Origin of the sequence: Paenibacillus barcinonensis (genome assembly GCF_003217495.1) — a bacterium.
Lineage (GTDB): Bacteria > Bacillota > Bacilli > Paenibacillales > Paenibacillaceae > Paenibacillus > Paenibacillus barcinonensis.
In genome coordinates this window covers 1-57,671 of the sequence record NZ_QJSW01000021.1, presented here as the reverse complement: position 1 = coordinate 57,671, position 57,671 = coordinate 1, and the positions used below count along the sequence as shown (strand labels likewise).

50 protein-coding genes, 9 tRNA genes, 1 rRNA gene, 1 other RNA gene and 1 pseudogene (1 of these 62 running past the window's edge) are annotated in these 57,671 nt (G+C 46.5%); 7 read left to right on the top strand and 55 right to left on the bottom strand.

The window, feature by feature from the left end; genetic code table 11:
• A protein-coding gene (locus DFQ00_RS23215) for an SAM domain-containing protein (protein ID WP_110898851.1) crosses the window boundary here: on the bottom strand, positions 1–94 show its 5' end (the start). Its footprint begins 269 nt before the window's first position; 94 of the gene's 363 nt are visible here — the first part of the coding sequence; its start codon is at positions 92–94; its stop codon lies off the left edge, out of view.
• Between the two features lie 316 nt (positions 95–410).
• On the opposite strand from DFQ00_RS23215, the gene DFQ00_RS23210 reads away from it, so the two are divergent.
• The 3 genes from DFQ00_RS23210 to DFQ00_RS23200 all read left to right on the top strand — a co-directional run bounded on the left by DFQ00_RS23210 (position 411) and on the right by DFQ00_RS23200 (position 3,823).
• Positions 411–809 (top strand): lactococcin 972 family bacteriocin, encoded by a 399-nt coding sequence (locus DFQ00_RS23210; RefSeq protein WP_244213976.1) that lies wholly within the window; start codon positions 411–413, stop codon positions 807–809.
• 145 nt (positions 810–954) lie between these two features.
• Positions 955–3,177, top strand: coding sequence for a DUF1430 domain-containing protein (locus DFQ00_RS23205; protein ID WP_110898849.1), 2,223 nt, complete (start codon positions 955–957; stop codon positions 3,175–3,177).
• A gap of 16 nt (positions 3,178–3,193) precedes the next feature.
• Positions 3,194–3,823, top strand: a complete 630-nt coding sequence (locus tag DFQ00_RS23200) for a putative bacteriocin export ABC transporter (protein ID WP_110898877.1) — start codon at positions 3,194–3,196, stop codon at positions 3,821–3,823.
• A gap of 298 nt (positions 3,824–4,121) precedes the next feature.
• Here DFQ00_RS23200 and DFQ00_RS30375 read toward each other — a convergent pair.
• Positions 4,122–4,254 (bottom strand): annotated as a pseudogene (locus tag DFQ00_RS30375) (helix-turn-helix domain-containing protein); the annotation flags it as partial.
• Positions 4,255–4,312: 58 nt separating this feature from the next.
• On the opposite strand from DFQ00_RS30375, the gene DFQ00_RS30370 reads away from it, so the two are divergent.
• A complete protein-coding gene (locus DFQ00_RS30370) occupies positions 4,313–4,615 on the top strand; it encodes a GNAT family N-acetyltransferase (protein ID WP_110898848.1) in 303 nt (100 codons plus the stop codon).
• Between the two features lie 188 nt (positions 4,616–4,803).
• Here the strand turns inward: DFQ00_RS30370 and DFQ00_RS23185 are convergent, their stop codons facing one another.
• The 3 genes from DFQ00_RS23185 to ssrA all read right to left on the bottom strand — a co-directional run bounded on the left by DFQ00_RS23185 (position 4,804) and on the right by ssrA (position 6,022).
• Positions 4,804–5,376, bottom strand: coding sequence for an ATPase (locus tag DFQ00_RS23185; protein ID WP_110898847.1), 573 nt, complete (start codon positions 5,374–5,376; stop codon positions 4,804–4,806).
• A complete protein-coding gene (locus DFQ00_RS23180) occupies positions 5,369–5,566 on the bottom strand; it encodes a hypothetical protein (RefSeq protein ID WP_110898846.1) in 198 nt (65 codons plus the stop codon). The genes DFQ00_RS23185 and DFQ00_RS23180 overlap by 8 nt, the downstream gene beginning before the upstream one ends.
• Before the next feature lie 91 nt (positions 5,567–5,657).
• Positions 5,658–6,022, bottom strand: a transfer-messenger RNA (tmRNA) gene (ssrA, locus tag DFQ00_RS23175).
• Between the two features lie 114 nt (positions 6,023–6,136).
• Here ssrA and DFQ00_RS29645 point away from each other — a divergent pair.
• Complete coding sequence (locus DFQ00_RS29645) at positions 6,137–6,316, top strand: hypothetical protein (protein WP_146236219.1); 180 nt, start codon at positions 6,137–6,139, stop codon at positions 6,314–6,316.
• 350 nt (positions 6,317–6,666) lie between these two features.
• Here DFQ00_RS29645 and smpB read toward each other — a convergent pair whose 3' ends face one another.
• The 9 genes from smpB to DFQ00_RS23130 all read right to left on the bottom strand — a co-directional run bounded on the left by smpB (position 6,667) and on the right by DFQ00_RS23130 (position 18,646).
• Positions 6,667–7,149: an SsrA-binding protein SmpB gene (gene smpB / locus DFQ00_RS23170; protein WP_110898845.1), complete on the bottom strand. Its 483-nt coding sequence runs from the start codon at positions 7,147–7,149 to the stop codon at positions 6,667–6,669.
• Positions 7,150–7,487: 338 nt separating this feature from the next.
• The gene (gene rnr / locus DFQ00_RS23165; protein WP_110898844.1) at positions 7,488–10,292 is read right to left on the bottom strand and encodes a ribonuclease R; all 2,805 of its coding nucleotides are present in this window, start codon (positions 10,290–10,292) and stop codon (positions 7,488–7,490) included.
• Positions 10,293–10,870: 578 nt separating this feature from the next.
• Positions 10,871–11,104, bottom strand: coding sequence for a preprotein translocase subunit SecG (gene secG, locus DFQ00_RS23160; protein ID WP_110898843.1), 234 nt, complete (start codon positions 11,102–11,104; stop codon positions 10,871–10,873).
• A gap of 185 nt (positions 11,105–11,289) precedes the next feature.
• Positions 11,290–12,576 carry a phosphopyruvate hydratase gene (gene eno, locus DFQ00_RS23155; protein ID WP_110898842.1) on the bottom strand — a complete coding sequence of 429 codons (1,287 nt, stop codon included), beginning with the start codon at positions 12,574–12,576 and terminating at the stop codon, positions 11,290–11,292.
• A 243-nt stretch (positions 12,577–12,819) separates the two neighbouring features.
• Complete coding sequence (gene gpmI / locus DFQ00_RS23150) at positions 12,820–14,364, bottom strand: 2,3-bisphosphoglycerate-independent phosphoglycerate mutase (protein ID WP_110898841.1); 1,545 nt, start codon at positions 14,362–14,364, stop codon at positions 12,820–12,822.
• Between the two features lies 1 nt (position 14,365).
• Complete coding sequence (tpiA, locus tag DFQ00_RS23145; RefSeq protein WP_110898840.1) at positions 14,366–15,118, bottom strand: triose-phosphate isomerase; 753 nt, start codon at positions 15,116–15,118, stop codon at positions 14,366–14,368.
• 33 nt (positions 15,119–15,151) lie between these two features.
• Entirely contained in the window at positions 15,152–16,333 is a 1,182-nt protein-coding gene (locus DFQ00_RS23140) for a phosphoglycerate kinase (RefSeq protein WP_110898839.1), read from the bottom strand.
• 150 nt (positions 16,334–16,483) lie between these two features.
• Entirely contained in the window at positions 16,484–17,491 is a 1,008-nt protein-coding gene (gap, locus tag DFQ00_RS23135; protein WP_110898838.1) for a type I glyceraldehyde-3-phosphate dehydrogenase, read from the bottom strand.
• Between the two features lie 129 nt (positions 17,492–17,620).
• On the bottom strand, positions 17,621–18,646 hold the full coding sequence (locus tag DFQ00_RS23130; RefSeq protein ID WP_110898837.1) for a sugar-binding transcriptional regulator: 1,026 nt from the start codon (positions 18,644–18,646) through the stop codon (positions 17,621–17,623).
• 538 nt (positions 18,647–19,184) lie between these two features.
• Between DFQ00_RS23130 and DFQ00_RS23125 the strand changes: the two genes are divergently transcribed.
• Positions 19,185–19,259 (top strand) — tRNA-Arg (locus tag DFQ00_RS23125).
• 180 nt (positions 19,260–19,439) lie between these two features.
• Complete coding sequence (gene clpP, locus DFQ00_RS23120) at positions 19,440–20,036, top strand: ATP-dependent Clp endopeptidase proteolytic subunit ClpP (protein WP_090924795.1); 597 nt, start codon at positions 19,440–19,442, stop codon at positions 20,034–20,036.
• Between the two features lie 258 nt (positions 20,037–20,294).
• Here the strand turns inward: clpP and DFQ00_RS23115 are convergent, their stop codons facing one another.
• The 41 genes from DFQ00_RS23115 to DFQ00_RS22915 all read right to left on the bottom strand — a co-directional run.
• The gene (locus DFQ00_RS23115) at positions 20,295–21,392 is read right to left on the bottom strand and encodes a stalk domain-containing protein (protein WP_110898836.1); all 1,098 of its coding nucleotides are present in this window, start codon (positions 21,390–21,392) and stop codon (positions 20,295–20,297) included.
• A 500-nt stretch (positions 21,393–21,892) separates the two neighbouring features.
• Positions 21,893–22,648 carry an SIMPL domain-containing protein gene (locus DFQ00_RS23110; RefSeq protein ID WP_110898835.1) on the bottom strand — a complete coding sequence of 252 codons (756 nt, stop codon included), beginning with the start codon at positions 22,646–22,648 and terminating at the stop codon, positions 21,893–21,895.
• Positions 22,649–22,818: 170 nt separating this feature from the next.
• Positions 22,819–23,088, bottom strand: coding sequence for an HPr family phosphocarrier protein (locus DFQ00_RS23105; RefSeq protein WP_090924792.1), 270 nt, complete (start codon positions 23,086–23,088; stop codon positions 22,819–22,821).
• A 102-nt stretch (positions 23,089–23,190) separates the two neighbouring features.
• Positions 23,191–24,129, bottom strand: a complete 939-nt coding sequence (gene whiA / locus DFQ00_RS23100) for a DNA-binding protein WhiA (RefSeq protein ID WP_110898834.1) — start codon at positions 24,127–24,129, stop codon at positions 23,191–23,193.
• Positions 24,130–24,135: 6 nt separating this feature from the next.
• Positions 24,136–25,122, bottom strand: a complete 987-nt coding sequence (locus tag DFQ00_RS23095) for a gluconeogenesis factor YvcK family protein (protein WP_110898833.1) — start codon at positions 25,120–25,122, stop codon at positions 24,136–24,138.
• Between the two features lie 13 nt (positions 25,123–25,135).
• Positions 25,136–26,035 carry an RNase adapter RapZ gene (rapZ, locus tag DFQ00_RS23090; protein WP_110898832.1) on the bottom strand — a complete coding sequence of 300 codons (900 nt, stop codon included), beginning with the start codon at positions 26,033–26,035 and terminating at the stop codon, positions 25,136–25,138.
• 51 nt (positions 26,036–26,086) lie between these two features.
• Complete coding sequence (locus DFQ00_RS23085) at positions 26,087–27,037, bottom strand: ROK family glucokinase (protein ID WP_110898831.1); 951 nt, start codon at positions 27,035–27,037, stop codon at positions 26,087–26,089.
• Between the two features lie 405 nt (positions 27,038–27,442).
• Positions 27,443–28,474, bottom strand: a complete 1,032-nt coding sequence (locus tag DFQ00_RS23080; protein ID WP_110898876.1) for an AI-2E family transporter — start codon at positions 28,472–28,474, stop codon at positions 27,443–27,445.
• 162 nt (positions 28,475–28,636) lie between these two features.
• Entirely contained in the window at positions 28,637–29,596 is a 960-nt protein-coding gene (gene trxB / locus DFQ00_RS23075; protein WP_110898830.1) for a thioredoxin-disulfide reductase, read from the bottom strand.
• A gap of 185 nt (positions 29,597–29,781) precedes the next feature.
• Positions 29,782–31,551 carry a tetratricopeptide repeat protein gene (locus DFQ00_RS23070; RefSeq protein WP_110898829.1) on the bottom strand — a complete coding sequence of 590 codons (1,770 nt, stop codon included), beginning with the start codon at positions 31,549–31,551 and terminating at the stop codon, positions 29,782–29,784.
• A 202-nt stretch (positions 31,552–31,753) separates the two neighbouring features.
• The gene (locus DFQ00_RS23065) at positions 31,754–33,505 is read right to left on the bottom strand and encodes a prenyltransferase/squalene oxidase repeat-containing protein (RefSeq protein ID WP_110898828.1); all 1,752 of its coding nucleotides are present in this window, start codon (positions 33,503–33,505) and stop codon (positions 31,754–31,756) included.
• A gap of 112 nt (positions 33,506–33,617) precedes the next feature.
• Positions 33,618–34,571, bottom strand: a complete 954-nt coding sequence (locus tag DFQ00_RS23060; RefSeq protein ID WP_110898827.1) for a sugar phosphate isomerase/epimerase family protein — start codon at positions 34,569–34,571, stop codon at positions 33,618–33,620.
• Between the two features lie 56 nt (positions 34,572–34,627).
• Complete coding sequence (locus tag DFQ00_RS23055) at positions 34,628–35,500, bottom strand: carbohydrate ABC transporter permease (RefSeq protein ID WP_110898826.1); 873 nt, start codon at positions 35,498–35,500, stop codon at positions 34,628–34,630.
• Positions 35,501–35,573: 73 nt separating this feature from the next.
• Positions 35,574–36,470 carry an ABC transporter permease gene (locus DFQ00_RS23050; protein WP_110898825.1) on the bottom strand — a complete coding sequence of 299 codons (897 nt, stop codon included), beginning with the start codon at positions 36,468–36,470 and terminating at the stop codon, positions 35,574–35,576.
• A gap of 102 nt (positions 36,471–36,572) precedes the next feature.
• Positions 36,573–38,162 (bottom strand): extracellular solute-binding protein, encoded by a 1,590-nt coding sequence (locus DFQ00_RS23045; protein WP_110898824.1) that lies wholly within the window; start codon positions 38,160–38,162, stop codon positions 36,573–36,575.
• A 501-nt stretch (positions 38,163–38,663) separates the two neighbouring features.
• Positions 38,664–40,928, bottom strand: a complete 2,265-nt coding sequence (locus DFQ00_RS23040) for a helix-turn-helix domain-containing protein (protein WP_110898823.1) — start codon at positions 40,926–40,928, stop codon at positions 38,664–38,666.
• A gap of 265 nt (positions 40,929–41,193) precedes the next feature.
• A complete protein-coding gene (locus DFQ00_RS23035) occupies positions 41,194–42,141 on the bottom strand; it encodes a ribose-phosphate diphosphokinase (protein WP_110898875.1) in 948 nt (315 codons plus the stop codon).
• A 90-nt stretch (positions 42,142–42,231) separates the two neighbouring features.
• Positions 42,232–43,071 (bottom strand): histidinol-phosphatase HisJ, encoded by an 840-nt coding sequence (hisJ, locus tag DFQ00_RS23030; protein WP_110898822.1) that lies wholly within the window; start codon positions 43,069–43,071, stop codon positions 42,232–42,234.
• A 14-nt stretch (positions 43,072–43,085) separates the two neighbouring features.
• Positions 43,086–43,781, bottom strand: coding sequence for a bifunctional phosphoribosyl-AMP cyclohydrolase/phosphoribosyl-ATP diphosphatase HisIE (gene hisIE, locus DFQ00_RS23025; protein WP_110898874.1), 696 nt, complete (start codon positions 43,779–43,781; stop codon positions 43,086–43,088).
• A 1-nt stretch (position 43,782) separates the two neighbouring features.
• Positions 43,783–44,544, bottom strand: coding sequence for an imidazole glycerol phosphate synthase subunit HisF (hisF, locus tag DFQ00_RS23020; RefSeq protein WP_110898821.1), 762 nt, complete (start codon positions 44,542–44,544; stop codon positions 43,783–43,785).
• A 28-nt stretch (positions 44,545–44,572) separates the two neighbouring features.
• On the bottom strand, positions 44,573–45,307 hold the full coding sequence (gene hisA / locus DFQ00_RS23015) for a 1-(5-phosphoribosyl)-5-[(5-phosphoribosylamino)methylideneamino]imidazole-4-carboxamide isomerase (protein ID WP_110898820.1): 735 nt from the start codon (positions 45,305–45,307) through the stop codon (positions 44,573–44,575).
• 61 nt (positions 45,308–45,368) lie between these two features.
• Positions 45,369–45,995, bottom strand: a complete 627-nt coding sequence (hisH, locus tag DFQ00_RS23010) for an imidazole glycerol phosphate synthase subunit HisH (RefSeq protein WP_110898819.1) — start codon at positions 45,993–45,995, stop codon at positions 45,369–45,371.
• Positions 45,996–45,998: 3 nt separating this feature from the next.
• Positions 45,999–46,640, bottom strand: coding sequence for an imidazoleglycerol-phosphate dehydratase HisB (gene hisB, locus DFQ00_RS23005; protein ID WP_110898818.1), 642 nt, complete (start codon positions 46,638–46,640; stop codon positions 45,999–46,001).
• Positions 46,633–47,937, bottom strand: coding sequence for a histidinol dehydrogenase (gene hisD / locus DFQ00_RS23000; RefSeq protein ID WP_110898817.1), 1,305 nt, complete (start codon positions 47,935–47,937; stop codon positions 46,633–46,635). Before hisD ends, hisB begins: the two co-directional genes overlap by 8 nt.
• 135 nt (positions 47,938–48,072) lie before the next feature.
• A complete protein-coding gene (hisG, locus tag DFQ00_RS22995) occupies positions 48,073–48,732 on the bottom strand; it encodes an ATP phosphoribosyltransferase (protein ID WP_110898816.1) in 660 nt (219 codons plus the stop codon).
• A 1-nt stretch (position 48,733) separates the two neighbouring features.
• The gene (locus tag DFQ00_RS22990; protein WP_110898815.1) at positions 48,734–49,924 is read right to left on the bottom strand and encodes an ATP phosphoribosyltransferase regulatory subunit; all 1,191 of its coding nucleotides are present in this window, start codon (positions 49,922–49,924) and stop codon (positions 48,734–48,736) included.
• A gap of 506 nt (positions 49,925–50,430) precedes the next feature.
• Positions 50,431–50,979, bottom strand: coding sequence for an acyltransferase (locus DFQ00_RS22985; protein ID WP_110898814.1), 549 nt, complete (start codon positions 50,977–50,979; stop codon positions 50,431–50,433).
• Positions 50,976–51,632 (bottom strand): pyrophosphatase PpaX, encoded by a 657-nt coding sequence (gene ppaX, locus DFQ00_RS22980; RefSeq protein ID WP_110898813.1) that lies wholly within the window; start codon positions 51,630–51,632, stop codon positions 50,976–50,978. The genes DFQ00_RS22985 and ppaX overlap by 4 nt, the downstream gene beginning before the upstream one ends.
• Before the next feature lie 6 nt (positions 51,633–51,638).
• Positions 51,639–52,685: a prolipoprotein diacylglyceryl transferase gene (lgt, locus tag DFQ00_RS22975; protein ID WP_110898812.1), complete on the bottom strand. Its 1,047-nt coding sequence runs from the start codon at positions 52,683–52,685 to the stop codon at positions 51,639–51,641.
• A 166-nt stretch (positions 52,686–52,851) separates the two neighbouring features.
• Complete coding sequence (hprK, locus tag DFQ00_RS22970; protein ID WP_110898811.1) at positions 52,852–53,790, bottom strand: HPr(Ser) kinase/phosphatase; 939 nt, start codon at positions 53,788–53,790, stop codon at positions 52,852–52,854.
• Positions 53,791–54,177: 387 nt separating this feature from the next.
• Positions 54,178–55,302, bottom strand: coding sequence for an ABC transporter ATP-binding protein (locus DFQ00_RS22965; RefSeq protein WP_110898810.1), 1,125 nt, complete (start codon positions 55,300–55,302; stop codon positions 54,178–54,180).
• Positions 55,303–55,405: 103 nt separating this feature from the next.
• Positions 55,406–56,602 (bottom strand): PucR family transcriptional regulator, encoded by a 1,197-nt coding sequence (locus DFQ00_RS22960; protein ID WP_110898809.1) that lies wholly within the window; start codon positions 56,600–56,602, stop codon positions 55,406–55,408.
• A gap of 156 nt (positions 56,603–56,758) precedes the next feature.
• Positions 56,759–56,831, bottom strand: a tRNA-Lys gene (locus DFQ00_RS22955).
• A 7-nt stretch (positions 56,832–56,838) separates the two neighbouring features.
• Positions 56,839–56,924, bottom strand: a tRNA-Tyr gene (locus DFQ00_RS22950).
• An 11-nt stretch (positions 56,925–56,935) separates the two neighbouring features.
• Positions 56,936–57,008: transfer RNA gene (locus DFQ00_RS22945), tRNA-Phe, on the bottom strand.
• 23 nt (positions 57,009–57,031) lie between these two features.
• Positions 57,032–57,109, bottom strand: a tRNA-Asp gene (locus tag DFQ00_RS22940).
• Between the two features lie 9 nt (positions 57,110–57,118).
• Positions 57,119–57,194: transfer RNA gene (locus tag DFQ00_RS22935), tRNA-Thr, on the bottom strand.
• Between the two features lie 5 nt (positions 57,195–57,199).
• Positions 57,200–57,275 (bottom strand) — tRNA-Val (locus tag DFQ00_RS22930).
• A 12-nt stretch (positions 57,276–57,287) separates the two neighbouring features.
• Positions 57,288–57,361, bottom strand: a tRNA-Met gene (locus tag DFQ00_RS22925).
• Between the two features lie 42 nt (positions 57,362–57,403).
• Positions 57,404–57,495: transfer RNA gene (locus DFQ00_RS22920), tRNA-Ser, on the bottom strand.
• Positions 57,496–57,576: 81 nt separating this feature from the next.
• Positions 57,577–57,671: ribosomal RNA gene (locus DFQ00_RS22915) — 23S ribosomal RNA — on the bottom strand; the annotation flags it as partial.

Here is a 57,671-nt window from a genome sequence, read left to right as displayed (position 1 = left end):
ACTCCATGACCTTCTCCTTCAACCACTGATCACGCTTGCTGCCCTTGGCACTCTTCAGCGGATACTGCACGACAAGCCAATGTTTATCTCTCATTTGCGTTTCCCCCTCTTCATTTAAACTGATCTGGATACACTACCAACTCATTTGAACACAGTGCTCTAAAAAAGGGTAACATTGAAAGACTTCCATCATCAACTCATCTCGAATCTCACTTGAAAATAACCAACCATCTAATGAAAACTTTTATAGTACAAATATTGTAAAAATATGCTACTTTAGCACTCAAATAATAGGTATAAATTACCTAATTTACTTATTTGTTCAATATAAAATACCAATTTGTTACATACTATGATATAATATATATAGAATTCCAGAATTCTACATAAAACCAAGGGAGTGTTAAATAGTGAAGAAAAAGATTTTGAGTTTGTCTATTGTAGCAGCTGTTTTATTGGTTCCTATCAGCCATGCTATGGCGCAAAACTCCGCAACTAGTGGATCAGTAGACCTAACTAATGTCATTACAGAGAATCAACTTACTAAATTCACCTCTGGTGTAGTGTCTCCAGCTGTAGATGTTGGTGGAGGGACCTGGGATTACGGAACAAGTTGGGTTTTTCCGCTTAGCAAAAAAGTCTGGTCCAATTATAACCATCAAACTAAAATCCATTCTTCTACAGCCAGTATAGGTACGCAGATATTACGTAGTGGTCAAGTAAATGCTGGAACAACCTCTTACGCGAGCGCTATCGGAGGTGCATCTGAAGATACACATGCCTACTGGAATGTATACGAATCAAAATAGGATTATTCTAGTAGAGAATTCTTGTCTTAAGTAAGAGTTATTATAATTAAGAATACTATTGTATAAACGAACTGAATCTTAGCATAGCATATATGCTTAATTCAGTTCGTTTCAATTCACGTCTGCTTTGAAGGAGATATTTGATTTGAAAAAACTCATTATCTTGTTTTTGATACTATCGTTTTCACTCTCTCTATTTGTCAGTTATGAAGCTTATGATCGAAAAGAACTTAATCACATTTTGCTTTTGGAAGAGAAAATCGGAGCTGCTTTTTTTATACCTGATGAAGCAGGTTTATCAGATCCAAGCGAGATTTACCCTATTTTATTAAGAACCTCTTCAGAAATGAACGTGAATTTAATTCGACCAGCCATTAACAATAAGCCTGATCAGCAAATGGAGTTGGTAAAATACATATTATTAAATAAACCTACTACTCTATTTGATTATATAACGTTAAAATCCGGAAATTTTCTGAGTATTGAGGATACTAAGAACAATAAGGCTTTTTTATCAACATCTAGAGAAAGTAATGCTCATCAGATAGGGGTTATCCAGGATTTTGCAGGTAATGATAGTATATCTATTAAACCTTTAAAAAGCTCTTTTGACTATTTGCCTGTTAGCGGGTACTACTATGTAGAAGGTAATCGGGATACTCTAGGGCTTTTTTTAAAAAAATTCACCAAAAATATTAATCATTACTTTGAAACAAAGAATATGCATATTACTGTATCATCCCAAACTTTTATGAACATGTCTTCTCCGAGGGATATGTACAACATTACTTCAAATACAGACATCAAACTACTACTTTATGTACTAGTTATTATCACTGCTTTTTTTGTTCTCTACTACTCATTCCAAGAAGCCAAACGTCTGGCAATTTATAAATTATTCGGATATTCATTAAAAAAAATTTGGTTTGAGTCCATTGGAAAATGGATCTTATACGTATTTTTTACTGCAATGTTGCTATCCATCATACTGGTATCCTTTGTCCCGGGTAGTAGCTATTTATTTATTTCTGATCTTATTATTCAGCAGTGCTTGTTATCTCTAGTAATAGTAACTTTAACGATACCTGCATATATTAGCATGGCACGTCTTAATGTGGTTTATGTACTAAAGAATAAAAAGAGTACCTCCATTATATTAACTATTAATTTGCTACTTAAAGTGGTAGTTATAATCGCAGTTGTATCTTCGTTCGTTAATCTGGCCACCAATTACGGAGCAATGAAAAACGAAGAATCCAAACTTCACAAGTGGCAAAAAAGTAACGATTACGGAGTTCTCTACCCTGTAAACATTGGCTATGATTCTGTCGATTTTCAAAATGGCTCAACACAATTCATTCGCACAACTGCCAATCAGTTATATCCTTTACTCAATAGTATGGGTTCTGTACTTGTTAACTCTCGCTCATATGAAACGACATCTCTTGAATTAGATAAGAACTATGATGGGTATCGCTCTGTATATGTTAATCCCAACTTTCTAAATGAGTTTCCTTTGTACGATCTAAACGGGAAAATCGTTAATATTTCTGAAGACGAGACGGATTGGATATTACTTGTGCCTGAACAATTTAAAAATAAGGAGAGTGAACTCTTAAATTTCTTTCAAACTGAACGCAAACAAAGAGTCGAGTTTGATAAACAAACTTTAGGAGTTGATGTACCCAAAACAGTAGCCTCTCCTAATATTCGCATAATTTGGACAACGGATGGACAAGAAGTATTTAGCTTCAACACCGATGTTTACCCACAAAATAATAATAATATTGTCGACCCTATTATTCAGGTGGTTACACTAAAGAATAGTCTACTCGGAGATAGAGATGCCATATTGGGTGGTGGCAGTACAGATCCCTTAAAAATAAAATTAATAGACGGTGACACAAAAAAAACGTATATGTCAATTAAGCCCGCTCTAAAGCAGCTTAAATTGGATGATAATCTTCATTACCTTATTACGGTTGACCAATATATAGCAACTAAGCTATACCATTTAAAGATTCAGTTCTACACCGCTTCCGTTTCATTGGTTATTAGCATGTTTATACTAATCCTTCTACTACTTCAAAGCATATCTATTGTCTTCGGCAAATATCAGCAGAAATTCATTATTCGCGGAATGTTCGGTTTCTCCGCACATAGAAAATACAAGGAGTTTATCGGTTTATTTTCCTTAACATGGACTATATCCATACTAGGGCTGGTCTATGCAGAACGCACAAATTTACTTCTAGCTATTGTTATGTGCCTATTTCTTTTATTACTAGAATTTTGGGTCTCATTAGTCTGGCTGAAAAAAAACTGGCGAAAAAACCTGACCCAAGTTCTAAAGGGAGGAGATCAGTAATTTGAATCAAAATCCAATGTATGAACTTCATAATGTTAGTAAGTCTTATGGGGACAATAAGGTAGTTCAAGACTTTAACTTAACGATTTATCAGGGGCAACTGATTGCTATTACAGGCAAAAGTGGATCAGGTAAAACAACATTAATGAACTTGTTAGGTATGTTGGAAAGTCCGGACACAGGTACTTTAAAATTTAAAGGGATCGTTGCACCTAAACTCGGAAGCAGAGAACAGATGCTTCTCCTAAGAAATAACATATCGTATTTATTTCAGAACTTCGCTTTAATCGAAAATGATCATGTGGGCAACAATTTGGAGGTCGCACTAGCCTACAGTAAAAAATCGAAAAATGAAAAAAAACATTTAAAAACTGCTGCATTAGAGAAAGTAGGCTTGAACATCCCATTTAATAAAAAAGTATATGAGTTATCTGGTGGAGAACAACAGCGTCTGGCACTAGCAAGAATTTTATTGAAGCCTTCTGATGTTATTTTAGCTGATGAGCCAACCGGTTCACTAGATCCCATGAATCGCAACTTTGTTCTAAATGCTTTACATGAGCTCCATCAGCAAGGTAAAACCGTTATTATAGTTACACATGATGAAATCGTTGCAGAACAATGCGAGCAAATGATAAAGCTATAATTGATAATAACAATACAGGTATACAGACTAATAAGAGCGCAGTCTATAATCTCTTGGAGTTCCGAAAAAATCCCCCTGAACTTTCTGATGCCCTATGATTGCTGGGAACCCCCCAGTAATTATAGGTTTTTTCAAATCACCATGTATAAGAACAAAGAAAAAACACCCATCAAGGTGCTTCTTCTGATACTACTAATGGAGGCACACGCCCCATTCACACGCCTTCCACCTCCACTCCAGTTCATTGGATCGAACTCATTAGTTCGTAGAAACTCCGCGCCGTAGGGGTGTTTGCTGTATTTCGGCGGAGTTCCCAGCCAATGGTGGCATGATGTCTGCCCAGTTCTTGGGCAATCGCTGGGTACTTTTCCCTGCTGGTGGAGGATTTCTAGCTTGCTGCGTTCGACTATGCTAAGATGTGTGTAGCTCATGGTGGATTCTCCTTGTGTGAATGTGGTGTAGGAACCTTCATTCTACACGAATCCGGCCATGGGCCATTTTTTATTTATTTCCAGCAGGTGTCGCACTTCATATTACAATCCGTCATCTGAAAAAGCACAAGGAAACGGAATAGTAACCAAATGTATAAAAACAATTATTAAATACCTATTTGAAGATTTGAACATAAACAGAATCGAAATACATGTGGCAGCGAATAACTTAAAAAGTATAGCTATTACTAAAAGATTAGGGTTTACTCAAGAAAGTATTAAACATGATGGACAATGGCTATATGACCACTACGAAGATTTGATAATATTTAGAATACTAAAAAGAGAATGGGAGCAGTAAATTTATAAGTGTAAGCAACATTAGTCCTATTGAATTTAATATATTCACGGTCTAAATAAAATGAGCAGAAAGTTTTCACATCTGCTTGTGAGAAAATATAGTCCCTCCAGGGGAGTCGAGCCCCTGTCCGAAGTTAACGACACATAAGCTTCTACGGGTGTAGTCACAGTTTTGATGTCACCCGAGTATCAGTAACCAATAAGAACAGGATTAACCCAAGCAGGTATGGACTCAACACAATAGATCAAATTACTCTGAATGATTTCTGCAACAATCAAAGGCTCGTATGTATTATCAATGATGATAACCTGATCTGAGATGGCTAGAGCTGGTTTAAGGTTTTTCAATGACTGACCATATCGATAACGAATGTCTTCTTCTGCAATCCAATGTCCACCTTGTTCAACGCGAGAGGCAACACGATCTATATGCATTTGAACGTCCTCGAGGCCGATATAGTAAACAACAATTTCATAATTGCTTTCTTTTGCAATTTCCATGTGTTTCAAAACAAACGATCCAGACAATGTCGTTTCAATAGCGAAATTTTTACCACTTTTAATGAGAGATCGGATTCTTTTTACAGCCTCCCTGCCAGCAGACAGGTCAGCACTACGCGGATTCTCTGGCTTCAACTCTCTTGCAATTTGATCTGGATCAACCAGTTCACCAAGCCACTCTCTCATTTGCATGCTGAGTGTACTTTTCCCTGCTCCATTGGTTCCAGCAAACACAGTCATGACTGGTCTGGTCTCACTCATGATACTCAAACTCCTGGCGTTTCCCAGCAGCATCAAATATAATTTCGAATTTATTTCCCGCAGCATCCTCACGAACGCGTTTGTTGTTTTTTATATAATAAATTGAGGCACCTGATTCTTTAGCTTGTTTCCGTGCATGTTGATTTGCTTTTTTTAAGATTTCTTGGAGCTGTTCTCGAGTTTCAAACATCTGGAGTCCCCCAATCTAAATTTATGCTTATTATATCATAAACAGAAAAACCACCAACCAGAACACTGGTTGATGGCTTTTGACTTGAATCTAATGGAGGCGAGGGGAGTCGAACCCCTGTCCGAAGATAACGACACATAAGCTTCTACGGGTGTAGTCACAGTTTTGATGTCACCCGAGTATCGCCCCGTAACCGGCTATACGTTGGGTCAGCCTGATTGTCTTCTTCAGCACACCCCAGGCGGAGATGTGACAGCGTATCCCACTACTTGTTAGCCCCTAGTCCTGTCACATGGGCGATGCAGGGTAGAAGCACGCACACAGTTTCTTAGGCTGCGAAAGCGTAGTTTGTTTGTTGTTTGCCGTTTAATAGGCTTTAGCGTTGATAAAGCGGACGCGTCCCCACTACCCGCTACCCATGCTCGAACTATCCCCGTCGAATCCATAAACGCCCCCTCATATAAGAAGGGCTTCAGGATTAATCCGTGAATACGGAGCAAAGGTGCTGCACATCTAATCCCTCCAAGGTGAAAAGATGCTTCTTACCTACTCGTCATTCCTGTCTGCTACATGAATAATCATATCACAGCCCGAATTACCGATATAGTGCAGATTGCTGGAAGGCAATCCATTGAACTGAGCACAGATGTAAGGTTATCCAATATGCAACTTGAATATCGCACCTTGCACACCAAGCTCAATCGTCTACATATTATACCGCGTCAATCATCGGAAGTAAAGTTTGCCTAAACACACATCATATCTTGTAATATGTGCCGACACACCTTTATCCTCAGCTTGGTATTTGGTGTGGAGGTGAACCGTGGTACATATGGTATAGATGATTGGCAGATCCATTGGCCAGTGGCAATCCAAACCAAAGCTCATCATCCCAAACTCAGTCTAACAGCCTTGATTACAGTATTTTACCCACGATTCAACTAACTAACACAGCAACCACCATAAAAAAATCCCCACTCTCGCCAATCCATGGCAAGCTATGAGGACTTCTTCCGTTCACCATCATTAACAGAGTTAGCCGACAGGCTAACGATAATCCGCACACTTTAACGGTGACTCTCGCGAAACGTACTTCTCTCTTAACGTGCAACCTTCTGCTTCTCGCGCAGTACACGTTGAATATCACGTTGAGCATCCCGCTTTGCGGCTGCCTCCCGTTTATCATACTGCTTCTTACCTTTACCCAATCCGAGCAACAACTTCGCATAGCCATTACGGATATAGATCTTCAGCGGTACAATACTGTACCCATCCTGCTTGGACAGTCCGAGTAATTTGTGGATCTGCACTTTATGCATGAGCAGCTTACGTGTACGTGTAGGATCAATTGGATTATGACGATTCCCTTGTTCAAAAGGACTAATATGCATATTGTGAATATGAATCTCACCATTCCGAATCGTAGCAAATGAATCGCCAATGTTCGCACGCCCGTTACGAAGAGACTTGATCTCCGTACCAGTCAGCACCATGCCCGCTTCATACGTATCTTCAATGAAGTAGTCATGGGAAGCCTTTTTGTTCTGTGCAAGCACTTTATTCTGTCCATCATTCTTGCCCATGTCCTCACTCCTTCTTCGTAAAATAAACCGTACCATGCTGTACCAACATAGCATACATGTTGCACCAAAGAACCTGTGCCAGACCTTAATTGTAGCAAGTACGGCTGTTAAAATCAAGAAAGAGGCGGCCTCTGCCGCCCCTTCTCATTACACCTTTTCGGCTCACACGAAACCCGCTCTGCGCTATCCTCACAGGAGACTTACAGCCAACCATCCTGCTGCATTCACATGCACCTATCTATAGAACACCGGTTCACTGCCGTAACAGTCACATGACCAGATTCCCGCTAGGCAATGCCTTCACATCTCGAATATTCTTGAGCAATTCTCGCTTAGGCTTACTTCTTTTTCTTCCGTACAAAAGCCGCTGTGGCATTGCCGGCTCCACCTTTATTTTTCTTGCGCTTGCGACGAGGCGCTCCGTCTTCCTGAGCACCACCTGGAGTGGCATTTTCACCGATAAAAATACCGCTAGGCGATGTACTCTTACGTTTACCTCCGCCTTTACCACCTTTATTGCTGCCGCCCTTGCCGGATTTGAAGCTGCCTTCGCCACGGCCGCTGCTGTTCAGGCCATTTCCTTGTCCGCCTGCGCCAGCACTGTCCTGACCCGTTGGTGCCGAGCTGTATCCACCTTTACCCGAGCCAAAACCAAAGCTTACCGCACCTTGCCCGCGGCTGCTCGAAGCACCTGTTTCCCCTCCACGGCGCTCACCTTTCGGTTTACCACCGCGTTTGCCAGTGAACCCACCTGTCGGGGAGGCTGCGCTCGCACCTGATCCGGCATTAGCTCCAGCAGGAGTAGCACCACGACCTGCACGAGCACCCTCGCTCACTGATCGGCCACCGCGCTCGCGCTTGCCACCGCCTGCACCAGCACTACCTTTACCACCACGGCTTCCACCGAAGCCACCTTTGGCTCCGCCTCGCCCGCCGCCGTTTCCAGAGCGACCGCCTTTACCGCCACGTCCACCACGTTCGAATCCGCCATCACGCTCTCTGCGAGGTTTCATATCGACCATCTCAAAATCAATCGTATACTCTTCCATGCTTACACGTGCCACACGAATCTTCACTTCGTCACCGATGCGGAATACCTTCGAGGTACGCTCCCCAATGAGTGCCATATGCTGATCATCAAAATGGTAATAGTCGTCAGTCAGCGCGCTAAGACGAATGAGACCTTCCACCGTATTCTCCAGCTCGATGAACATTCCAAAGCTTGTCACGCTGCTGATGATACCTTCGAATTCTTCGCCGACCTTATCGAGCATGTACTCGGCTTTTTTCATTTTCTCCGTATCCCGCTCAGCCTCCACCGCCACACGCTCACGTTCAGACGACTGCTGTGCAATATCCGACATCCGGCTTGCCAGATATTCCTGACGATTCTCCGGCAGTGCTCCTTTATTCTCGATGACCTCACGAATAACACGGTGAATCACCAGATCGGGATAACGACGAATCGGTGAAGTAAAGTGACTATAGAACTCTGCCGCCAGACCAAAGTGGCCTGACATCTCAGAGTCATACTTCGCCTGTTTCATCGAACGTAACATCATCGTACTGATGACCGTCTGCTCCTTCGTACCGTTAATATCCTCCAAGAGCGATTGAAGCGCGCGTGGATGAACGGAATTGCCACGTCCTTTGACATGATGTCCGAAATTCGCCGCAAAGGCGAGAAAATTTTGCAGTTTTTCCTGATCCGGGTCATCATGCACCCGATAGATAAATGGCACTTTGAGCCAGTGGAAATGCTCAGCTACCGTCTCATTCGCTGCAAGCATGAATTCCTCAATAATTTGCTCCGCAATGGAACGCTCCCGTTTCACAATATCGACCGGTTTGCAGTTCTCATCCACAATGATTTTGGACTCTTCAAAATCAAAGTCAACCGCCCCGCGGCGCATCCGCATCGCACGAAGCTTGAGAGCAATCTCCTTCATCAGGTGGAAATCATCCACCAGATCTTTATAACGCTCAAGCAGCTCCGGCTCTTCGCCTTCAAGAATTTTGCGCACATTTGAATACGTCATGCGTTCCTTTGTCTTAATCACACTTGTGAAGATGTCGTGCTTAACAACCTTCATCTGGTCGTTAAACTCCATCTCACAGGACAACGTCAGACGATCCACCTGCGGATTCAAGCTGCAAATCCCGTTGGACAGACGTTGTGGCAGCATTGGAATAACCCGGTCTACGAGATACACACTGCACCCACGGTTATACGCTTCCTGATCCAGCTTGGAGTTTTCTTGCACGTAGTATCCTACGTCGGCAATATGAACTCCCAAACGGTAATTCCCGTTCGGCAGCTTCTCCACATTAACCGCATCATCCAGGTCCTTCGCATCCTCACCATCAATCGTCACGATTTTAAGTCCGCGCAGATCGCGGCGTCCCTGCTGAACAATCTCTTCCTCGGTAATGGAATCAGGGGCCTTCTCTGCTTCTTGCATCACTTCATCCGGGAATGCTTCAGGCAGCTGATGCTTGCGAATGACCGATAAAATGTCGATACCCGGCTCATCCTTGTGACCCAGAATTTCAATAACTTCCCCTTCAGCCGCCGCGCGGCCTTCTGGATAACTCACAATCTTGGCAACGACCTTCTGTCCATCTACAGCCCCTGCAAAATTTGTACGCGGGATAAAAATATCACGATTAATCCGTTTATCATCCGGAATAACAAATCCATATACCTCGTGACTTTGAAAAACACCCACAACCTGTGTAACCGCACGCGTCACAATACGTACGATCTCACCCTCCAGCCGTCCACCAGACGGGCCTTGGGACGTAACTTTAACAAGCACGGTATCTCCATTCATCGCACTTTTCATATCATTGGCATGGATGTAAACGTCCGGGTGCTCCCGATCCTCTGGAATCAAAAAGGCAAAACCCTTCGCATGCGCTTGCAAGCGGCCACGCACCAGGTTCATACGTTCCGGCATACCATACCGATTGTTGCTCGTCAGCAAAATCTGGCCGGATTCCTCCAGCGTGTTTAGCATAATCAAAAAGGCTCTGAAATCGGCAGCATCTTCAATCTGAAAGTGCTGCTCCAGCTCCTGATATGTCATCGGTTTATAAGCGGTCTCCCGCATGAAGTCGAGTAATTGTTGTTCGGTTATCATTAGTTTTCACCTCGGGAAACGTAAGAGTGGTCTGATCTCTTCTCTTTATGTATCGGAATTCGCGCCGTAAATATACAGGTGCCATATGGTAAATGTTTAAACCCACGGCCTTACTATCTCATACCCTAGTATACACGAATTCAATCCAGCCCATCCGTAGCATGCCAAAAAACCACAGGGCCCATTCCTTCTACCCGCTCGGTAAGCAATGAACTTCTCCACACAGTTTATGCAGCCAGCAGACTGCCCGATCTGATCTAAATCAGCTTTTTTTCAAAAAAACGGCACAACTGAGCACATACATTAGGAATATTCAGCACTGGCAAGAGCATGCCCTTCTATTCTCGTCGGGGATACGTCGTAGCAAACGGGGAATCGAACAGAAGCAGAATGTAGCATTACTTCATGTTGTATTGAATGAGAGAGCTGGATATCAGCGACAATACATAATGATTGGCAAACTTTGGTTTCATAAATATCTATTAAAAAACCTCCGTTTCAGCACGAAACGAAGGTTTTTATCCGTTAAGCCATGGGGCTCAGCTATTTGATTCAATTCGAAAATTCAAATCTTGAAGTTACTTGGCAACCACTGAAACAATAATAGCCACGATCATAAATCCTGCACCAAGTACCACTGTTGCACGTTGCAAGAAAAGATCCAGTCCGCGCGCTTTCGTTTTACCGAAAAGATGTTCCGCACCACCGGAGATGGCACCCGCCAAACCAGCGCTTTTTCCGTGCTGCAGCAATACTACAGTGATTAGACCGATCGAGAAAACAACGAGCAGCAATTTCAAAGCAATATCCATTCTTTCCACCTCCTACCCATGTGGGCATCACATCTCACCATAAAAACAGTTACTTTAATTGTAGCATAGCTACGAGTGTGATACAAGTAGTACACAGCATACGATTTCTTAGATCTTTAACCCTGTTTTGCCAAATAAAAAGACAAGCCAGTTACCCGGCTTGCCTGAAAAGCTGTAAAAACAGCTTATTTTTTAAGGTTGTAGAAGCCTTTAAGACCGATGTATTGAGCACGAGTATCCAGTTGATCCTCAATGCGGAGCAATTGGTTGTACTTCGCGATACGGTCTGTACGGGAAGGAGCCCCTGTTTTGATTTGTCCAGCGTTTGTTGCAACCGCGATGTCAGCGATTGTGCTATCTTCGGACTCACCGGAACGGTGGGAGATAACAGCTGTGTATCCTGCACGTTTAGCCATTTCGATAGCATCGAATGTTTCAGTCAGCGTACCGATTTGGTTAACTTTGATCAGGATGGAGTTACCGATACCTTTTTCGATACCTTGGGACAGACGCTCAGTGTTTGTTACGAACAAGTCGTCACCAACGAGTTGTACTTTGTCTCCCAATTTCTCAGTGAGCAATTTCCAACCTTCCCAGTCATCCTCGGACATACCGTCTTCGATGGTGATGATCGGGTACTTCTCAACCCATGAAGCCAACAGGTCAACATACTCAGCGGAAGTGTAGGATTTACCTTCACCAGCCAGTGTATATTTACCATCTTTGTAGAACTCAGTGGAAGCAACGTCCATACCCAGGAATACGTCAACGCCTGGTTTGTAGCCTGCTTTTTCGATTGCTTCGATAATTGTTGTGATTGCTTCTTCGTTAGAACCCAGGTTCGGAGCGAAACCACCTTCGTCACCTACAGCTGTGTTCAAGCCTTTGGAGCTCAGTACGGATTTCAGGTTGTGGAAGATCTCTGCGCCAACGCGAAGAGCTTCTTTGAATGTTGGAGCGCCAACTGGCAGAACCATGAACTCTTGTACGTCGATGTTGTTGTCCGCGTGCTCACCACCGTTGATGATGTTCATCATTGGAACTGGCAGAGTTTTCGCGTTGAATCCGCCCAGGTAAACATACAGTGGAACTTCCAAAGCGTCAGCAGCTGCGCGAGCTACTGCCATGGATACAGCCAGAATTGCGTTTGCACCCAATTTGCCTTTGTTTGGCGTACCATCCAAAGCGATCATCATTTTGTCGATGCCCAGTTGATCCAAAGCATCCATACCGATTACTTCAGGAGCGATAACTTCATTTACGTTTTTAACAGCTTGCAGTACGCCTTTACCAAGGTAACGGGATTTGTCGCCATCGCGAAGCTCAACCGCTTCGTGGGCACCAGTGGATGCACCGGATGGAACGATTGCGCGTCCGAGTGCGCCGGACTCCAGATATACTTCAACTTCAACTGTAGGGTTACCGCGGGAGTCAAGGACTTCGCGTGCGTACACGTCAGTAATAATAGTCATGAGTGATAGTCTCCTTTAATTTTAAGTTTATTTAAAATCAGGACCACTTGTGTTTCCCCATATCCACTTCGTCAGCAGAATCGTCCTCCGATCGCTGTTATCCCCGGATTCCTTTGAACTTATTTTCATAAGTTGGAATCCTGTGATAAAGGCGAACGCTAACGCTTCTTCAGACCATTTCTGCTGCCTTCGTTCCGAGGTAAACGCCAAACTTCCCGATTTCATATATAGTGGCTGTGCAACTTATTTGCGGGTAGCAATAACGGATGTTCCCGTCATTTCTTCCGGTTTAGGCAATTGCATCAGGTCAAGAATGGTTGGTGCGATATCCGCCAGAATTCCGCCTTCACGCAGCGTTACATTCGGATCTGTTACGATAAATGGAACCGGGTTTGTTGTGTGAGCTGTGAACGGACGTCCTTGCTCATCAAACACCATATCCGCATTACCATGATCCGCTGTGATCAGCACCACGCCGCCTTTAGCAAGCACCGCGTCTACAACACGGCCCATGCACTCATCTGTCACTTCAACCGCTTTGATCGTTGGCTCCAGCATACCGGAGTGTCCAACCATGTCAGGGTTAGCAAAGTTCAGGATGATTGCGTCGTGTTTATCTGCTTCGATCTCACGAACAGCTGCATCCGCTACTTCATAAGCGCTCATTTCAGGCTGCAGGTCATATGTTGCAACCTTAGGTGAATTAATCAGCACACGAGTTTCGCCCGGAAGCTCTACATCACGGCCGCCGCTGAAGAAGAAGGTTACGTGCGGGTACTTCTCGGTTTCTGCAATACGCAGTTGTTTCTTGTTGTTCTGTACCAGAACTTCGCCCAGCGTATTGTCGAGGTTTTTAGGCTCATAAGCCACATAACCTTCAACCGTCTCACTGAACAGCGTCAGGCACACGAAATGCAAGCCCACAGGGAACTTCGGTCCACGGTCAAAACCGCGGAAATCGGAGTTGGTGAATACTTGCGACAACTGGATTGCACGGTCAGGACGGAAGTTGAGGAAAATAACGGAATCGCCACTTTCCACCAAACCTACCGGCTCACCATCCGCTTTCACGATAACCGTCGGTTCAACGAATTCGTCAAATACGGATTTCTCATACGATTCTTCAACCGCTTTAAGCGGATCAGTGTATTTCGGTCCATCGCCGTAAACGATAGCGCGGTAGGATTTCTCCACACGCTCCCAGCGTTTGTCACGGTCCATCGCGTAGTAGCGACCTTGGACTGTGGCGATTTGTCCTACACCAACCTCATCAATTTTAGCCATCAGCTTCTGCATGAAGTCTTTACCACTGTCCGGCATAACGTCACGGCCATCCATGAAGGCATGAATATATACGTCATTCATTCCTTCTTTTTTAGCCAGATCCAGCATAGCGAACAAGTGGTCGATGTGGCTATGTACACCACCATCGGACAACAAGCCGTAGAGATGAAGCTTTTTACCGTTCTGCTTCGCTTCGCGCACTGCTTTGACAAGTGTTTCATTGTCATAAAACTCGCCGTCACGAATTGATTTGGAGATACGGGTCAAATCCTGATATACGATCCGGCCGGCACCAATGTTCAGGTGACCTACCTCGGAGTTCCCCATTTGTCCTTCTGGCAAACCTACAGCCTCACCGCAAGCCGTCAGTGTTGTGTGTGGGAACTGGCTCATGAAGCGGTCATAGTTCGGTTTTTTGGCTTGCGCTACCGCATTGCCTTCTACCGTGTTACGCAGACCGAAGCCGTCCATAATGATCAGTGCTACAGGTTTTGGAGCTGTCATCTTACTTCGCCCCCTCAACAAGTGCGATGAACGAAGCCGGTTGCAAGCTGGCACCGCCAACAAGTGCGCCGTCGATGTCGCTTTGTCCGAGGTATTCTGTTACGTTTTCCGGTTTCACGCTGCCGCCGTATTGAATACGAACTGCATTCGCAACCTGCTCGTTGTACAGATCCTTCACCAATGTGCGGATGTAAGCAATAACTTCATTCGCATCCTGGGATGTGGAGGATTTGCCTGTACCAATCGCCCAGATTGGCTCATACGCGATAATCGCTTGTGCTACCTGCTCAGCAGACAAACCTGCCAAAGCTGCTTCGGTTTGCACTTTGCAGACATCCTTCGTTTGACCCGCTTCGCGCTCTTCCAGTGTCTCACCGAGGCAGAAGATTGGCGTCAGGCTATGACGGAATGCTGCATGCATCTTTTTGTTGACTGTCTCATCGGTTTCCGCAAAATATTGACGGCGCTCCGAGTGACCGATAATCACGTAATCTACACCCAGTTCTTTCAGCATGACACCGCTGATTTCACCAGTGAATGCACCGTTATCTTCGAAGTGAAGATTTTGTGCTCCAATTTTGATGTTAGTGCCTTTCACAGCCTCTACCAGAGAAGGCAGGTTTGTAAAAGGTGCGCAGATTACCGTTTCCACGCCTTCGACTTCCGCTTTTCCTTTAACTTCCTGAATGAAGTCATTGGATTCGGAAACCGTTTTGAACATTTTCCAGTTACCCGCGATAATTGGTGTTCTCATTGGTTTCAACTCCTTCATGCTATAGCTTAAAGCTTACTTATCGTTCAATGCAACTACGCCTGGAAGCTGTTTGCCTTCCATGAACTCGAGCGATGCACCGCCACCTGTAGAGATGTGGTCCATTTTGTCAGCCAATTTGAACTTCTCAGCTGCCGCTGCAGAGTCACCGCCGCCGATTACTGTGTAAGCAGATGTTGTTGCGCAAGCTTCTGCTACTGCACGAGTACCGTGGGAGAAAGGCTCGATTTCGAATACGCCCATTGGTCCATTCCATACAACGAGTTTGGAATTTTTAACAACGTCAGCATAGATCTCACGTGTTTTTAGACCGATGTCGATGCCTTCCCAATCTGCAGGAATGTCGCCAACTTCAACAATTTTAGTGTTCGCATCCGCACTGAAATCGTCAGAAATGACGATATCCACTGGCAGATAGAAGTTTTTACCCAGTTTTTTAGCTTTTTCAATGAAGCCCAGAGCTACATCCAGTTTGGACTCATCCAGCAGGGATTGACCCACTTCATATCCTTGAGCCTTCATGAATGTGTAGGACAGACCGCCGCCGATGATTACGTTGTCTGCAATGTTCAGCAGGTTGTCGATCACATCAATTTTGTCCTTAACTTTGGAACCGCCGATGATTGCAGTGAAAGGACGCTCAGGGTTCAGCAATGCTTTACCCAACACTTCAAGCTCTTTCTCCATCAACAGACCAGATACCGCTGGCAGCAAATGAGCAATACCTTCTGTCGAAGAATGCGCTCTGTGAGCCGCACCAAACGCATCGTTAACAAATACGTCAGCCAGTTCAGCAAATTGTTTTGCCAGTTCCGGATCGTTTTTCTCTTCTCCTGCGTGGAAACGAACGTTCTCAAGCAACAATACGTCGCCATCGTTCATCGCAGCGATTTGAGCTTTAACCGCTTCGCCTACGGAATCATCCGCTTTAATAACCGGTTTACCCAGCAATTCAGACAAGCGCTCAGCAGCAGGAGTCAAACGCATGGATTCAACAACCTCGCCTTTTGGACGACCCATGTGGCTTGCCAGGATGATTTTAGCACCTTTTTCGATCAAGTAGTTGATCGTTGGCAGTGTTGCACGAATACGTTTGTCATCTGTAATTTTACCATCTTCGAGCGGCACATTGAAATCCACGCGCACGAATGCCCGTTTTCCATTCAATTCGATATCACGTACACTTTTTTTGTTCATCTCTATTTCCTCCGCACCCATATATTTGGTGGACCTTTCAAGGCTCAAATCCCTTGTCAGTCCTGGTGTTCATGAGAAATTTGCAAAAGTTTGATATATAAAGAGCGGAAACAATAGCAATCTGTTTCCGCTCTATGTTATTACAAGATATTACTTGATCATTTTTGCAAAGTGCTCCAATGTGCGAACCAGTTGAGCTGTGTAGGACATTTCGTTGTCATACCAAGCTACAGTTTTAACCAGTTGTTGGTCGCCCACTGTCAGAACTTTAGTTTGAGTTGCATCAAACAGGGAACCGAAAGTGATACCTTGGATATCGGAAGATACGATTTCGTCTTCAGTGTAACCGAAAGTTTGTGCATCGGAAGCTGCTTTCATTGCTGCGTTAACTTCTTCAGCTGTAACTTTTTTCTCCAGAACAGTTACCAGCTCAGTCAGGGAACCTGTTGGTGTTGGTACGCGTTGAGCTGCACCATCCAATTTACCTTGCAGTTCAGGGATAACCAGACCGATGGCTTTAGCAGCACCAGTTGTGTTAGGGATGATGTTTTCAGCTGCTGCGCGAGCACGACGGAAGTCACCTTTAGGGTGTGGAGCATCCAATGTGTTTTGGTCGCCAGTGTAAGCGTGAATTGTAGTCATCAAACCTTGTACGATTCCGAATTTGTCTTGCAGTGTTTTTGCCATAGGTGCCAGGCAGTTTGTTGTGCAAGATGCGCCGGAGATTACTGTTTCAGTACCGTCGAGAATTTCATGGTTTACGTTGTAAACGATGGTTTTCATGTCGCCAGTAGCTGGTGCGGAGATAACAACTTTCTTAGCTCCACCTTTCAAGTGTTTCTCAGCAGCTTCTTTAGTTGTGAAGAAACCAGTACATTCCAGAACGATATCTACACCCAGGTCTCCCCAAGGCAATTCTTCTGGGTTACGGTTAGCAAGGACTTTAACTTCTTTGCCGTTCACTTTGAAGAAGCCGTCATGTACTTCAACTTCGCCATCGAAGCGACCTTGAGTTGTATCATATTTAAGCAAATGAGCCAGCATTTTAGCGTCAGTCAAGTCGTTGATTGCTACAACTTCAATGCCCTCTACATTTTGAATACGGCGGAATGCCAAGCGACCGATACGTCCAAAACCGTTAATACCTACTTTAATCATGAGTAAGTTCCTCCCAAGTTTTGATTGATTTTTTTGTTGAAACTATATATTCAAGACAGACCGTGAGATCCGTCAAGACAACTAAGATAATGTTGAAAATAAAACCATTGGCTGATCTCGAAGCTTTGGCTACTCCATCTCCGCGACAATGACTTCGGCCGCAGCCTCATCAATAATCAGAATATCCTCCTGCCCGAACCGCAGTACGGAATGTATAGCAGCCGCCTTGCTCTTGCCGCCAGCTATACCGATGACCACATCTGTGCGCTCAATATCCTGAAGCCGCATACCCAGTGTAAGCATGGTATGTACCACCTCACCCTGATCGTTGAAATAATACCCGAAAGACTCTGATACGGCACCCTGCTCCTGAAGTTCACTAATGATCTCCGGGGCAAGCTTGCGTCTCTTCGCCATTTCTACTGCATCACCAATGCCGTGAATAACGATGCGTGATTGCCTGATCAGCTGCAAAATTTCCTGAACACTCGGGTCCTGAAGCAATGATTCATAGGCATGATCACTAAGCAAATCCGGTACATGTAGGAGTTTGTACTGAGCCCCTACCCGCTTTGCCATCGTAGATGCAATCGTATTTGCTTGAATTTCAAGACTTTCTCCCAGTCCGCCACGGGCTGGTACAAACCAGACACCCTTGAGCGAAGTTGGTGGTGTGAGCTGTTCTGCAACTTCGGCCGTTGTCGATCCGCCTGTGACGGCAACAACGTCGTTGTCATTCATGATATTGCCGAGAGCCTTCGCTCCGGCCCTTCCAAGTTCCCTCTTGGCAAAAGGAGATACATCCGAATCGCCAGGAACTACAACTACCTTTTGCAGACCGTAGGCTTGCTTGATTCGCTCTTCCAGTTCGGACAATCCGAACAGCTCTTTCGCGACAGGCTCCAACTGCTGCAGCAACTCGTAACCCGCCTCACTGATCTTCATACCGGCACTGTCAATTTCGATAAGTCCCTGAGCCTTTAACAGATCGGTCTCAGCTCTCAGAACCCGCTCGGTCATCTGCATGGAATTGGCCAAGGTTCTCCGTCCGATCACATCCGATAACATGATCTGTTGCAGAATCGTATAGCGCTTCTTCAAGACATCCATGAGATCGGGCAGAAGCTGCTTTTGCACTTCTAAAATCGTTCGCATGCTTTCCACTCCCGCGAGCTTCTCGCTCCAAGCTTCTTTCATGGCCCTAAAATGTCCCGGGTTAACTTTTTAAGTCCCACGTTTATTCTACCTAAAACTGACGCGATATGCAAGTGTTTCGATAGCATATTTCAGTACGTTTGCGGGCATCTGTACGCGCCTATTTTCACAATCTCCGCACTTTCGTTACGGACACGATGAGCGATTATACAGCATCACATCCATCATGAGATGCTCTCCCGCCAATCGCACGCTCATTTGGCACAATATATAGAAGAAAGCGGTCGTGCTCATCTACATATTGCATGCTTTATGTTTTGGCAGGCATGTCCAAAACCTCTTTTAGCATGTACTCAAAACCAGACTTTATCCATTCTTCTTTATCATGATCATTTCAGGATCAATTCAAACCACCTGCGGAATAAGTCTAACCTTTGCCGTGCAAAGCAATAGCTTGCATTTCAATACTCCATAAGCTATAATCATTATTGCTGTCACGTATTTAGAGCGCTACATAAATTCGCTAGTACGTAATTATGCGCCCGTGGTCCAATGGATATGACGTAGGCCTCCGAAGCCTGAGATCCAAGTTCGATTCTTGGCGGGCGCGCCATTGATTTTTGAACAGCTCATAATGCATTTAACCAACGAAACCGAAAAGGTTTCTTTTTTTTCAAAGTTAGTTTGACTTTCTTTGACTTTTTGTTTGAGATTGTTTATGATGTGGTTAATACGGTAACAGTTTAAATATAAACACCAATTTAACATTTACATTTTCGAGGAGGTTTTTCACGTGAGTTATATTCCAATGGTCGTTGAACAGAGCAACCGGGGTGAGCGCGCCTATGATATTTATTCCAGATTGCTGAAGGATCGCATCATTTTCCTTGGCAGCGACGTGAATGACGTTGTAGCTAATGCCATCATGGCACAGATGTTGTTCTTGGCAGCGGAAGACCCGGAGAAAGACATTCACTTATACATCAACAGCCCGGGCGGATCAATTACCGCAGGTATGGCCATTTACGATACGATGCAATTCATCAAACCGGATGTATCTACCATCTGTGTAGGTATGGCCGCTTCCATGGGTGCATTCCTGCTGAATGCAGGTGCGAAAGGCAAACGTTTTGCGTTGCCGAACAGTGAGATCATGATTCACCAGCCGCTGGGTGGTGCACAAGGTCAGGCTTCGGACATCGAGATTCGTGCACGTCGTATCCTGAAAATGCGCGATACGCTGAACCGCATTATCTCCGAGCGCACAGGCCAGCCGCTGGAGCGCATCGAGAAAGATACAGATCGTGACTACTTCATGAGTGCTGCCGAAGCAGCCGATTACGGTATCATCGATAAAGTAATTCAAAACGTAGGCTCCCAAGGCATCTAAGCGATAGCCTGGAGACTTGCAGATACACAGGGCGTGTTCACCGGTATAGAGGTGAACACGCCCTGTTTCATATTGATTTGGAACAGGCAATGCCGCCACCCGATTAGCGGGGTGTATTGCCTGAACTAACAGAAAGCCCCCGTCACCGATGCGATGACGAGGGCTTTCTGTATTCCTTTTTCACAAAATACGCAATAAGTGCTTTGATGCTGATTAAGATCGGGATGGAAGGGATACACGCGATAGAATTTGCTGCTCTTATTTGTCAGACGTTACGTTGCTGAATGGCACGGTGCCTTTAGGCAAAATTTCTTTATACGCGAATGTCATTTCCGGGAAACCTTCCGCGTAAGCTGTGTACTCATACAGTTGGAAAAATACAACCACACCCGCTGGAGTCACATAGAAATCCTGATCCTTGTTCAAGCCTTTATAACCGCTCAGGTAGCCTGAGTTTGCTTTTAATTGCTCGCCCACCTTTTTGCTGATCGTTTCACGCATGGATTTGCTGTTTTGCAGCACGTTATCGAGTGTCAGCTCTTTGCCTGTATCCAGCGCAAACGTGTGTCCGGCACGATACGTCATGCCGTGTGCTCCTGCGTAATCCTCATAATGTTGAGTAATCAGACCCAGCACGCCATTTTCGTTGTATGTTACCACATAAGAAGTTTCGAACGCATAAGGACGATTCGCTGTGGCTTCGCCGAATTCAGCGGTTTGTTTCTTGAAGGCCGCAAAGGACGTATCCACCTCATCCTTGAGCACTTTGTTGATTGCAGCCTCCGCTTCCTTGCTGGCAAGACCACTCACCTGCGGATATCGAATATCCACTTCGGCATTTTTCACGGTAGCCTTCTCTGTCACTGAAGTCACCTTCACGCTGTTTTGTTTCACTTTGCTCAGAGTCAATGTTTTGGTTTTGGCATCCCAGCTGCCCTGCACGCCCATGTAATCTCTCATCGCCGAGAACGGAATGTACAACCGACCTTGTATCAGCTTCGCTTCAAACTTAGGATAGAACCCGTTAATGAAAACATTTGGCTGTCCATCAGCCATACTCACCGTCATCGTGTTGTTTGCCACGGCTACCGTGTAAGTCTTTGTTTTGGCATCATAATTCAACGTACCGCCTGCTACATCCTTAACCGCTGTGAGGGACACCCAGGTCGACCCGCCTTGCAACAAGCCTTTCTGAGTAAGTGTTTTGCCACCAGCCTTCAATGTTACCTGAGCAGGTGCAGTCACTTTGGAGGTTACCGCGGCCGCCTGTACGGCTTGATCCATCCATGCTGTGCTGCCCCCCATAATTACACCTGCTGCCAATAATGCACTTGTCCACTTTTTCCAAGTTGTCATCTATCATACCCCTCTCTGTAATATGCCGGTGGGTTCATCGCGTTAGCAGACATATCATCGCTCATGCCTCACGTTCACCTCTTGTTAATCATTAACCGATTCCCGGGCAGATTTGCTGCTATTGTTTTCATTTAAGAAAATTAATTCGTAAAGTTGACCGGTGCACCATCTACCTACTTCTTAGATGTCACATCGTGTATGTCTCACACTTACCTCTTTATTATACTGATCCCAATTTCAGAAAGATTTACAGCTCCAGTTACAATGTTGATGAAAATCATGCGGTTAAAAACGCAGAAAATGAATGTTTTGTCATGAAAAATGATACAAAACGACATGAATGCTTGCGTCACCGCATTCTGACAGGAATGGTCTGAACGCTGCTCACTTCCTCAAATTCAATAAGTGCAACAACAAAAGACGCTGCCCCAGGGACAGCGTCTTTGTCATATTTATAAATTTTTCATGTTTAACCATTTTACCAGGTATGCCCAAAATCTTTATTTCATCTCATACGTGATATTAAGCACCGTGCTCACTTTAACCTGCCCTGCTTCGATCTGTGTGCCTCCGTCTGTATCATTCTTCGCTTGAGACATGAGCGATTCCGCTGCATAGAACACAGGCACATTAGCATCTGGCTGACTTACCGAAAGCACTGCACCAAGCTGACGTTTCACTGCTTTGGCAATAGCACCTGCTTTTACATCTGCATTGGCTACAGCCTTAGCTATGACCTCGGATTCGTATTTCTCCGGATTTTCTACTGTGAAACGCACATTTTCGATATTGTTGGCTCCTGCCTGTGAAGCAGCATCCAGCAACTCACCAATCTTGTCCATATCACGATACGTCACAGTCAACGTGTGGTGAGCCGTATAACCTTTGATCTTCTGTCCATCCTTTTCACTGTATGTGTAGTTCGGCTGCACGTAGAACTGGCTCGTTTGGATATCATCTGCACTGATCTTCCATGTGTTTTTCAGCAAATTAGTAACCTTTTGAATTTTAGCCGCATTTGCCTTTTGCGCTGATGCCGCAGTGTCTGCAGTGCTGTTCACCCCAATGGACAGGTAGGCAATATCCGGCTTCACCTGAATTTCACCCTTACCTACGACATTGATCACATTTTGCTGCACTCCCTGAACCTCTGCTGCATAAGCATAGTTCCCTGGCGCAACCCAAGCCGTACCTCCAACTAACAAAGAGCTTGCCACCAGCACTGCACCGAACGGTTTCATCCATTGTTTACCCATTACGATTAACCTCCTCATATGTTAACATCTCAAACTTGAAGCGATTTGATACCTTAACAGACGGGACAAATTCCATAATGTTGCACTTGACTGCACCGTTTGTCTATAAATTTATTAAAACGCAAAAAAGCCCCTTGCGGGACTTCTTCATCACATTACTAATGATATGCTTATTGGTTTTCGAGCTCTTCCTTACTAACCAGGCTAACTAAAGCGTTTACAGCCTGATCGGCGTCCGCGCCCTCTGCACTGATGTGGATTTCCGTACCTGTGCTGATCGCAAGGCTCATGATTCCCATGATACTTTTGGCATTTACTTTTTTATCGTCCTTCTCGACGAACACTTCAGATGAGTACTTATTCGCTTCTTGAACGAACAGTGCTGCAGGTCTGGCATGGAGACCCGTTTTCAAACGGACAACTACCGGGTGCTTTGTCATAGAAACTTACCCCCTATTATGAAATCTGGACATTAAATACACAATTATATTTATAAAACATTATACCATTAACCCGTGCAGGACACTAGAAGAAAAAAAACATCAGCTATAACGCTCTGCACGCACTTTCTCAGCCAACTCGTCAATCTTCCGCAAACGATGGTTCACGCCTGATTTGCTCACAGTACCCTTGAGTAATTCGCCCACTTCCTTGAGATTGATATCGGGATGGGCAAGCCTTACCTCGGCCACCTCACGCAGCTTATCCGGAAGCGACTCAAGGCCTACTTCCTTTTGCAGTAAACGAATATTGTCGATCTGTCTGACAGCCGCTCCAATTGTTTTGTTCAGATTGGCTGTCTCACAGTTCACGATCCGGTTTACTGAATTGCGCATATCTCGCATAATGCGAACATCCTCGAACTTGAACAAGGCTTGGTGAGCACCGATGATGCTGAGCAATTCAATGATCTTCTCACCTTCCTTAATGTATAGGATGAATCCTTTTTTCCTTTCTATACACCGGGCGTTAAGATGAAATTCATTCGCAAGATCAACCAAAGCCTGACAATGCTCCTCATACATCGACGCAATCTCCAGATGATATGAAGAACCCTCCGGGTTGTTAACCGATCCGCCGGCCAGAAATGCTCCGCGAAGATACGCACGCTTGCAGCAGTTTTTCTCCAGCAGCTCTGCGTTAATACCAGGCGTGAACAGGAATCCCTCGGAAACAATACGCAGTTCCTTCAAAATCTCTTGCACCATAGACGGAACACGAACAATATATACATTATTCTTTTTCAGCCGCATTTTTTTGCGAACCAGCAATTCCGTATGCACTTGAAAATGCTTTTTAAGCAGAGAGTATGCCCGTCTTGCAATCGCAGCATTCTCTGTCGAAATATCCAAGATGACTTTTTTATTCGATAACTGCACTGAACCGAGCATACGGATGAGGGCTGAAAGTTCCGCCTGTTCGCAGCACGGTTCGCTTTCAATCATCGTTAGTTCTTTTTTGGTTTGTGCTGCAAATGACATGGGACTTCACCTCTTCCGTAACATCCAATTTTGGACCAGCTGATAAATATGGTGACTAAGCTTGTCGGCATCATGACGCAGATACGTTTTGAACAGAACAAGCGTATCTGCCACAACCTGATAACCTGAGCTTTTAAGCACATTCATATCGAGCACAACCGGCTTTGCACCTTTTTCCGCGTACTTATTTTGCACTTGCAGCGGGATATCCCCATTATTAACGATCACATAATCAAAGAGCTGATGCCCAATATGCTCCTGAACCGCGATAAGGTGATCACTTACCGTGTAATTATCCGTCTCTCCCGGCTGTGTCATTACATTACAAATAAACATCTTCACTGCGTCCGCTTCAACAACGGCCTCTGCCAGCTTGGGTACGAGCAGATTGGGAAGAATACTTGTATATAGACTACCTGGGCCGATCAGAATCGCATCTGCCTGGCGAATCGCCTCTACCGCTTCTGGCAACGGCTCCACGTGATCCGGTTCAAGGAAAACCCGTTTAATGCGTCCACCTGCTTCAGGAATTTTGGACTCCCCTGTAACAATGGAGCCATCCTCCATCTCCGCATGCAGCACAACGGCCTGACCTGCTGCCGGAAGCACCTGCCCCCTAACGGCAAACACGCGGCTGAGCTCCCGCACAGCGGTCACAAAGTCGCCTGATATATCCGTCATTGCAGCCAATATGAGATTACCCAGGCTGTGGCCTGCAAGCCCCGCGCCTGTATTGAAACGATATTTTAACATGTCTGAGAGCAACGGTTCAACATCTGCCAGCGCGGTAAGCACGTTACGAATGTCGCCAGGGGGCGGCATTTGTAGCTCACTGCGCAGGATGCCTGAACTTCCCCCATCATCCGCAACCGTAACGATAGCCGTGATATCCATCGGTTTTTCCTTCAAACCGCGGAGCATCACGGATAACCCGGTTCCACCGCCCATTACAACGATTCTCGGACGTTCTCTTCGTGGTCCGGCCTCTTTCATCCCTTCACCCTCTTCAATGACGGTCCCGGTCGGCGTCGCGATGGCTTACGGTAACAGCTTCAGTCTCACTGCTCCCGAGCATTTTGCCCAAGTATTCCGATATTGCTACCGAACGATGCTTGCCTCCGGTACAGCCGATTCCAATAATAACCTGGCTTTTGCCTTCCTTCCGGTATTGCGGAATCAGAAAATGCAGCATATCCAGCAGCTTGGTCAGAAACGCTTGCGTTTCAGGCCATTTCATAACATATTCGTACACTTCACTATTCTGCCCTGTATTCGGCCGCAAATGATCAATATAATGCGGATTCGGTAAAAAACGAACATCAAATACGAGATCTGCATCAATCGGGATGCCGTATTTAAATCCGAAGGACGTAATATTTACCGATAACATCTGACTCTCCAGATGAGAAAAACGTGAAATAATGCGCTCCTTCAGCTGAGCTGGCTTCATTGTGCTCGTATTCAGCACCTGCGTTGCTGAATTTTTGAGCTCCTCCAGCATCTTGCGCTCCAGCTTGATGCCATCAAGCGGCATACCCTCCGGTGCCAGCGGGTGTCTGCGTCTGCTTTCTTTATAACGCTGCACGAGCACGGAATCCGTGGCATCCAGGAACAAAATTTCGCAATGAATCGTAAAATGATCCTTAATGTAGTTCAATGATTCGGACAATGCAGTAAAGAATTCACGCCCCCGCAGATCAATGACCAGTGCTACTTTGCCAATCTTGCCATTCGATTGTTCTATCAACTCTGCAAATTTGGGAATCAAAACAGGCGGTAAATTATCTACACAGAAAAACCCCAGATCCTCCAGGCTCTGCACAGCTATCGTTTTACCCGCTCCGGACATGCCCGTGATGATAATGAGCGTGGCGCCTGTGCCTGGTGAGCCTTCACCTTCAAGCATAAATGTCCCCTCCTTATCATATTGCTGTCGGATTATCGTGTTACGAGGTTACTACGAACGCAAGAGAAGACCTGCGGCACCTACGATACCTGCATTATTACCCAGCGTAGCTTCAAGAATCTGAACGCCCTGCTGCAGCGGTTCAGGTGTCAATTGCGCAAATACTGTACGAATCTCATCAAACAGGAAGTCACCTGCTTTGGAGACACCGCCGCCAACGATGAACAATTCAGGATTGAGCACAGCTGCAACAGTTGCCATCGTTTTGCCCAGATAGAAGGCTGCACGCTTAACAATACGCAGCGCCACCTCGTCGCCTGCCTTGGCAGCATCAAACACTTCCTTGGCGGCAATCTTGTCTACAAGTGCAAGAGATGTATGATCACCGCGCTCAACAGCATCCTTGGCCATCTGAATAATACCCGTTGCCGATGATACCGTCTCTACACATCCCATTTTACCACAGCCACACTTGATGGCTTCGAGATCAGGCACAACACTGATGTGACCAAGCTCTCCTGCCATACCCGAGAAGCCCTGATAGATTTTCCCATTCAGGATGAGACCACCACCAACGCCTGTACCGAGTGTGAAGCATACACAATTGTCTACACCCTTGCCGGCTCCGGCCCAAGCTTCACCCAGAGCAGCAACGTTCGCATCATTATCTATTTTGACAGGCTTGCCCAGTCGTTCCTCTAGAACCGAACGAATGGCCACATTCCGAAATCCGATGTTAGGGGCATGAACAATAATTCCCTCGCGTACATTCGTGAAACCCGCAACTCCTGCACCGACACCTTCAAGCTGTTCCCAGCTATATGGCGATTCGGCTACAATATGACGGACATACTTCTCGATGTTGGCGATAACCGTGTCAACGCCCTGATCCACTTCAGTCGGTCCTTCATACGTATGCATAAGCTGACCTTGATCATCACATATACCGACCTTGATTGCTGTTCCGCCGAGATCGACCCCAACGTAGATTTTCTCAGACATGCTGCAAGCCACCTTTATCTATCTAAAATAGTTTAAGTCCTACGTACCAACTATAATTGAAGGATACGCCGGGGTCAAGACGAGAAGACCTCAGGACATCGCCAGTCCCTGCGGTATTGTGAACGATGTCACACAGCTTTTTGAATGCGCATACATCCCGATCTCGTCTACTTAAAACGCAGAGCTCTCTCCTTCCCTGTCCGAAAGGGACACCTCGATTCATCATATTTCACCCTCACTCGTTCCATTCATACCAGAATAACAACGGTCATCCATAGGCTGGATCACTGTTGAGAAGAGCACTCACATCACGGCGCCCATTCCGCAAGGTGCGGGCGGCACAAAAAAACGCCTTCCAGGGCGCTGGAGGCGTTTTTCCTTTTTCAACATTATATGAAACAAGCGTTACAGCTTCGACTCTACACGTACAGGCTCGTCGGTTCTCTCCATTTTGTTTACATCCAGAATATCCAGCATGAAGACAAAGATTGGAATACCGATAATCAAGCCCCAGATTCCGAGAAAATGCTGCGACAGAATCAGCACGATAAAGGTGTAAAACATCGGTAGCTTGGTTTTGTGCGCCATCAGCTTTGGATTCAGGAAATACGTCTCCAAGGCATGAATGATGATGATCATAATAATCACGATGATGCTCATCTGCAGCCCGCCCATTTGATATCCGATCAGACAGATCGGTACAAGGGAGATCATCACACCTGCAACTGGCACCAGACTGAGCAGGAAGACCATAATCGTCAAGGCAAACAGATACGGATACCCCAGAATCCACAAGCCAAGCATCGTCAGCACCGTATTAAATACAGCAATCAGGAGCTGCGCTTCAATCACTTTTCCAAAAGAAGATACAAACTTGTCGCCCAGATACGCTACTTCATTATAGAACCAGCCGATTTTACTCGTTTTGAATTTGGACGTGAACTTGTAAATCTCCTTCTTCTGGAGCAAAAAGAACAAACTCAAAATAATAACCAGCAGGATGAACTCCAGCCATTTACTCAAAGCAAAGATGTATTTCAATGCCTCGTTCGTGTAATTTTTAATGTCGAAGGACTGCAAATAACCTGCAATTTTGGAGGCAAAATTATCACCATCCGCCGTATCGAGGAACTTCATAATTTCGTTGGTCAGCTGCACAACCTGATCGACGATTCGTGGTGAGTATCTTGATATTCCCAGCACGATTCCAGCAATCACAATGATGTAAAGCAGAATGACTACAACTTTGTAGTTAATCGGAAAAAATCGGTTCAAACCTCGTGTAATCAGCTGCTGCAGCCTGTTCATAACGTAGGTCACCAGGAACAACAGCAGAATCATATGGAGCATGCTGCCCATACTGAACAAAATTAAACAAAACAACAGTAAAATCAAAAAACGCCTGACTGTTGCATTCTGTAACCACTCTTTTATCATTTCCCCCAAATTCTTCACCTCACAGCTAATTTTAAACTATATGTATGTCCATATCATGTCCATTGTAGAAAAAAGAGAAGCCCTCAGGCTTCTCTCAATGTATGAGACTTCCCGTTGTCCCTTATAACCAACTTATGCCATGCCAGACGGTTTGCATGCGTATTACTTATCCAGCGTTTCGCTCCAATCGTGAACGATGCTTCCCTCCAGAAACTTTTCACAATCCATCGCTGCCATACATCCCGAGCCTGCGGCTGTAATGGCCTGACGATATTTCGTATCCTGAACATCACCGCAAGCAAATACACCTGGAATGTTTGTCTCTGTTGTGCCCGGCTTCACTACAACGTAACCATGATCATCTAGGGTTATCGCACTGCCCAGGAAGCCCGTATTCGGTGTGTGACCAATCGCCACGAATACGCCATCTGCTTCAATCAGCTCTTCCTGACCCGTTTCGTTGTTGCGTACCTTCAACCCCTTGACACCCATCGCCTCAGGCACAACCTCAAGCGGTGTGCGGTTCAATGCCCATTTTACCTTCTCGTTGCTGCGGGCACGGTCCTGCATAATCTTCGAAGCTCGAAGCTCATCCCGGCGGTGAACCAGCGTAACGTCTGTCGCAAAACGAGTCAGGAAGCTCGCCTCTTCCATGGCTGAATCGCCGCCACCCACCACAACGATCTTTTTACCACGGAAGAAAAATCCGTCACATGTTGCACAGGTGCTTACTCCACGACCTACGTTTTCCTGCTCTCCCGGAATGCCCAGATAACGAGCGGAAGCACCTGTGGAGATAATGATGGAGTCTGCTTCCAACTCACCGATCCCCCCAACACTCACTTTGAAAGGCTGCTTGCTGAAATCAACCTCTTCCACCCAGCCGTTCTTGAACTCTGCACCAAAACGCTCTGCCTGCTTGCGCATATTGTCCATCAGTTCCGGTCCCATAATGCCTTGCGGATAACCAGGAAAGTTCTCCACTTCCGTCGTCGTTGTCAATTGTCCGCCCGGCTGAAGACCTTCAATCACCAGCGGATTCAGATTCGCACGAGCCAGATATATTGCCGCTGTCAGCCCCGCAGGTCCGGTTCCGATCACAATCGTTCTGTATTTAGACATATCAATACAGCCTCCTTCGTCAGGTTGAGAATGTGTTGTACTCACGAATAACTTGCCAAGATGATATCCTACAGGCATTTTGTGGCCCACTCGTTAAGTTTACCCGTTTTCCCGGTTAATGTATCCTTCCCCTCAGGACAACGGCAATAGTCACGTAACCTTACAACATATCACAGCATTCAGACCTAGGCTTTCGGCGGTTTGACGTTGCAGATTAGATTAATCTGTCTCGCATACTTGCTGACGGTAGATGCTGATATGCCGTAACGTTCCGCGATGCTCTGATACGTCACGGGTCTGTTGTTATTTTTGGAAGCCAGATATTCAAGGCCTGCTGCCCATCCTTCAATCTGCTTGGAGCTGGACAGCTCTGGATGTGCTCTTGACACATAATCCGTCCACAGCCTCTCCATCTCCTGCCGAACCTCCGCTTGAGCCTCAGACATCAGAAGCGCCCGATCAACTACGATATTCCAGTGGGATGAAGCTCCCGCATAGGATGAATTCGTTGTCTGCTCGGCTTGCTGTGCTGTACGAACAGATTTCAGAGGCTCCCCCGAAATGGAATTGGACAAAAGTCTGGATACTGCAGCTGTGCCGCTCTTGGCATCCTGCCCATCACATTCAGACGCTTGCAGTTCATTGAGAACGCCTTGTGCCGCCTTGACCAAAGCAGGCTCTTCACCAGGCTCCTCAATGAACGATTGCAAGGCCTGCTGCACTTCATAATCACCGATCATGCCCAGCGCATGAATAACCTGCAGCTTGGTCGCCGCATCACCATGGCGCAATGCCCAGAAGAACGAGGAACGTATCAGTGGATCATTCTTCATCTCCTCAGGAATGCCGCTGTTATAGTTCTCCCATTGCTTGAATTGCTCGTCAAAGGGAAGATGATAGTGATAACTGAGCTTCATCGGCTCCTTTAAGCCTTCGCGCACCTCTTCAAGACCCGCGAGATAGTAACGAGCCACTTCCGAGCCCGGATCAAGTCTGTTCACATGATGCCAGAGCCGCTCTGCAATATCATATCGTCCTGTATTATACGCCGCAACCGCGGCATAATGCGCAAGGGCCGGATCAGCAGCCGTTTCCTCGTACTTGAGCAATCGGCGGAAATGGGTATATGCTGCATCATGCTGGCCAAGGATGCCCATGGTTGTCGCCAGCTTGTACACTTGTTCGTGCTCAAAGGGCACGAGCACTCGCAGTTTTTTGATCAACAGCAGCACTTGGTCCGTACGATTCTCGTTTTGATGGAAAATAGCCAGATTACAGAGCGCATGCAGATTGCCCGGTTCTTGCTCCAGCACTTCTGCAATCGTCTCCTTGGCTTTAGGAAACAGGCCCATATAATAGTAGGCCAGCGCCAAATTATTGCGTGCCGCGAGATAATCCGGATATTCGGAGGACATGCCTTCAAGCAGCTCCGCTGCCTGAGCAAACTTCCCCTCCTCCAGCAATTCTCTTGCCTGATCATGCTCCACGACACCTTTACGTGACTTGATGCGATTCAACTTCGCAGGACGATCCAGCTCGTAATACAGAAGCTCCATCATCTCTTCGGCTTCGGTCATGAACTGACCCTGCGGATCTTCTTCCAGATAGGTCACAAGTGCCCGTTCAGCTTCCTCAAAACGATCCATGTTGGCATAATTGTTCGCCATATAGAAATAACATTCCGTCATCGACGGGTCCACCACATCCAGCACATGTGCCAGAATGGTGTTGGAGGCTTCATAATCCCCCTTCTCCGATAAAATACCTGCCATATTACAATGATTCACCGGATTGTCCGGCTCGTATTCAACTGCTTTGCGAAAATATTTCAATGCCTTGTCGACATGATTACGGTCCAGCGAGCGGACAGCTCTTTCAAAAAAGAAAGATGCATCCAAATGAATCGGTATAATATTGGCAAGGTGACCCTCGGTCCGCACTAGCTTGCCCTTCATCTTGCAAGGCACCCCCTCGTTGCTTTCATTCATACTCTCCAGTATAACACATCTTCAGACCCTCTTCGCTATATGTAGTTTCATGTCGTTTATGAAAATAATGCAAAATAAAGAAGGCATCTCATCCACGGCTTATGGAGGAAATGCCTTCTTTCTAATATTGCTAGTGCCAATCCCGTCCTATCTGCTACAGGATTGCAATTTATCCTTTTTTAGCAAGTGAAGGAGACAGGGTAATCTGGATCGTTTTATCAAAAGGTGTCATGAAGTTCACCAGCACCACCTTGCATTTCTCTGGCATCTTAGCTTCGCGGACCGTTGCCGCCAGATGACCCATTTCGCCGCCATCCATCTCCAGCCAGTCTTCTCCGCAGCTGTAGCGCAGCTTGCCGCCCTTCCACAGAATACTGCCATCACTCGTTTCAATACCATCCTCACAGCTAAGCTCTCCCTCGTCACCAAATACAAAGGATAGCTGCATCATAATATCCTGTGGTTCCTCACCAGTCAGATGAATCGCCCAGCCGCTCTCCGTCTGCAGCACGTCAGCGCCTACGCGAAAAGTCTGCTCATGCGTGAGTGCTCGGGTCTGATGAGGCAGCAAATACCATGGGCTGATCGGCGAAGCAGCTGAAGCAGGCAGATCGGCTGTCGGAACCGGGCCGTAATATCCCTTCTTCTGCTCCCCGGTCAGTTGATATCCTTGAGACAGACGGGTCATGTGCTGCATCGGTACATATCCCGGGTTGAAATAAGAAGACAGCTGTACTGCGAGCAGGCGAACCTTGCCGTGACGAAGTGCGAAGAATGGCGGCACCTCCGTCATCACGGTTACACTGGTCTCCCCGTCGCGTATCCGGGCAACCGGGGCACCAAAATCAGTATGCATCCGGCTATGAGAGATGCGTCCGTGGTGTCCCGCATTGTCCATCTGGTTGACATAATTCTCCCGTGCAAAATGCTCATTCAGCATGACTTCATATTGATCTGGAAGCGCATCTGTTGTCCCTTCTGTCTGCTGAAGCTCAGGCTCCAGCAGCAAGCGAACCAGGGCGTTTACCGAGCATACGCCCGGGTCTGTCAGCGTACTGTCTGCCCATGCTGCCATGCCAGCAAAGATCGGATCAGCATCCAGCTTGGCCAAGATGGCATAAGGCAGATAATAGGAAGACAGGTCATGAATACTGCCCAAATCTTGACGGCCGGAGTAATCCGTAACAATCTCCCCTGAAGGGTGTACAAGATAAACCATCATCCGCAAGTTCAGACGTACCGGCTCAAGCAGTTCAGGGCGGCCCAGCAAACGCGCAGCATGAATAAGCATAATATCACTCACTGCATTGTATATTCCGTTGCTGCGCTCCGTCCATTCCCCGTCAGGAGTAATATCAATGCCCTCTGCGAGCCATTGCTCCGCACGCTGTACCGCTGCCTCTATCCCGAAAATTTCATGCAAAAAGCCGAGAGCCGCGCATAGAACCCAGCGATGGTTAGGTGTATGACAGCCTCCTGTAAGCATCGTTGGAATCGTGCGCTCCAGAAACAAACGCATGTTATCCAGCACAGGCTTGAGCGGAGCCCAATCCTGCTGACTCAGAAGCTGGTACAGCTGTGAGTAGCCAACAACCACAAATGCAGTGTCCGGCGGAGAGTGGTAGTTCGTCCAGCCCGGTGATATGGAACCGTCACTATGCTGCTGTCGCAACACAAATTCACTTGCCAGTCTCAAACGCTCTAACAGCGCTTCGTCCCGGTAATATTTGGAGTCAGGATTAGATATCGCCGCTCCCCAGAAACACATATCTGTTGGCGTACCTGTTGTATGATTAACCCAAGCCACACCAGTAGTGGGATCAATCGTCCCGCCATAATAGCGATTCTCCGGCTCAAGCATCTGCCGTTCCATCCCTCGCTCTGCTGCTCTGTCATTGCTGTCTACCATTTGTCTATACATCTGCTGTTCCCCTCCATTCAATGCCTTCCATCCAATACTCCTGTTCAAAAGATAAGATCAGCCAGCTGTGCGCTCTAACAGCCCAAGCCAACCGATCTATCGCTTTGCCTATCTATTCCTCTAATGCTGCAAGTTTTTGTACCAGCAGCTCATGACTTTCGTGAATGGCATCCGGCTCGCAAGCTGCTTTAAGCTCATAGACCTTGACCTGTGCCTTGCGAATCATCGGAAGATACGCATCATAGAAGTTCATATCCTTACTATGAACATACGGGCACCAGTGATCCGACAGCCCCAACGTTTCATGGATATGCACACCAACGATATCATCCATCAGCCCCTGCATCTCGCCAACGCTGTCATAGAGTCCAAGCCGATCCATCATAATGGCATGCCCTGTGTCGTACCAGATGCCCACCGGGGCCCCTTTAAGAGCCTGAATGATCGTCTTCGCTTCGGCAAGAGTAGGAATCTGTTGTGGTCGTGATCGAGTTTCAATTCCAAAACGGACGTCTAGTCCTTTGGATACCGCTCGGTTGCAGACTTCATCAAGACTAACGATGATTTTCTCAATGTAACCCGCACTCAGTGCTTCACGCCGTTCCATGAACTCTGCCCATTTGCTCCGATACTGCGGAGAATCTGTACCTTCTTCCCTGTACAGCTTCTCCAGGTCCTTGCTGATATCATGCGGGAAGGGCACCTCGCCCGGATGCACTACAACAGCTTCCCCGCCATAACGATGCGCATATTCCGCCGATCCGACCAGCAGATCAATCGCTCTTTTGCGCTTCACTTCATCCTCAAAGCCAAGCAGAACGGAATCCGTTCCATAATCAGGATCAGGATCATGAGGGAATGTATTGTGTACACTGGATACCCCAATCTCCCCGCGCTCGATCATCGGCTCAATCGTTGTGAGCATTTCCTTCGTTACGTTATAGTTAAGCTCCACCCGGCGAAAGCCGAGCTCTGCGATCTCCCGAATCATGTCCTCACCTACAGGATGTCTCCTGATGTTCCAGCATGTCGAGAATGAGTATTCTCCCTTGTCTATTCCCTGCATATACTATTCCTTCTCCTTCCCCGATGGTGATGTTTGATGTGTATGGGGACTATGAATTAACCCTTAACCGCTCCTTGCATTGCACCACTGACAAAATACTTCTGCAACCATGGATATACGAGCAGGATCGGTACTGTTGCGAAAATAACCGTAGCAGCCTTGAGGCTCTCTGGTGTTAATCTTGTACGGTTTGCACCCTCCATCAATGTGAGCTCACTTACCATGTTGTTCTGTACCATCTGATAAAGCTTCAGTTGCAATGGATATAATTTCGGATCGTTGATGTACATTAGTGAATCCTGGAAGCCATTCCAGCGTCCAACCGCATAGAACAGACTAAGTGTAGCAAGTACAGGCAAAGATAGTGGCAAAATAATTTTAAAGAGTGTGTACACATGAGAGCTTCCATCAATCTCTGCAGACTCTTCCAGGCTTTCCGGTATTCCGCGGAAGAAGGAAATCAGGATAATGAGGTTAAAGGGACTAACCAGACCCGGCAGAATCAGAGCCCAGATGGAATTTATCAAATGCAAATCACGAATCAGCAAATATTCAGGAATGATACCACCGCTGAAAAACATCGTAATGATGATAATGTACATAAACAGCTTGCGACCTTTTAAATTTTTCTTCGTTAAAGGATACGCTGCAGCAATAGTAAATACCATACAGAGCAACGTTGTGACAACTGTAAGAAACAAGGTGAAGCCCAAAGAATAGATCATGGAACTATCTGAAAATACTTGACCATAGGCATCCCAAGTGAATTCTTTAGGGAATATCGTGACCTCACCCGAGGTAATAGCCCGGTTCGAACTCAACGAGATTGCTATGGTGTGCAGGAATGGAGCAAGACAGAATATGACAAACAAAGTAATAAAGGTGACATTAACAATATCGAAAATACGGTTCGAGGTGCGGTCACTCATCTGCGCACAGCTCCTTTACTAATGGTCTATATACAACAAGCCGAAGGGCTTGCATCTTATTGCTATTGTGAGGTTAAAGAATACCTTCTCCCGTCGTTTTCTTCGAGATATAGTTGGAACCAAGTACAAAGATCAATCCAACAACCGCCTGGAATAAACCTACAACCGTTGCAATTGTATACTGCCCGGATTGAATACCCATTCTGTATACGAAGGTACTGAGTACATCGGAATATTCACGAACAGCCGTATTACCAATAACGAAAGGCCGGTCAAAACCGATGCTGACCATATTTCCAAGATTAAGGATAAGCAAGGTTACAATCGTTGGTTTGATGCTTGGCAGTGTAATATGCCAAATTCTCTTCAGCCGCGTTGCGCCATCAATCTCAGCTGCCTCGAACAATTCCTTGTTCACACCCGTTAATGCAGCCAGATATAAGATGGTTCCCCACCCAGCACTTTGCCACACACCTGTAAACAGGTAGGTAACAAGCCAAGGGTTTTTCTCAGTCAAAAATGGAATTGAATTCAGGCCCATACTCTCCAGAATACCGTTTACCATACCAGATTGATTACCGAACAATTGGTATACAATCCCCCCGATGATAACCCAGGAAATGAAGTGAGGAATATACAGAATGGTCTGCGAAATTTTCTTGAACCATTTGAACCTTACCTCGTAGAGCATAATAGCCAGAATAATTGGAGCAGGGAATGAAACGATCAGATCAAGAAAATTCAGCATAAATGTGTTGCGTAGTGTAGTGTAGAAATCCGGCATTGCAAATACCTCGCGAAAAGCATCAAAACCGATCCATTTACTACCGTTAATACCCTGGAACAAGTTGAAATCTTTAAACGCGATCTGCACACCATACATTGGTCCATAACGGAAAATGATAAAGTAAATCAGGGGCAATGAAATTAACGCATACAGTTGCCAGTATCTCTTCAAGTATGTGGTCATGTCTCTCTCTCCTCCTCACAAACGAAGAAACGTTATGCCGCCGCCTGAGCGGCGGCACAAGCCTCCTCGAAACACTTCAATTTACAGACATTTCATTTCTGCTTATTGTTCAGCAGCATCCAATTCTTTTTTAAGCTCAGTTCCGCCCAAGGACATGTAGTCAGCCATTTCTTTTTCATATACGGCATCGAAATCTTCAGGTTTTGCCATCGCTGTTTTTACGATAATAACGTCCAATTTGTCTGTCAGCGCTGTGCTGTACTTCATCTCTGCCTGAATTGGCTTGCTGAAGACAATTGGTCCAACAGTATCGGTATTGGCAACTTCAAGTGCTTTTTTCAGAATTTCCTGATTCGCTGGTGGGAAGCCCATAATCCAAGCTTTCTCGTTCATTCCTTGATCACCCAGGTTTTTACCGTTGGAGATAATAGCTGTATCCCCTGCGTTAAACAAACGATCTTTTGCTTCTTGAGTAGCATCTGCTTTAGCAACTGGAATACCGTCTACCAGATCATAGTTCTCGCCTTCCACACCATCATAAATGTCAGTCAGGTTTTTGCCTGATGCCATCCAATCCAGATATTTAATGGCTTCTGCTGCACGTTCACTGCTCTTCGGAATCATGATGTACATACCATTCGATCCATAACGGGACTTGATATGTTTGCCACCCTCATTTGCATTGGTGTACACATCTGCCGGAATCAGGTTGCTATCCGGTTTGTTCTTTTTCAACAGATCATACGAAGCTTCTGGCCAGAAGATCGAGTCTACGTCTTCAGAGAAGAAAGCAACGTTTCCGTTCGAAACATCTTTACCCAGCTGCGTTTTATCTTTATCCAAGCTGAAATCCTTGCTGATCAAGCCTTCGTTGTACAGCTTGTTCAGGAACTGCATGGACTCCTTGAAGCCTTCATGCAACGGCAATTCATAACGTTGAGAATATGTCTTATCCCCAGCGATTGGCTTGATGAAAGAGTAAATCAGTGGTTCATATGAAGCCGGAGCCAGTGCAAAACCCATTGGGATGTTCTGGCTACCCATTTTACCTGGGTCTTTTTCTTTGATTGCTTTCAATGTTGTATACAACTCATCTGTTGTTTTAGGTGCTGGCATTCCCAGTTTATCTAACAAATCTTGACGAATGAAGGAACTGTAACGAGCAGTGATCGCACGTTTACCCGGAATAGCGAACTGCTGTCCCTCCACTTGACCGAACTTTAATGTATCTTCGCCCAAAAACTTCTTCAGATTCGGTCCATACTGATTAATCAAGTCACCGACATCTGTCAAACCGCCTTGTTGTGCATAGCGGTAAAACACGCTGGAGTCATAAACGAAGACAATGTCCGGAACGTCTGAGGCACTGGCCATCAGGACATTCAGCTTGGTTACTTCCTCAGAACGTTGAACAGGTACGAATTGTACGTCAATGTTGTTCGGATCACCAAAGTTCTTTTGAATCATTTGAGAGATAAAGTTGTTTGAGATCGTGTACTGAGAAGGTGTTTTACCACGGTCGAAAAGCTCCACCTTTAATGTGACACGTTTTCCATCACCAGATGCTCCGCCTTCTGCTGATTTGTTGTCTGCAGACGATGAGCACCCCGCAAGTAGTGATACGCCCATAACTGCTGTGAGCGCCAAACCCATCAACTTCTTTAGACTCCCTTTGGTTGCTTTTCTTGTCATTCTGTTCATCCCCTTTGGCTTTACGTGAATGTTTTAAAGCTTGCCCTGAGTATTCCATACTATTGTGCTACCTGACAACAAACTAAATTCGGGTAAAGCCGCAAACGAGTTATGGTTTGCATGATAGCTTATTTTCGCAGACTGCTAAAATTCATAAAACCGCATAGCAGCAGGCTTTTTCGGCATACTCCCTCCATTTATTATGATGTGATGACAAACCATTTTCACACACTGACTAAATTCGCATCATGCAAACAAGGACATACATGATATATATCCTGACATTTCCATGAAATATACATGTTTATTTCACTATTTTTCAAGCGCTTTCATTTTAGGGTATTTAAAAAACAAAACAGGGTGAATCCCAAACCATGACACCTCCCTCATTTTAGAAGATTCACCGGTTAGGATTCACCCTTAATTTGTGAAACACTCCATCCATGATGTAATGAAATGTAACACAGTCCGATATTCAATTATGATATTGTACGCCCAAAATCATGCCTCTTCCGAATCTTTTTGCTCCCTCTTCATCCGACGATAATCCCCAGGGGTGATGCCTGTGACTCTTTTGAATACACGTCCAAGTGTAATGCCGTTCGCATAACCAACCTTCAAAGCGATATCCTGTAATGAGTGGTCTGTATTGAGCAGCAATTTCTCCGTTTCCTTCATTCTCAATTCAGTTACAAAATCAACAAACTTCATATTGAACTCGGTTTTAAACAAATAGCTGGCATGTTTGCCCGATATCTGGAACCGGTCACTTAAATGTTTAAGCGATAGATCCGGATTGGTGAATTGCTCCTCAATATATTTTTTCATTTCATTAACCATAGCTTTGTAACTCTTCGTTTCGGTAACAGCAACATATGTCCGGAAGAGATCGGTAAGACTATCAAACAGCAGTGTCTTAACGTCATCTAACGACTCTGCCTCTCTCATCGCATTAAGCCAATTATTGATGTTTTCTTCAGACAGTTCATTCTGTAAGCCCTCTGACATCATGGAGACTTCCCGACTGAGCATCTGAAGCATGGCCTGAATCAAAGAACGAATCTCATCATCCGGCAGTTTATTGCGCTCAAATTCATTGAAAATGTCTTCGAGTTGCTCTCTCCACTGCCCGCTCGACATTCTAAACCGTTTCACGAAGTCTGCAATCATCTGCAAATACGTATAGGTTTCCAGCAATGGATGCTGCATTTCATTTGTTTCTGCTTCACCCACATCACCATTCATAAGCAACTTACGTTGCATCACCGCTTCTGCAGCTGTAAACGACTGATGGATCGCCTCAATCCCATGAGCGACTGTTCCGATGCCAAAGCTGAGAGAGATTCGAAGATTCTGCTCTACCCAGGATCTGCATTCCTCAGCAACAATCCGAATCTGCTTGGATAGATCCTGTCCCTGCTGGTCGTCTTCCTTCGAAAAGAATAAAATAGCAATCCGATCAGCGCTGATCCATTCTGTCCAGCATTGCACTTCTGTATCCTTAGACAGCTCCTGTAGCACATTCATGAGAGCGAATTTCAGTGTGTTCTGCTCTCCTCTGGTGAATTTCTCCTGAAACCCCTTCTCGTAGCGGTTGATATCCCCTACAACGACGATAAAGCGAGAGGCTTCATGAGCCCCATCAAACGGGGACACCTCGTATAGCTGCCCAGCCGCATTTTCCACATGCTCACCTTGCAACAAAGCACTAAACAACTTACTCCGTTGCATAAGTACATTTTCGCGGCTCTTTTTATCATAATCCATCATGTGATTGATCAGATTTTCAAGCACACCATCAATCATCTTCATCTCGTCCATACGAGCTCCAGATTGTTCAAACGCCCGAATCTGATGAGATTCTATTCGATTCATGATGATCTGAATCGGCTTATAGTTCCGCCGGGTCACATACACGATATAGATGATTGCACAAATCACCGTCAAGACGGCAATGAATACCCAAACATAAGAAACAACCGACACCCAGCCAAACAAATTACCCGCTTTGATGCCGCTAGTAAGTGTCCATCCAAATCGTTGTAAAGGCAGCTTATTTAATTGGGTACCTTCAAGTGCACTCTCTTCATCGGAATGCGCATTATAGATGACCCTGCCCCCCTGATCGGTTATCGTCAGGAAAGAGAGTTTTCCATTAACCATGCTATCTACGCTCTGTTTGATGCTGCTCATCTTGATATTGATAACTAATGCGCCCTCCGAGCCAAAAGGCAGTGGCATTTCTTTATTGACGGTCAACACTTGTACAGGCGTCCTCTGCACATCGTCCCATTCAATCTCCCGAACAGGCTGCCAGCCTTGACCGATCGTACCGTTTAGAATCCGACTTATCCATTCTTTGTCTCCGAAGCTGTCCACTTCCCGTGAACCACTCACCGTTATCACGCGCTGGTGCTGCTTATCATAGAGATATATGGACTGAATCCACGATGAAGAGTTCATCATCTCGCGTAAGTTTTGTGCAATCGTATATACCGTATCCGAATTATTCGGATTACCACCGTTAAAATAAAGCCTGTATGCTGGCTCATATTGCACTTTTTCTGTTACAGCCAGTTCAATGTCCCGAATCGTATGATCCAGCGTAGTAGCCAGATAACTGGAGGATATCCGGTCAGCCTTCCGGGTTTCCTCTCTCGATATATCATTGATGAACACAAAGGCAATAAAAATGAGTATGGTCATCGTAAAGAAAAATATAGGGAAATACGAAAAGAGCAGCCGATAATACCAAGTTCGCGACAATAGACCCCACTCCTCACTCCACGATGCCAACGTCCATTAGCCGTGGTTCTACTGTTTATTATCCATATCAAACCCATTGCAGATACATCTATATAAAAACGCTATCATTTCTTGTTTTTATGTTATTATATCACAAGCTATCAAACAACATGGCACAGAATTGGATTCCTGGGGCCAAAACAAAAATACCGTGCTGAGCTGAAAGCGCTCAGACACGGAACAAAAACTGGACTGGGTTATGAATCACCCAGATATAATAAGAATTCTAGATGCCTGAATCCTTAAATAACGTAGCCATAGATCCGCCATCCACAATGATTCGAATTGCACGTGACAGCATTGGAGCTACAGGTAATACTTTGAAGCAATCCGGGTGATCTTCTGGCAGAGCTATCGAATCAGTTACCACCACTTCTGTGATAGAAGGATGATTCAGTTTGCTGACTGCCCCATCGGAGAACAAGCCGTGAGTTGCGCAAACATATGCGTTCTCTGCTCCACGTTCCTTCAGACCTTCGACAACATTCACAATCGTTGTACCTGTATCAATCAGATCCTCAATAATAATCGGCGTTCGTCCTTCAACGTCACCAATCACATGCGTAATGATGGATTCGTTGTGACTTGGACGTTTCTTGATCATAATTGCAAAAGGGGAATCGAGACGATTCGCCAGCTTCTCCGCCATAGATGCACGTCCAGCATCAGGAGAAACCACAACCGGATTTTTAATCTCTTTGCTAAGCAGGTATTCACTAATCAAGTCCAGTGAGGTCATATGATCGACTGGAATGTTAAAGAAGCCCTGAATAGCGGCCGCATGCAGGTCAATCGTAACCACCCGGCTTGCTCCCGCTGTCGTTAATACATCTGCAACCATCTTGGCTGAGATAGGCTCACGTGGAGCCGACTTCCGCTCTTGACGAGCATAACCGTAATACGGAACGATAATGTTCACCGTACGTGCCGAAGCTCGTTTTGCCGCATCAATCATAACGAGCAGTTCGACAAACAACTCATTAATGGGATGAGACAAAGACTGTATCAGAAACACATCACAATTGCGGATCGTTTCTTCGTAATGAACGTATATTTCTCCGCTCTTGAACCGGGACAGCTTAATATTGCCCAGTTGTACGCCCAGCTTGTCACATACCTGCTCTGCAAGCTTAGGGTTAGATGAACCGGAAAAAATACGTAACGAATGCTGCATAATGCCCTCCCGCGGGTTATCCCCGATCATAATTCCTTATATAGTTAAGCTGGAACCTCCAGCCCGTATAAAAGGTTTATTTTGACCTTATTATACTCCACTGCTGTCCACATTTAAAGGAATGAACGAACGCTGACGGCCTTCAAACACAGCCACTTGTTTACAGCCGAGTTCATGTAAAAGGCTCTCCGCCTCAGGCAAATGATCTCCAAGCTTCATCGGATCATGTGCATCTGAGCCCATTGTAAGTGGAATGCCTAAGCGAATCGCTTCAGTGAGCATTCTCCGGCTTGGAAACATCTCCGCACATGGCTTGGATAAACCGGAGGCATTCAGCTCCATAGCGCAGCCGCTTTTGGCAATAGCTTGCAGTGCCGCATTCTCCAGTGCAATACGTTCCTCCGTCTGTTCAGACGAAGGCACATATCCAAATCGTTTAATCACATCGGAGTGCCCCATAATATCATACATGCCAGTAGCAGCTGCTTTGCCTACAGCATCATAATATTGACGGTAGACCTCAAGCACATCCTTGCCTTCCCAATGGTGGGTCTGCCGGAAATCCGTAATATCCCATTCTCCCAGGAAATGCACAGAGCCTATCACATAATCCCATGGATAACGTTCAATAATGGAGCGAATCTGTGTCTCCCAGCCCTCGATGTAATCACCTTCAAGACCAACACGAACATCAATCTGCCCGCGGTACTTCTCCTTCAGGGAAAAACACTCCTCCACATATTGCGGGAGCTCTTCCATAGGCATCGCCATTTCGGGATAATAATGCGCCGGGTCTACATGCAAGAGCGGCATATGATCGGACAAACCAATTTGAGAGAGCCCGATTTCAATTCCCCGCTGTACGTATTCTTCCAGTTTGCCAATCGCATGTCCGCAGCGTTCGTGGTGGGTATGGTAGTCTATACGCATTGAGCGCTCGCCTCCTAGTCGCGGCGCGGCCGTTCGTGACGGCGGCTCAGCTCGGACATGATGTCATCCAGCGGCAGCTTGCGCTCCTGCAACAACACCAGCAGATGGTACATCAGGTCGCTCACTTCGAGACGAAGCTCATCATTGTCTTTATTTTTCGCAGCAATAATGGTTTCGGAAGCTTCCTCGCCGATCTTTTTCAGAATTTTATCGACACCTTTATCAAACAGATACGTGGTATACGCACCTTCCGGACGCTCGCGCTCACGCTCGGCAATGATGGATTCCAGTTCAGCCAGGACCTCAAAACGGCTCTCAGCGTTAGATGAAGAGGATTGGATGGAGTTCGTTGCTGGCAACCCGATAATTTCATTATGGAAACAAGTCACCGCGCCTGTATGACAGGCTGGCCCCTTCGGCTTCACTTCAACCAGCAAGGTGTCACCATCACAGTCATATTTTAACGAAACAATCTCTTGCACATTTCCAGAGGTTGCCCCTTTATTCCATAGCTCCTGACGTGAGCGTGACCAGAACCAGGTTTCCCCGGATTCCAGCGACAGCTTCAAGGATTCACGATTCATATATGCCATCATGAGCACCTCACGGGTGTCTACATCCTGTACAATAGCGGGAACCAGCCCTTCATCCCAGCGGATATGCTCCACGACCTGCTCCAGAGAGAGCTGTTCCTTGATCTCATTACTTATTTTAGTCACGGATTTCCACCCCTTGTTCTCTTAATTGTTGTTTTAACGCCGGAACGGCGATTTCTTTGTAGTGGAAAATCGTTGCGGCCAGACCCGCATCCGCCTTGCCTGCGGTGAACACATCATAGAAATGAGATTCCTTGCCTGCACCGCCTGATGCGATAACAGGAATGCTCACCGATTCCGACACAGCTGCGGTCAGCTTCAGATCAAAACCATCTTTTGTCCCATCTGCATCCATGCTGGTAAGCAGAATTTCTCCCGCTCCCAGTTCTTCAGCTTGCTTGACCCACTCCAATGCCTTGATCCCGGATGGCTTACGCCCGCCGTGGGTATAGACCTCCCACTCGCCCCAGTCCGCGTTATACTTGGCATCAATGGCAACCACGATGCACTGCGAACCAAAGCGGCGTGCCCCATCCGCAATGATCTGTGGATTCAGAACAGCGGCAGTGTTTACTGCAATTTTGTCTGCACCCGCGCGCAAAATACGTTTCATGTCCTCTACCTTGGAGATGCCCCCACCAACCGTAAATGGAATCGCAATCTCGCCAGCCGTCTGCCGTACGACCTCTTCCATCGTTTCACGGCCTTCTACCGATGCAGAGATATCGAGAAATACGAGCTCGTCCGCACCCTCGCGGTCATACAGTGCCGCCAGCTCTACCGGATCACCCGCATCGCGGAGATTGACGAAGTTGACGCCTTTAACGACCCGGCCGTCCTTCACGTCCAGACAGGGAATGATTCTTTTTGCCAGCATACTGCCTCTTCCTCTCTACCAATTATACTTACTTGTTCACCAGACGCACAGCTTCAGCCAGATCAATACTGCCTGTGTACAACGCTTTGCCCACGATTGCTCCGCCGACACCATCATCTGCATGACGACTCAAACGAAGCAGATCATCCATCACACTAACACCGCCAGAAGCAATAACAGTGCGTCCGCTCGCCTTGGCAAGAGAAACAATCGCTTCAACATTAGGCCCCTGCATCATGCCATCACGGGAAATATCCGTAAAGATGAACGTTTCCGCTCCATAAGCAGCCAGTTCCTTCGCCAGCACCTCAGCCTGAACCTCGGATGTTTCCAGCCATCCACGCGTTGCAACATACCCGTTGCGTGCATCTATACCAATAGCTACCTTATCACCATAACGTCCCAATACTTCTTCTGTAAAAGCACGATCCTCAATCGCTGCCGTTCCAATAATCAATCGGCTTACACCTAGCCCCAGCAAACGTTCAACATCTGCTACTGTGCGAAGACCGCCACCGACCTGCACAGGCACATTTACTGCGGATGCAATACGCCCAATCAGTTCATCGTTAACGGGACGTCCTGCTTTAGCACCATCCAGGTCTACGAGATGAACATATGTACCACCCTGCTTCTCCCAGTCCAGTGCAACCTGGACCGGATCATCGTTATATACCGTCTCCTGATTATAATCTCCCTGTACCAGTCTTACACATTTCCCGTCCCGGATATCAATTGCCGGATATAAAATAAAAGATGACATACAAGGCCTCCTGAGTGTGGATTCTCTATAATTCAATATAGCTTCAATTCAACGATAACAGCTAGTCCGATCCAGGCGCACCCGTCAAAGACAGGAAGTTGCCGAGCAGCTTCATGCCAAGCTCACCGCTCTTCTCGGGATGGAACTGCATACCGAAATTCGAGCCTCTGCCTACAATCGCTGTAACCGGATGTCCGTAATCCGTGACCGCCAGCAGATCCCCCTTGTTCTCGGTAAGTGCATGATACGAGTGCACGAAATACACATGACCTGCATCCAGACCTGTGAACAGCGGGTTTCCAGGCTGTACAAATTCTAGTCGGTTCCACCCCATATGCGGAACCTTCAGCTCGCTTGGTGCGAAACGTACGACTTTTCCGGGCAGAATATCCAGTCCCTCATGCTGACCGTGCTCTTCACTGGAGCTGAACAGTAGCTGCATGCCCAAACAGATGCCAAGGAGTGGTTTAGAGCTGGCCGCTGCTTCCTTTACAACGGTATCCAGACCCGTCTCCCGCAGATGCACCATCGCATCGCCAAAGGCACCAACGCCAGGCAGGATGACACCATCTGCAGACAGGATAGCCTCCCGCTCACCTGTCACCAGCGCTTCATAGCCAAGACGTTCGACCGCTTTGCCGACGCTGTGCAGGTTCCCCATACCGTAATCGACAATTGCAATCGCCATCGTCTACAGCACTCCCTTCGTGGAAGGCACACCTGTTACCCGTGGATCAATCATCGTGGCTTCATCCAGCGCACGCCCCAGGGCTTTGAAAACCGCTTCAATCATGTGATGTGTGTTCTGACCGTAGTGCACAATAACATGAAGTGTAATCCGCGCTTCAAGCGCCAGCTTCCACAGAAATTCATGAACCAGCTCTGTAGAGAAGCTGCCTACTTGCTGAGACGGGTATTCTGCACGATATTCAAAGTGCGGACGGTTGCTCACGTCAATAATGACTTGAGCCAGCGCTTCATCCATCGGAACAAACACACTCGCATAACGTTTAATACCACGTTTATCACCCAGTGCCTGATAAAGCGTCTGTCCCAGGCAGATTCCGATATCTTCAACGGTGTGATGATCATCAATATCAATATCCCCGCGTGCCTGTACGTTCAGGTCGAACTGACCGTGCTTCGTAAATAGATCCAGCATGTGGTTGAGGAACGGTACATCCGTCTCAATATTGGATTGTCCTGTTCCATCTACATTGAATGACAGCTGGATATTGGTCTCATTTGTTTTGCGATCTACCTCTGCCTGACGTACTGCCCCTTTACTTTGAACCTCTACACCATTGTCTGTGCCCTTGTTCTGGTTATCCATTGTCCGATTCCGCCCTTCCTTCTTGTTCTAAACGTACAGCGATCGCACGAGCATGCCCCTCAAGCCCCTCATGACGAGCTAATTCGATAATCGCCGCCCCATTCTGCAGCAGCGCTTCTTTACTATAATAGATCAAGCTTGATTTCTTGATAAAATCATCCACGTCCACCGGTGAACTGAACCGGGCCGTTCCATTGGTCGGAATAATATGATTGGGTCCGGCAAAATAATCCCCTACCGGCTCCGAACTGTACGGGCCGAGGAAAATCGCTCCGGCATTCTCAATCCGGCCAGCATAAGCCATCGGCTCCTGTACCATGATCTCCAGATGTTCCGGCGCAAGCCGGTTCACGACATCAATTCCCTCATCAATAGAATCGACCACAATGATTGCGCCATACTGCTCTACCGAGGCAGCAGCAATATTGCGCCGCGGCAGCACATCCAGCTGCCGCTTCACCTCGGCCTGCACGGCTTCCGCCAGCGTGGCCGAATTCGTGACGAGAATGGCCGATGCCATCTCGTCATGCTCCGCCTGCGACAACAGGTCCGCGGCGACATACACCGGGTTCGCCGTATCATCGGCGAGCACCACAATCTCACTCGGGCCAGCGATACTGTCGATATCAACGGCCCCGTATACCTCGCGCTTCGCGAGCGCCACGTAAATGTTACCCGGTCCACAGATCTTGTCGACCGGAGTAATGCTTTCCGTGCCGTAAGCAAGGGCGGCGATGGCTTGTGCGCCGCCAACCCGGTACATCTCGTTCACGCCCGCTTCCGCCGCAGCAACGAGAATGTACGGGTTAATGCCTTCCCCACCGTTCGTCGCCGGTGGTGTGACAAGCACGATCTCCGGCACGCCTGCAACCTGTGCCGGAATAACATTCATCAGCACCGATGATGGATACGCTGCTTTCCCTCCTGGGACGTACACGCCGACGCGCTTCAGTGGCCGAATAACCTGGCCGAGCAGACTGCCATCCGGCTGCCAGTCCATCCACGAATTGCGTTTCTGCTTCTCATGAAACGCACGGATGTTGACGGCCGCTTGACGAATCGCCGTCACAAAAGACGGCTCCACGGCTGCATACGCCGCCTGGAGCTCCTCCTGCGGCACGCGCAACTGCGCAGCCGTTAGCGTCGTGCGATCCAGCTGCTCCGTATAACGCAGCAGTGCCGCATCACCTTCCCGGCGAATATCTGCGACAATTCGCCGTACTGCTTCATTTTGCTCCGGTGTACCGTAATCCACTTCCCGCTTCAGATCAAATTCTCTTGCTGATACAATCTTCATCCGTGCAACCTCCCCTGCGGCTTTATTCACTCATTCGTACATATCTATTGTCAGTCAACAGCCTTGCTGCTCTATGTCTCATGCATGCCTGCTGATTCATTCATAACCTGTTGTATCTGATGATTTATCTGCTCACTATCTCCGCTGGCTGCCCGCAGAAACCTCATTCCCGCTTGGGATGACCAATTGAAGTGCATCACATAATGCCTGAATGCGAGCATTTTTCATCCGATAGCTCACTCGATTCGCTATCAGACGACTGGTAATGTCCAGAATCTGTGTCATTTCCACAAGCCCGTTCTCACGCAGTGTCTGACCAGTCTCTACCAGATCGACGATCCGATCAGCTAATCCAATCAGAGGCGCAAGCTCGATGGACCCATTCAGCTTAATAACCTCGACCTGCTGCCCCTGCTCACGGAAATACTGGGAAGCAATACGCGGATACTTGGTCGCCACCCGCTGCTGGATGCCTGCCTTCCAATCGGGAAGTCCAATCACCGACATGCGGCACTGCGCGATGCCCAGATTCAGCAGCTCATACACATCGCGGTCTTCCTCCAGCAGGACATCCTTCCCGACAATGCCGATATCGGCAACGCCGTACTCCACATACGTTGGAACATCCACTGGCTTAGCCATAATGAACTCCATTCCGGCTTCTGGCACTTCAATAACCAGCTTGCGTGTATCATCCACATCCTCGGGAATATCCAGGCCTGCCTCACGGAACAGCTTGGAGGCCTTTTTATAGATGCGGCCTTTGGGCATGGCCACCTTTAGAATATCCGACATCTCATAGTCCTCCTTTGTCTGATCCATAGATAATGACCTGTTCATTTCGGTCTGCATTAGCTCCACTTACTATGGCTTCTCCTTGATCCGCAAGGAGAGACGTGATTACATTCTGCCCGATACTCCGCAATCTTGCTGCTTCAGCCAGTGCCTCAGCCCGGCGTTCCGGGCTGTATTTGATACGTACCGACTTCTTCTCTTCAATCGTGATGCCATGAACACCATCAATGATCCGGTTTGTTTTTAACGCAAAACCTGTAGCCGGAAGCGCACGTCCAAACTGCTGCAGCAGATTGTCATACCGTCCCCCGCTGCATACTGGTGATCCCAGCTCTGCCGCGTACCCTTCAAACGTCATACCTGTATAATAGGAGAAATCCCCGATCATCGTCAGGTCAATCAGTACGTGCTCCGAGACACCGTAGGCCTCCAGCACCTCAAACACCGCACATAGATGAGCAATAGACTTTGCAGCTTCAGGACTTGAACTGAGCTCGCCTGCATGGGTACAGATTTCCTTCCCGCCGCGCAGACGCAAAATGGCTTCAAGTCGCTGTTTCTGCCCAGGCTCCAGATGTAACGCTTCAATAGATTGACGATAGCCCACATAATCTCGTCCCAAAAGCCCTTCCTTCAGCTGCTCCTGCTCTGCCGTTTGACCCGGAATAACCTCTTCCAGCAGCCCATTGAGAAAACCCATATGACCCATCGCTATTTTAAAAGAAGATACACCTGCGGCCTGCAATGAGGCAATCGCCAGCGCAACCACTTCAGCATCTGCTTCAGGAGAATCATCTCCTACGAGCTCCACACCTGTCTGGAAAAACTCTGCCTCACGCCCCGCTTCCTCCTCAATGGAACGAAAAACGTTCGCATGATAGGACAGACGTAGAGGTAAAGCCTCATCTTTAAGCATGGATGACACGACACGTGCGATTGGCGCCGTCAGATCGGAGCGTAATACCAGTGTTGTTCCCCGACTGTTTAGTAATTTGAACAATTTGCGATCCGATGTAGAGCTGGCCACCCCTACTGTATCGTAATATTCAATCGTTGGTGTAATGATCTGGCGATAACCCCAGCGCTCCATGCATTCCAGTACATTACGTTCAATCATCCGCAGCTTGGATACAACATGTGGTGTGTAATCGCGAAAGCCGGTCGGTTTTTCAAAGCCTTTTGGTTTGGACATTGGTATCATTCACCCCGAGTTAGTTATGAATTTGAATGCTTGATCGTTTGCATCATCTCTATTGTGATATCGCTCTATTTCAACAGGATTTATGTATGACAAATCCCCGTTCTATATATGTGTTGCCCGAATGGAGTGTAGAGCTGATCATAACAATGACATAGATTTCTTTTTTCCATGACGCATGAGCTTATCACTCGCATACACAACTTTCAGCCTTTTGCTTTCGTATGGTAAAGTGCTAACAAACTAAAGGATATGGGATATAATATCATGAATCCTGCTGGAACGTCAACCAACCCGCGAGCCAAACACCCTGTTCACCGTTTCCACTGGGTATACTCATATCATTTGAATATCACTTACATACCTCATGCATCTGACAGCTCCACACCTTATCGTTTAAGCTTCCAGTTTCATATACGAAAAAAGCTGCCTTCAGCAGCTCTTTCCTGCACGCACCAATGCATGCATCCTGTATATCCCTGTTTCCTGCAAGTCTCAGCCTAATGCAGCTTCCCCCGAGACAGCTCGTCCGTTTTAAAAACCAGATCCTCTTCCGCTGAAGATGATGCGGAACGCTTTAGCTCACGCAACGGATTGCCTCCAACGAAAGCTCCTGGAGCAACATCCTTATGAACCACCGCACCCGCAGCAACCACGGCTCCATCGCCGATCGTTACCCCTGGAAGAATCGTGGTATTTGCACCGATGAGCACATGATCTCCGATGATGACCTCACCTAGCCTGTACTCTTTAATGAGATATTCATGCGCCAGAATTGTCGTATTGTATCCGATCACCGAATTTTCACCAATCGTTATCTTTTCCGGAAAAAACACATCCACCATCACCATCAGCCCAAAAGCCGTATGCTTCCCGACCTTCATCCCAAGCACTCGGTTATAAATCCAGTTCTTCAGTGAAAGAATGGGGCAATACCGCGACAGCTGAATCCAGATAAAGTTATAAACACCCCTCCACGGGCTTACCGTCTTGTAGATATGCCAAAGCGCGTTCTCGCTTTCTACGGGATAGCGGGTTACCTTTCTCATGAACGTCCCGTTCCTGTAAGGATTTTGTCCAGCAAGTCCCTCATATCGTGCAAAATATAATCCGGCTTGTATCCGCTCAGAACCTCTTCTCCTTTAAGAGACCATGCCACACCGGCAGAAAGAGCACCTGCGTTCTGCGCAGACTGAATATCCACCGGACTGTCTCCCACCATCAGCGTACGAGCTGGATCTGATCCAAGCTCTGCCATCGCTTTCTGCACAGGCTCAGCATGTGGCTTCGGATGAGTAACATCCGTTACCGTCACAATGGATTTCATATATTTAAGCAGATCGAAACGCTCCAGCACTTTCAGGGTCGAAGGGCGTATTTTGGTCGTTACTACCCCCATCGTAATCCCCGCCTGATGCAGAGCCTCTACCACCTCAATAACATAGGGAAATGGCTTGACCATTGCTTCATGATGAATATCATTATAAGCGCGATAACCTTTGACATACTCCGATACCTCTTCCTGACCTGAAAAGGTTCGCATTTGTTGCTCCAATGTGCCTCCCATATGGGGAATGATCTGTTCCCTTGTCCATGGTTCAGCATGGTCCCAGCCTTTCATGACGTGCAGGAAGGAATGGATAATCAGCTCATTGGTATCAATAATCGTTCCATCCAGATCAAACAGTACCGTGTCGATCACGTTGCATTACTCCTTTTTATCTTCAACTTGCTTAGGCTCGTCTTGAGCCTGACCCGAAGTGGGTGGGGGTGTTGGTGTTACTTTTTGCTCATTCCCGGCTTCTGTTCCTGTGTGCTCGATATCATCAACAGTCACCTTCGATGAAACAATCGGATCACTGTAATGTGCATCCGCTTTGCCAGTCACCCTTCTCACTACAATAAACACAATAGCAACAACAATAATGCCAATGGCAAGAAGCTGAGAGATCCTTACGTTACCGTATGCCGGGTCCAGATATCCCTGCTCGAATCCAAATGCTGTCATCGGAGACCACATACCATTCACAAACGAAGCAACCCATTCCGGGGCCTGGAATGCCAGACTGTCGGTACGCAAAGCTTCAATGAAGAAACGTCCGATCGAATACCAGATAAAATACGACATAAACAGTTCACCAGAACGCATGAACTTCTGACGACGAAGCACTAACAGAATAATCAGTCCAACAAAGCTCCATACCGATTCATATAGAAACGCCGGGTGATGGAATACACCTTCTACGTTCATTTGATTCACAATAAAGTCAGGCAGATGCAGCTTATCTCTTAAAAATGATTCTTCTACAGGACCGCCGTACGCTTCCTGATTGACAAAGTTACCCCAGCGTCCAATCATCTGTCCCACGATAAGACCAGGGGCACAGATATCCGCCATTCGCCAGAAGTTGTATCCTTTACGACGGAAGAAAATGACTGCGCAAATAATTGCACCGATCAGCGCACCATAGATCGCAATACCACCGTTCCATATTTTAAAAACATCCCACAAGTTGTCCTTATAATCATCCCATTTAAAAGCCACATAGTAGATTCGGGCGCCAATAATGGCAGAAGGCACGCCAAGCAATACCATATCCATAAACACTTCTTGCGGAATATTAAATCGCTTGCCCTCCCGAATAACGAGCAGTAGGCCCAGGAGTGCAGCCATACCTAGAATAAGCCCATACCAATGAACCTTCAGGGCGCCAATGGAGAACGCAATCGGGTTCAACAGTAATAATGTATCCATTCATTCACACTCCTATCAATTCACATCGGTGAACATGACCCTACGGAGCCTGCACGAACCTTTATGTTCAAGGAGTACAGACGCCATGTGTCATGCTTCATTATTCCAATTATACTTGGCTTGATCTCTTACGATCTGTTTTACAACTGATGACCTTCAGCTCTTCTTAGTCCATATCTTCCATGTCTTCCGAAATGGTTGCAGTCAGCTTGTTTGTGAACTGAAGCGCTGCATTAAGCCCCATCTGCTTCAAGCGATAGTTCATCGCAGCCACTTCAATAATTACAGCCAAGTTTCGCCCTGGACGAACTGGAATAGTTACGAGAGGTACATCCGTATCAATAATACGCGTTGTTTCCTCATCCAGACCCAGACGATCATACTGTTTATCCTGCTGCCACGCTTCAAGACGTACCACCAGTGTAATCCGTTTATTATTCCGTACAGCTCCTGCACCGAACAAGGTCATTACGTTGATGATACCGACACCGCGGATTTCGAGCAGGTGACGAATCAGTTCTGGGGCAGTACCGTGCAATTGAAAGTCAGAGGTTTGACGGATTTCCACCGCATCATCGGCAATCAAACGGTGTCCACGCTTCACAAGCTCAAGCGCAGTTTCACTCTTACCGATACCGCTGCTACCCGTAATCAGCATCCCTACACCATACACATCACACAATACACCATGGATCGTTGCTGTTGGCGCTAATTTACCTTCCAAAAATCCGGTAATACGGCTCGACAAGATTGTTGTAGCCATATTGCTGCGTAGCACTGCCAGGTTTTGCTCTTCGCTGATATCAATCAGTTCCTGTGGTACTTCCAGTCCACGGGTCACCACAATACATGGCGTCTCCTCTGTGCACAGACGCTGCATACGTTCACGACGCTCTTGCTCAGGCAGCATTGCAAAAAAGGCCAGTTCTGTCCTTCCCAACAGCTGTACCCGCTCTTTTGGATGATATTCAAAATAACCGGCCATTTCCAGACCGGGACGGTTAAGATCATCTACCGTAATGAATCTTTTCAAACCCTGAGACCCAGAAACAACTTCCATCTGAAACTGTTGTACCAATTCGGATACTTTCACTTTTTTCGCCATTTGTCTCTTCCTTTCAGCATTCGCTGTACCTCTATGTACCTCAGTTCGTGTATCATTTCTTTCCATTATTAGCGTATTCACAACATGATCCAAAACCAAGCCATGTATAGCCTCCAGCGATAATGCCTTCGGACTTCAACATGCAGCAGTTTAAGGGCAGACCTTCAAATAATCTTAAATGAATTTTGGATTGAATGCAATCGCAAGGCCTGTAGTTATCCCTGCTCTTGCATAGAAATTATCGCTAGTCCTTTCCACCGAAAACCGATTGGAACGATAATTTTTAAAAAAGCCCCTTCCAGCAAGAACGGAAGGGGCTTGGTTTACAATATATAATTACGTTACTTTCAGATCTCGTCGTTACCGAGCATCTTCAGTAGAATTAAATTAGTCTTGAAGAAGTACGTTCACTTCAGTCTCTTTGTCAAAGATATGAACTTTGTTCATGTCGATGGCCATTTTAACTGTGGAACCATCACGAGTGTTCGAACGTCCGTCTACACGTGCGATTGTAGTGTCATTACCTACACCGCTCAAGTAGAGAAGCATTTCGTGACCGAGGTTCTCAGTTACATCTACGTGAGTAGAGAATACAGAGTTAGGGGATGCTTCCAGGAATACTGGCTCTTCATGAATGTCTTCTGGACGAACGCCCATAATTACTTCTTTGGCAGCATATCCTTTGGATTTCAACACTTGTGCTTTACCTTGTGGGATTTCAACGTCCACACCAGGAGCTACGAAGTGCAGGCTTGAACCTTGCTCAGCCAGTTTACCCGAGATGAAGTTCATTGTCGGGGAACCGATGAAACCAGCTACGAACAGGTTAGCCGGGTGGTTATAAAGCTCTTCAGGAGAAGCAGCTTGTTGGATGATACCATCCTTCATAACTACGATCCGGTCACCCATCGTCATTGCTTCGATCTGGTCATGCGTTACGTAGATAACCGTTGTTTCCAAGCGTTTAGCAAGCTTTGTGATTTCCGCACGCATCTGCCCACGAAGTTTAGCATCCAAGTTGGAGAGAGGCTCATCCATCAAGAAGACTTGTGGATCACGGACAATCGCACGTCCCAAAGCGACACGCTGACGTTGACCACCGGACAATGCTTTAGGCTTACGCTCAAGCAAGTGCTCGATATCGAGAATTTTTGCTGCTTCACGTACACGTTTGTCGATCTCGTCTTTTTTCACTTTACGCAATTTCAAACCAAACGCCATGTTTTGGTATACGCTCATGTGCGGATACAAAGCGTAGGATTGGAATACCATCGCGATATCGCGGTCTTTAGGTGCAACATCATTAACGACACGGTCACCGATATAGAGTTTACCTTCAGAAATTTCCTCAAGGCCTGCGATCATACGCAGTGTTGTTGATTTACCACAACCGGACGGACCTACCAGCACCAGAAACTCTTTGTCTTTAATGTCCAGGTTAATATCAACTACAGTTGCTTTATCAGAACCCGGGTATTTTTTGAAAATATGCTCTAAACGTACTCCTGCCATGATTGTTGCCTCCTCAGAGATCATTTTGTAATCGAATACAATTTGTAGTTTTATAATACCCTATTGCTTGGTTATCTGACTATTCGCAAACTGCACAAAAATATCAGACCTTTTTCGTCACTTTGTACATCAGCAGCAAAAGTTGCACAATATTCGCGCTTTTGAAATGTCTAACATCATAGCCTATCTCCTGTTTGATCTTGTCCAAACGATATACCAGCGTATTGCGATGGATAAACAAACGCTTTGCCGTCTCGCTGACGTTACAGTCCAAGCTAAAGAAAATCTCCAAGGTAGCCAACGTTTCACTGTCATTGAAGAGAAGTGTTCCCTTGCCAATTTCCTGAATAAAGCGATGCCGCTGTTGCTCCGGTATACTTGCGACCAGCTGCTCCAGCTGGAGTTCCCATGGAAGGTGTATATGCTGTGTCACATGAAATGAACGCCCTAGATGCACGCTCTCCTGAAGAAGCGATGCCACCTGAACTAATGTATTTTTAGGGATACATGGCAGCGAAGCAGACAGATGGAACACACCTGCAAACTCACTTGCAACCAGTTCATATAATCCGGAACAGAATGCATGAAGTGAATCTTTTCGCGCCTCCGCCGTGTCTTCATCGGCTTCTCCCGTAACCACTGTCTCGTCACTCATAAAAAGCCATTCCTGTGCTCCAAGAGGGATTAATGTCACCTCTTCCCCGAAATAACTCTCCAACAGCTTATTTAACACTTTAGAGTCAACACGCTGAGAATCAGGGGTCTCGCCCTGTAACAAGAAAATAACCTTCTCTTTCTGAAATTCATTGAATGTATTAAATGGAGCCGGTAGTGGCTCAGTATTGTCAGAGCTATAAACTTCAATCTGAGTCTGAAGCCATCTGCCCAGTGTTATGAACTGTTGATCCGCATCATCATCCTGCGGGGATACTTTGAGTCCGTTAGTCGAACTTGCACTGCTGCGGAGCAGCAACTCAATGAGACGACGAGTCTCCATTGTTATAGAATCCGATGGACAACCCCAGCACACCACTGTATTCTCCTGCGGATCGCTACCCACTCTAAAAAAAATTCGCTCACCTGTGTGTAAACTGGTTATATCTGATGACGTAGCTGATCCCGTCATGAGCTCATACTCTTCTTCATGGGCTTTGCTCTGAGCTACGAGCGGTTGATTTACTTCCATACCACTCAAGTTCTCTACAGATTGCTTCCACTCAAGCATCGTAATTTCATATTCATCTAATGTGGTCCCTATAACGGCCTCAATTTGCTGTTTTAAATCAGGTATGTGCTTCATGTCATGAACGCCACCACTCTGTTTATTTTTATCATTATTTTATCATATCTTGCTCTACACTGCTCTTTGGCTCAGCGACTCACATAACTATCGTTATAGTTCTATACAAAAAAAGAGTGACTGATCAAATTAATGATCAATCACTCTTTTTAAAGATGAGTCATGAAGGATTCGAACCTTCGACACCCTGATTAAAAGTCAGGTGCTCTACCAACTGAGCTAATGACTCATAAAACTGGTGGAGGATGATGGATTCGAACCACCGAACCCGTACGGGAGCAGATTTACAGTCTGATGCGTTTGGCCACTTCGCTAATCCTCCAGGATTAAAGGTGGCTCGGGACGGAATCGAACCGCCGACACGAGGATTTTCAGTCCTCTGCTCTACCGACTGAGCTACCGAGCCATATTCATTTGTTTGAAGATTAATGGCGGAACCGACGGGATTCGAACCCGCGATCTCCTGCGTGACAGGCAGGCATGTTAGGCCAACTACACCACGGTTCCAGGCATTAATGGTGCCGGCGAGAGGACTTGAACCCCCAACCTACTGATTACAAGTCAGTTGCTCTACCAGTTGAGCTACACCGGCGTATATGGTGGAGGCTGAGGGGATCGAACCCCCGACCCTCTGCTTGTAAGGCAGATGCTCTCCCAGCTGAGCTAAGCCTCCTGGGTAATATAATAGCGGCGGAGGGGATCGAACCCCCGACCTTACGGGTATGAACCGTACGCTCTAGCCAGCTGAGCTACGCCGCCATATCATAAATGTTTTGATTGCTTGTCCATCTTAGGTAAAGATGGCGGAGAGAGAGGGATTCGAACCCTCGCACCGCTTACGCAGCCTAACCCCTTAGCAGAGGGTCCCCTTATAGCCACTTGGGTATCTCTCCAAAAGTCAACCTTAACATTAACAAGGATTGCTCCTTGAAAACTAGATTCGAAACGAAACTTACGCTCATTAGCTTGCTTATTTGGATAAGCCCTCGACCGATTAGTACTGGTCAGCTCCATGCATTGCTGCACTTCCACCCCCAGCCTATCTACCTCGTCGTCTTCAAGGGGTCTT

Excerpts from the sequence above, each read along its gene's own strand:
- DFQ00_RS23200 (WP_110898877.1), top strand. The coding sequence starts at position 3,194 with ATGTATGAACTTCATAATGTTAGTAAGTCTTATGGGGACAATAAGGTA.
- DFQ00_RS30370 (WP_110898848.1), top strand. The coding sequence starts at position 4,313 with ATGGGCCATTTTTTATTTATTTCCAGCAGGTGTCGCACTTCATATTAC.
- DFQ00_RS23185 (WP_110898847.1), bottom strand. The coding sequence starts at position 5,376 with ATGAGTGAGACCAGACCAGTCATGACTGTGTTTGCTGGAACCAATGGA.
- DFQ00_RS23180 (WP_110898846.1), bottom strand. The coding sequence starts at position 5,566 with ATGTTTGAAACTCGAGAACAGCTCCAAGAAATCTTAAAAAAAGCAAAT.
- DFQ00_RS29645 (WP_146236219.1), top strand. The coding sequence starts at position 6,137 with ATGAATAATCATATCACAGCCCGAATTACCGATATAGTGCAGATTGCT.
- smpB (WP_110898845.1), bottom strand. The coding sequence starts at position 7,149 with ATGGGCAAGAATGATGGACAGAATAAAGTGCTTGCACAGAACAAAAAG.
- rnr (WP_110898844.1), bottom strand. The coding sequence starts at position 10,292 with ATGATAACCGAACAACAATTACTCGACTTCATGCGGGAGACCGCTTAT.
- secG (WP_110898843.1), bottom strand. The coding sequence starts at position 11,104 with ATGGATATTGCTTTGAAATTGCTGCTCGTTGTTTTCTCGATCGGTCTA.
- eno (WP_110898842.1), bottom strand. The coding sequence starts at position 12,576 with ATGACTATTATTACTGACGTGTACGCACGCGAAGTCCTTGACTCCCGC.
- gpmI (WP_110898841.1), bottom strand. The coding sequence starts at position 14,364 with ATGACAGCTCCAAAACCTGTAGCACTGATCATTATGGACGGCTTCGGT.
- tpiA (WP_110898840.1), bottom strand. The coding sequence starts at position 15,118 with ATGAGAACACCAATTATCGCGGGTAACTGGAAAATGTTCAAAACGGTT.
- DFQ00_RS23140 (WP_110898839.1), bottom strand. The coding sequence starts at position 16,333 with ATGAACAAAAAAAGTGTACGTGATATCGAATTGAATGGAAAACGGGCA.
- gap (WP_110898838.1), bottom strand. The coding sequence starts at position 17,491 with ATGATTAAAGTAGGTATTAACGGTTTTGGACGTATCGGTCGCTTGGCA.
- DFQ00_RS23130 (WP_110898837.1), bottom strand. The coding sequence starts at position 18,646 with ATGCGAACGATTTTAGAAGTGCAAAAGCAGCTTCTGCCCGATCTCATG.
- DFQ00_RS23115 (WP_110898836.1), bottom strand. The coding sequence starts at position 21,392 with ATGACAACTTGGAAAAAGTGGACAAGTGCATTATTGGCAGCAGGTGTA.
- DFQ00_RS23110 (WP_110898835.1), bottom strand. The coding sequence starts at position 22,648 with ATGGGTAAACAATGGATGAAACCGTTCGGTGCAGTGCTGGTGGCAAGC.
- DFQ00_RS23105 (WP_090924792.1), bottom strand. The coding sequence starts at position 23,088 with ATGACAAAGCACCCGGTAGTTGTCCGTTTGAAAACGGGTCTCCATGCC.
- whiA (WP_110898834.1), bottom strand. The coding sequence starts at position 24,129 with ATGTCATTTGCAGCACAAACCAAAAAAGAACTAACGATGATTGAAAGC.
- DFQ00_RS23095 (WP_110898833.1), bottom strand. The coding sequence starts at position 25,122 with ATGAAAGAGGCCGGACCACGAAGAGAACGTCCGAGAATCGTTGTAATG.
- rapZ (WP_110898832.1), bottom strand. The coding sequence starts at position 26,035 with ATGCTTGAAGGTGAAGGCTCACCAGGCACAGGCGCCACGCTCATTATC.
- DFQ00_RS23085 (WP_110898831.1), bottom strand. The coding sequence starts at position 27,037 with ATGTCTGAGAAAATCTACGTTGGGGTCGATCTCGGCGGAACAGCAATC.
- DFQ00_RS23080 (WP_110898876.1), bottom strand. The coding sequence starts at position 28,474 with ATGATAAAAGAGTGGTTACAGAATGCAACAGTCAGGCGTTTTTTGATT.
- trxB (WP_110898830.1), bottom strand. The coding sequence starts at position 29,596 with ATGTCTAAATACAGAACGATTGTGATCGGAACCGGACCTGCGGGGCTG.
- DFQ00_RS23070 (WP_110898829.1), bottom strand. The coding sequence starts at position 31,551 with ATGAAGGGCAAGCTAGTGCGGACCGAGGGTCACCTTGCCAATATTATA.
- DFQ00_RS23065 (WP_110898828.1), bottom strand. The coding sequence starts at position 33,505 with ATGTATAGACAAATGGTAGACAGCAATGACAGAGCAGCAGAGCGAGGG.
- DFQ00_RS23060 (WP_110898827.1), bottom strand. The coding sequence starts at position 34,571 with ATGCAGGGAATAGACAAGGGAGAATACTCATTCTCGACATGCTGGAAC.
- DFQ00_RS23055 (WP_110898826.1), bottom strand. The coding sequence starts at position 35,500 with ATGAGTGACCGCACCTCGAACCGTATTTTCGATATTGTTAATGTCACC.
- DFQ00_RS23050 (WP_110898825.1), bottom strand. The coding sequence starts at position 36,470 with ATGACCACATACTTGAAGAGATACTGGCAACTGTATGCGTTAATTTCA.
- DFQ00_RS23045 (WP_110898824.1), bottom strand. The coding sequence starts at position 38,162 with ATGACAAGAAAAGCAACCAAAGGGAGTCTAAAGAAGTTGATGGGTTTG.
- DFQ00_RS23035 (WP_110898875.1), bottom strand. The coding sequence starts at position 42,141 with ATGCAGCATTCGTTACGTATTTTTTCCGGTTCATCTAACCCTAAGCTT.
- hisJ (WP_110898822.1), bottom strand. The coding sequence starts at position 43,071 with ATGCGTATAGACTACCATACCCACCACGAACGCTGCGGACATGCGATT.
- hisF (WP_110898821.1), bottom strand. The coding sequence starts at position 44,544 with ATGCTGGCAAAAAGAATCATTCCCTGTCTGGACGTGAAGGACGGCCGG.
- hisA (WP_110898820.1), bottom strand. The coding sequence starts at position 45,307 with ATGTCATCTTTTATTTTATATCCGGCAATTGATATCCGGGACGGGAAA.
- hisH (WP_110898819.1), bottom strand. The coding sequence starts at position 45,995 with ATGGCGATTGCAATTGTCGATTACGGTATGGGGAACCTGCACAGCGTC.
- hisB (WP_110898818.1), bottom strand. The coding sequence starts at position 46,640 with ATGGATAACCAGAACAAGGGCACAGACAATGGTGTAGAGGTTCAAAGT.
- hisD (WP_110898817.1), bottom strand. The coding sequence starts at position 47,937 with ATGAAGATTGTATCAGCAAGAGAATTTGATCTGAAGCGGGAAGTGGAT.
- hisG (WP_110898816.1), bottom strand. The coding sequence starts at position 48,732 with ATGTCGGATATTCTAAAGGTGGCCATGCCCAAAGGCCGCATCTATAAA.
- DFQ00_RS22990 (WP_110898815.1), bottom strand. The coding sequence starts at position 49,924 with ATGTCCAAACCAAAAGGCTTTGAAAAACCGACCGGCTTTCGCGATTAC.
- DFQ00_RS22985 (WP_110898814.1), bottom strand. The coding sequence starts at position 50,979 with ATGAGAAAGGTAACCCGCTATCCCGTAGAAAGCGAGAACGCGCTTTGG.
- lgt (WP_110898812.1), bottom strand. The coding sequence starts at position 52,685 with ATGGATACATTATTACTGTTGAACCCGATTGCGTTCTCCATTGGCGCC.
- hprK (WP_110898811.1), bottom strand. The coding sequence starts at position 53,790 with ATGGCGAAAAAAGTGAAAGTATCCGAATTGGTACAACAGTTTCAGATG.
- DFQ00_RS22965 (WP_110898810.1), bottom strand. The coding sequence starts at position 55,302 with ATGGCAGGAGTACGTTTAGAGCATATTTTCAAAAAATACCCGGGTTCT.
- DFQ00_RS22960 (WP_110898809.1), bottom strand. The coding sequence starts at position 56,602 with ATGAAGCACATACCTGATTTAAAACAGCAAATTGAGGCCGTTATAGGG.